The organism is Paenibacillus senegalensis JC66 (genome assembly GCF_000285515.1).
Classification (GTDB): Bacteria; Bacillota; Bacilli; order Paenibacillales; family NBRC-103111; genus Paenibacillus_L; species Paenibacillus_L senegalensis.
On sequence record NZ_HE610959.1, the window covers coordinates 10,183 to 67,853 of the forward strand.

50 protein-coding genes (1 of these 50 running past the window's edge) are annotated in these 57,671 nt (G+C 47.5%); 8 read left to right on the forward strand and 42 right to left on the reverse strand.

Features of this window, described 5'->3' with window-relative positions; translation table 11 throughout:
* Positions 1 to 609: 609 nt before the first annotated feature.
* From PSHG_RS12065 to PSHG_RS12125, 12 genes are all read right to left on the reverse strand, one after another.
* Complete coding sequence (locus PSHG_RS12065) at positions 610 to 1,326, reverse strand: DsbA family oxidoreductase (RefSeq protein WP_026021339.1); 717 nt, start codon at positions 1,324 to 1,326, stop codon at positions 610 to 612.
* Positions 1,327 to 1,785: 459 nt separating this feature from the next.
* A complete protein-coding gene (locus PSHG_RS12070) occupies positions 1,786 to 1,971 on the reverse strand; it encodes a hypothetical protein (RefSeq protein ID WP_010273086.1) in 186 nt (61 codons plus the stop codon).
* Positions 1,972 to 2,214: 243 nt separating this feature from the next.
* Positions 2,215 to 3,813, reverse strand: coding sequence for an extracellular solute-binding protein (locus PSHG_RS12075; RefSeq protein WP_010273088.1), 1,599 nt, complete (start codon positions 3,811 to 3,813; stop codon positions 2,215 to 2,217).
* Between the two features lie 704 nt (positions 3,814 to 4,517).
* Entirely contained in the window at positions 4,518 to 6,053 is a 1,536-nt protein-coding gene (locus PSHG_RS12080; protein WP_010273090.1) for a hypothetical protein, read from the reverse strand.
* 173 nt (positions 6,054 to 6,226) lie between these two features.
* Positions 6,227 to 8,494 carry an ATP-binding protein gene (locus PSHG_RS27440; RefSeq protein WP_010273092.1) on the reverse strand — a complete coding sequence of 756 codons (2,268 nt, stop codon included), beginning with the start codon at positions 8,492 to 8,494 and terminating at the stop codon, positions 6,227 to 6,229.
* A 126-nt stretch (positions 8,495 to 8,620) separates the two neighbouring features.
* Positions 8,621 to 9,394 (reverse strand): ABC transporter permease, encoded by a 774-nt coding sequence (locus PSHG_RS12090; RefSeq protein ID WP_010273094.1) that lies wholly within the window; start codon positions 9,392 to 9,394, stop codon positions 8,621 to 8,623.
* A complete protein-coding gene (locus PSHG_RS27445) occupies positions 9,391 to 10,329 on the reverse strand; it encodes an ATP-binding cassette domain-containing protein (protein ID WP_010273095.1) in 939 nt (312 codons plus the stop codon). The genes PSHG_RS12090 and PSHG_RS27445 overlap by 4 nt, the downstream gene beginning before the upstream one ends.
* A gap of 8 nt (positions 10,330 to 10,337) precedes the next feature.
* Positions 10,338 to 11,087, reverse strand: a complete 750-nt coding sequence (locus tag PSHG_RS12100; RefSeq protein ID WP_010273097.1) for a MerR family transcriptional regulator — start codon at positions 11,085 to 11,087, stop codon at positions 10,338 to 10,340.
* Between the two features lie 923 nt (positions 11,088 to 12,010).
* Complete coding sequence (locus tag PSHG_RS12110; RefSeq protein WP_010273098.1) at positions 12,011 to 12,775, reverse strand: SDR family NAD(P)-dependent oxidoreductase; 765 nt, start codon at positions 12,773 to 12,775, stop codon at positions 12,011 to 12,013.
* A gap of 189 nt (positions 12,776 to 12,964) precedes the next feature.
* The gene (locus PSHG_RS12115) at positions 12,965 to 14,692 is read right to left on the reverse strand and encodes an IlvD/Edd family dehydratase (protein WP_010273101.1); all 1,728 of its coding nucleotides are present in this window, start codon (positions 14,690 to 14,692) and stop codon (positions 12,965 to 12,967) included.
* A gap of 12 nt (positions 14,693 to 14,704) precedes the next feature.
* On the reverse strand, positions 14,705 to 15,544 hold the full coding sequence (locus PSHG_RS27450; RefSeq protein ID WP_010273103.1) for an amidohydrolase family protein: 840 nt from the start codon (positions 15,542 to 15,544) through the stop codon (positions 14,705 to 14,707).
* Positions 15,545 to 15,622: 78 nt separating this feature from the next.
* On the reverse strand, positions 15,623 to 16,948 hold the full coding sequence (locus PSHG_RS12125) for an aspartate aminotransferase family protein (RefSeq protein WP_010273106.1): 1,326 nt from the start codon (positions 16,946 to 16,948) through the stop codon (positions 15,623 to 15,625).
* Between the two features lie 468 nt (positions 16,949 to 17,416).
* Here PSHG_RS12125 and PSHG_RS12130 point away from each other — a divergent pair, with 468 nt between their 5' ends.
* On the forward strand, positions 17,417 to 18,214 hold the full coding sequence (locus tag PSHG_RS12130) for an IclR family transcriptional regulator (protein ID WP_026021341.1): 798 nt from the start codon (positions 17,417 to 17,419) through the stop codon (positions 18,212 to 18,214).
* 315 nt (positions 18,215 to 18,529) lie between these two features.
* Here PSHG_RS12130 and PSHG_RS12135 read toward each other — a convergent pair whose 3' ends face one another.
* Positions 18,530 to 18,991: a RidA family protein gene (locus tag PSHG_RS12135; protein ID WP_010273111.1), complete on the reverse strand. Its 462-nt coding sequence runs from the start codon at positions 18,989 to 18,991 to the stop codon at positions 18,530 to 18,532.
* A 394-nt stretch (positions 18,992 to 19,385) separates the two neighbouring features.
* On the opposite strand from PSHG_RS12135, the gene PSHG_RS12140 reads away from it, so the two are divergent.
* On the forward strand, positions 19,386 to 20,618 hold the full coding sequence (locus PSHG_RS12140; protein ID WP_010273114.1) for an aminopeptidase: 1,233 nt from the start codon (positions 19,386 to 19,388) through the stop codon (positions 20,616 to 20,618).
* Between the two features lie 124 nt (positions 20,619 to 20,742).
* Positions 20,743 to 21,672: an ArsR/SmtB family transcription factor gene (locus PSHG_RS12145; RefSeq protein WP_010273117.1), complete on the forward strand. Its 930-nt coding sequence runs from the start codon at positions 20,743 to 20,745 to the stop codon at positions 21,670 to 21,672.
* Between the two features lie 704 nt (positions 21,673 to 22,376).
* On the opposite strand, the gene PSHG_RS12160 is transcribed toward PSHG_RS12145, so the two are convergent.
* On the reverse strand, positions 22,377 to 23,006 hold the full coding sequence (locus tag PSHG_RS12160) for a histidine phosphatase family protein (protein ID WP_010273120.1): 630 nt from the start codon (positions 23,004 to 23,006) through the stop codon (positions 22,377 to 22,379).
* A 517-nt stretch (positions 23,007 to 23,523) separates the two neighbouring features.
* On the opposite strand from PSHG_RS12160, the gene PSHG_RS12165 reads away from it, so the two are divergent.
* On the forward strand, positions 23,524 to 24,198 hold the full coding sequence (locus PSHG_RS12165; protein WP_010273122.1) for an SOS response-associated peptidase: 675 nt from the start codon (positions 23,524 to 23,526) through the stop codon (positions 24,196 to 24,198).
* A 37-nt stretch (positions 24,199 to 24,235) separates the two neighbouring features.
* On the opposite strand, the gene PSHG_RS12170 is transcribed toward PSHG_RS12165, so the two are convergent.
* The 4 genes from PSHG_RS12170 to PSHG_RS12185 all read right to left on the reverse strand — a co-directional run bounded on the left by PSHG_RS12170 (position 24,236) and on the right by PSHG_RS12185 (position 29,486).
* On the reverse strand, positions 24,236 to 25,840 hold the full coding sequence (locus PSHG_RS12170; RefSeq protein WP_010273124.1) for an ATP-binding protein: 1,605 nt from the start codon (positions 25,838 to 25,840) through the stop codon (positions 24,236 to 24,238).
* Positions 25,841 to 26,067: 227 nt separating this feature from the next.
* Positions 26,068 to 27,843, reverse strand: coding sequence for an ABC transporter ATP-binding protein (locus PSHG_RS12175; RefSeq protein ID WP_010273125.1), 1,776 nt, complete (start codon positions 27,841 to 27,843; stop codon positions 26,068 to 26,070).
* Positions 27,844 to 28,099: 256 nt separating this feature from the next.
* Positions 28,100 to 28,915: an alpha/beta fold hydrolase gene (locus PSHG_RS27455; RefSeq protein WP_010273126.1), complete on the reverse strand. Its 816-nt coding sequence runs from the start codon at positions 28,913 to 28,915 to the stop codon at positions 28,100 to 28,102.
* Positions 28,916 to 29,180: 265 nt separating this feature from the next.
* A complete protein-coding gene (locus tag PSHG_RS12185; RefSeq protein WP_010273127.1) occupies positions 29,181 to 29,486 on the reverse strand; it encodes a DUF2277 domain-containing protein in 306 nt (101 codons plus the stop codon).
* 200 nt (positions 29,487 to 29,686) lie between these two features.
* Here PSHG_RS12185 and PSHG_RS12190 point away from each other — a divergent pair, with 200 nt between their 5' ends.
* On the forward strand, positions 29,687 to 30,913 hold the full coding sequence (locus PSHG_RS12190) for an MFS transporter (protein ID WP_210436471.1): 1,227 nt from the start codon (positions 29,687 to 29,689) through the stop codon (positions 30,911 to 30,913).
* An 80-nt stretch (positions 30,914 to 30,993) separates the two neighbouring features.
* Here the strand turns inward: PSHG_RS12190 and PSHG_RS12195 are convergent, their stop codons facing one another.
* The 15 genes from PSHG_RS12195 to PSHG_RS27480 all read right to left on the reverse strand — a co-directional run bounded on the left by PSHG_RS12195 (position 30,994) and on the right by PSHG_RS27480 (position 47,474).
* The gene (locus tag PSHG_RS12195; RefSeq protein WP_010273129.1) at positions 30,994 to 31,998 is read right to left on the reverse strand and encodes a hypothetical protein; all 1,005 of its coding nucleotides are present in this window, start codon (positions 31,996 to 31,998) and stop codon (positions 30,994 to 30,996) included.
* Complete coding sequence (locus PSHG_RS12200) at positions 31,985 to 32,344, reverse strand: PadR family transcriptional regulator (protein ID WP_010273130.1); 360 nt, start codon at positions 32,342 to 32,344, stop codon at positions 31,985 to 31,987. The genes PSHG_RS12195 and PSHG_RS12200 overlap by 14 nt, the downstream gene beginning before the upstream one ends.
* Positions 32,345 to 32,619: 275 nt before the next feature.
* On the reverse strand, positions 32,620 to 34,083 hold the full coding sequence (locus PSHG_RS12205; protein WP_010273136.1) for an aldehyde dehydrogenase family protein: 1,464 nt from the start codon (positions 34,081 to 34,083) through the stop codon (positions 32,620 to 32,622).
* A gap of 39 nt (positions 34,084 to 34,122) precedes the next feature.
* Positions 34,123 to 37,353, reverse strand: a complete 3,231-nt coding sequence (locus PSHG_RS12210) for a hypothetical protein (RefSeq protein WP_010273137.1) — start codon at positions 37,351 to 37,353, stop codon at positions 34,123 to 34,125.
* Positions 37,354 to 37,471: 118 nt separating this feature from the next.
* Positions 37,472 to 38,482 (reverse strand): Gfo/Idh/MocA family protein, encoded by a 1,011-nt coding sequence (locus tag PSHG_RS29355; protein WP_010273138.1) that lies wholly within the window; start codon positions 38,480 to 38,482, stop codon positions 37,472 to 37,474.
* 9 nt (positions 38,483 to 38,491) lie between these two features.
* Entirely contained in the window at positions 38,492 to 38,872 is a 381-nt protein-coding gene (locus PSHG_RS12220) for a RidA family protein (RefSeq protein ID WP_010273139.1), read from the reverse strand.
* Positions 38,862 to 39,815, reverse strand: coding sequence for a U32 family peptidase (locus tag PSHG_RS12225; RefSeq protein ID WP_010273142.1), 954 nt, complete (start codon positions 39,813 to 39,815; stop codon positions 38,862 to 38,864). The genes PSHG_RS12220 and PSHG_RS12225 overlap by 11 nt, the downstream gene beginning before the upstream one ends.
* A gap of 162 nt (positions 39,816 to 39,977) precedes the next feature.
* The gene (locus PSHG_RS27465) at positions 39,978 to 40,745 is read right to left on the reverse strand and encodes a creatininase family protein (protein ID WP_010273145.1); all 768 of its coding nucleotides are present in this window, start codon (positions 40,743 to 40,745) and stop codon (positions 39,978 to 39,980) included.
* The gene (locus tag PSHG_RS27470; protein ID WP_010273147.1) at positions 40,742 to 41,527 is read right to left on the reverse strand and encodes an amidohydrolase family protein; all 786 of its coding nucleotides are present in this window, start codon (positions 41,525 to 41,527) and stop codon (positions 40,742 to 40,744) included. Before PSHG_RS27470 ends, PSHG_RS27465 begins: the two co-directional genes overlap by 4 nt.
* Entirely contained in the window at positions 41,528 to 42,265 is a 738-nt protein-coding gene (locus tag PSHG_RS29360; protein ID WP_010273149.1) for an amidohydrolase family protein, read from the reverse strand.
* 77 nt (positions 42,266 to 42,342) lie between these two features.
* Positions 42,343 to 43,161 (reverse strand): carbohydrate ABC transporter permease, encoded by an 819-nt coding sequence (locus tag PSHG_RS12245; RefSeq protein ID WP_010273151.1) that lies wholly within the window; start codon positions 43,159 to 43,161, stop codon positions 42,343 to 42,345.
* 1 nt (position 43,162) lies between these two features.
* Complete coding sequence (locus PSHG_RS12250; protein WP_010273154.1) at positions 43,163 to 44,029, reverse strand: carbohydrate ABC transporter permease; 867 nt, start codon at positions 44,027 to 44,029, stop codon at positions 43,163 to 43,165.
* Positions 44,030 to 44,046: 17 nt separating this feature from the next.
* Entirely contained in the window at positions 44,047 to 45,372 is a 1,326-nt protein-coding gene (locus PSHG_RS12255) for an ABC transporter substrate-binding protein (RefSeq protein ID WP_010273155.1), read from the reverse strand.
* Between the two features lie 92 nt (positions 45,373 to 45,464).
* Entirely contained in the window at positions 45,465 to 46,568 is a 1,104-nt protein-coding gene (locus PSHG_RS12260) for a mandelate racemase/muconate lactonizing enzyme family protein (protein ID WP_010273157.1), read from the reverse strand.
* Positions 46,569 to 46,622: 54 nt separating this feature from the next.
* On the reverse strand, positions 46,623 to 47,474 hold the full coding sequence (locus tag PSHG_RS27480) for an amidohydrolase family protein (RefSeq protein WP_010273159.1): 852 nt from the start codon (positions 47,472 to 47,474) through the stop codon (positions 46,623 to 46,625).
* A 241-nt stretch (positions 47,475 to 47,715) separates the two neighbouring features.
* Here PSHG_RS27480 and PSHG_RS12270 point away from each other — a divergent pair, with 241 nt between their 5' ends.
* Together PSHG_RS12270 and PSHG_RS12275 are read left to right on the forward strand one after the other, a co-directional pair.
* Entirely contained in the window at positions 47,716 to 48,525 is an 810-nt protein-coding gene (locus tag PSHG_RS12270) for an IclR family transcriptional regulator (RefSeq protein WP_010273160.1), read from the forward strand.
* A 188-nt stretch (positions 48,526 to 48,713) separates the two neighbouring features.
* Entirely contained in the window at positions 48,714 to 49,226 is a 513-nt protein-coding gene (locus PSHG_RS12275; protein ID WP_010273161.1) for a hypothetical protein, read from the forward strand.
* 178 nt (positions 49,227 to 49,404) lie between these two features.
* On the opposite strand, the gene PSHG_RS12280 is transcribed toward PSHG_RS12275, so the two are convergent.
* The 3 genes from PSHG_RS12280 to PSHG_RS12290 are packed head-to-tail and all read right to left on the reverse strand — an operon-like array spanning position 49,405 to position 50,888.
* Complete coding sequence (locus tag PSHG_RS12280) at positions 49,405 to 49,677, reverse strand: barstar family protein (protein WP_010273162.1); 273 nt, start codon at positions 49,675 to 49,677, stop codon at positions 49,405 to 49,407.
* 51 nt (positions 49,678 to 49,728) lie between these two features.
* On the reverse strand, positions 49,729 to 50,178 hold the full coding sequence (locus PSHG_RS12285) for a ribonuclease domain-containing protein (protein WP_010273165.1): 450 nt from the start codon (positions 50,176 to 50,178) through the stop codon (positions 49,729 to 49,731).
* Between the two features lie 59 nt (positions 50,179 to 50,237).
* Positions 50,238 to 50,888 (reverse strand): GNAT family N-acetyltransferase, encoded by a 651-nt coding sequence (locus PSHG_RS12290; RefSeq protein ID WP_010273167.1) that lies wholly within the window; start codon positions 50,886 to 50,888, stop codon positions 50,238 to 50,240.
* 331 nt (positions 50,889 to 51,219) lie between these two features.
* On the opposite strand from PSHG_RS12290, the gene PSHG_RS12295 reads away from it, so the two are divergent.
* Complete coding sequence (locus PSHG_RS12295; RefSeq protein ID WP_010273168.1) at positions 51,220 to 52,311, forward strand: AbrB family transcriptional regulator; 1,092 nt, start codon at positions 51,220 to 51,222, stop codon at positions 52,309 to 52,311.
* A 147-nt stretch (positions 52,312 to 52,458) separates the two neighbouring features.
* Here the strand turns inward: PSHG_RS12295 and PSHG_RS12300 are convergent, their stop codons facing one another.
* The 6 genes from PSHG_RS12300 to PSHG_RS12325 all read right to left on the reverse strand — a co-directional run.
* Positions 52,459 to 53,205 (reverse strand): MerR family transcriptional regulator, encoded by a 747-nt coding sequence (locus tag PSHG_RS12300; RefSeq protein ID WP_010273169.1) that lies wholly within the window; start codon positions 53,203 to 53,205, stop codon positions 52,459 to 52,461.
* 105 nt (positions 53,206 to 53,310) lie between these two features.
* Positions 53,311 to 53,670 carry a hypothetical protein gene (locus PSHG_RS12305; RefSeq protein WP_010273170.1) on the reverse strand — a complete coding sequence of 120 codons (360 nt, stop codon included), beginning with the start codon at positions 53,668 to 53,670 and terminating at the stop codon, positions 53,311 to 53,313.
* 202 nt (positions 53,671 to 53,872) lie between these two features.
* Entirely contained in the window at positions 53,873 to 55,126 is a 1,254-nt protein-coding gene (locus PSHG_RS12310) for a Ger(x)C family spore germination protein (protein WP_010273174.1), read from the reverse strand.
* A gap of 24 nt (positions 55,127 to 55,150) precedes the next feature.
* On the reverse strand, positions 55,151 to 55,369 hold the full coding sequence (locus tag PSHG_RS12315) for a CLC_0170 family protein (protein ID WP_010273175.1): 219 nt from the start codon (positions 55,367 to 55,369) through the stop codon (positions 55,151 to 55,153).
* A gap of 99 nt (positions 55,370 to 55,468) precedes the next feature.
* A complete protein-coding gene (locus PSHG_RS12320) occupies positions 55,469 to 56,578 on the reverse strand; it encodes a GerAB/ArcD/ProY family transporter (protein WP_010273176.1) in 1,110 nt (369 codons plus the stop codon).
* A gap of 25 nt (positions 56,579 to 56,603) precedes the next feature.
* Positions 56,604 to 57,671: the 3' portion of a spore germination protein gene (locus PSHG_RS12325; protein ID WP_010273178.1), read on the reverse strand. 555 nt of this gene lie beyond the right edge of the window; the window shows 1,068 of its 1,623 coding nt (coding positions 556–1,623); its start codon lies off the right edge, out of view — the gene reads right to left on this strand; the stop codon is at positions 56,604 to 56,606.

Genomic DNA, 57,671 nt, shown 5'->3' on the forward strand with positions numbered 1-57,671 from the left:
CATGCCCATTTTTACGCACTATCCATGCCCATTTTTACGCACTATCCATGCCCATTTTTACGCACTATCCATGCCCATTTTTACGCACTATCCATGCCCATTTTCCGCCCATGCGCAGCTCCCAGCAAACGGTGTTTAGCCGCATGACGGGAGGGTCTATTCACCACATTAGCCTCCCTACTATATCTGTCCATGAAGGTAGTATAGCTCTAGTCCACAAATCTACTCCCAGCGGGCACTTACAGAATGTCAAGAAGTATGGGAAATACTAATCTCTAGTTGGGGTGCGGAGCATGGGAATCACTAGTCCCCGGGTCGAGTCCGGAGCATGGAATCACTAGTCCCCGGGTCGAGTCCGGAGCATGGAATCACTAGTCCCCGGGTCGAGTCCGGAGCATGGAATCACTAGTCCCCGGGTCGAGTCCGGAGCATGGGGTACCACCAATGTCTGACTAAGTGCGGAGCATGGGCTATCACTAATGCATGGGGAACCACTTCTGATATGCTTCAATAAAAAACGCCAAAGCTCGGTTATAAAACCATGCTTTGACGTTTTCGCAGCTTGCCGCTGTTGGAGACTAAACTAATTCGTTCGAAAATCCGACTTGCTTAGGATCGGCTAGGTCCACACGAACCATCCGCGCAGACATCACCTGGCTCGGACGAGAGCGATTCCAGCTTGGTTGCCGGATTCTCCTCTTCCCATACCTTTTTCAGAGCTTGCAGGAAAACCTCGCTTGGTTGTGCCCCTGAAACGGCATACTTCCTATTAATAACGTAAAATGGAACCCCGGTAGCCCCAAATCGGCTGGCCTCTCTTCCATCCTCGTGCACCTCTTGAATGAACTTATCGCTTTGCAGTAGGGCAGCCGCCTCTTGGCGATCAATCCCAACTTCTTCGGCCAGCGCCAGTAGGGTGTCTGTATCGCCGATATGCTTGGCATCAGTAAAATAAGCTTTATATAAAGCTTCCCACATATCGGGACCCTTGCCAAGTTGTTCCGCCAATTTAATCAGCCTGTGAGCATCTTCTGAATTAGCAGGGATGACTCCGCCAAAACGAAAGTCCAGCCCGACTTCTCGTGCCTGATTAGCCAGCTGTTGGTTCATCTGTTTGACTTCTTCACGGCTGCGTCCCATTTTTTTGGAAAGCATGTCGTACAAGTCATAATCAGGATTTTTAGCGGCATGGGGATCCAACTGGAAGCTTCGATACTGAACCTGCACCTCTCCTTGATGAGCAAACTGCTCTAGAGCAGCTTCAAAACGGCGTTTGCCAATATAACAAAATGGACAGCCAATATCCGACCAAATTTCGATTTGCATCATGCTCAATCTCCCTTCTACTTCTTACGTTGTAACCATTTTAGTTATATCTCAGCCAAAAGTCAACGCACACGCATTATTGCTGAAGGTCGAGTCGATTTGTACGATTCTTCATACAAAAAACGATTTTTTGATGCATTTTGAGCGAGTTTGTACGATTCTTCATACAAATTCCAGCTTTTCTCAAATCCCCGGCGTCATTTTGTGTGACGTTTCGTACAAATTGCCGTATTCCGCGTGCTTCCACGTTCATTTGTATGATTTTTCGTATAAATGTAATTGCGCAGCACTTTTCACCAGTGCATACCACTTTTTCACCGCTCACTAAAAAGTAGATTTTTGAAAAAATCTAAAAATGAGTGAGTAAATGCGAAGGTTCGTAGGAAGTTTGGACTAATTGCCCTAGCCCTTGAGTCTACTGAGAAGGGCAGCAGGGACAATCCAGCAGTGGCAGCTTCCCTACAAACAGCAGGTGGCAATCCAGCAGGCGGCTAGCTGCAGGCGGCAGACAGCATCGGCATGATAGGCATCCAGCAGGTGACAATGCAGCAGTGGCAGCTTTCTGCAGGCAGCAGGCGGCATCCTGCAATCGGCAAACGGCAGTAAGCTGACATCAAGGCTCTGCCGGGAGATGACATCCAGCATCCGCCATCCGCTTCGTTATTTTCCTTAAAAAGCCGATACGTAATAAAGTTGGACAGAAAACATCGCGTTTTCCGCCCAACTCAATACCAAGGATTTATATGTGTGCCCCTCGTTCATTAGGCATTAAGCAGAATACTAGCTGAGCTGCTGTTCATAAAAAGCGCTTTCAAGCTCTTTCAGCTCTTTCAGCTCTTTCGGCACTTTCAAGCTCCTGTAGGCTCCTTCAGGCTCTTTCGATCTCCTTTAAGGTCCGTCTACAAACTTCACTTCTATACCATGCGCGCTGCCGATTTGCTCCGCATAGGCTTCGAAAATTCCTTGGCCACCGTAGGTTGTCATTAACTCTTCCCGGTATTTAGGCCAGTTTGAAGCATCCGGCTCATCAAATAAAATTTGAGTAATCAATTCATTTTGCCGCGTTCTCATTCCACCCAAATCGGTCCCTGGAGGCGGGGCAACGTTAGTGCCTATATGTTCCTTCAGCTGGTAGCTTGTAATGGTATTAATGACTTCACGGTCGCGGTCGGTAAAACGCGGATCAATGACTTCAAGTCCCAGCTTATCTATCTCATTCGGCGGTGTGAAGAAAGAATACAGGGTTAGCCACTGGGTAATCTCGTTGTACTCATCTACATTAAGAGTGATCTGGTTGCCATCCCGGGTGTAATGTGTGCCTTCCTGCCCGTAATGCGTGAGCAGATAGCCTTCTTCACTTGCCAGCCAATCCAGAATTTCGACCGTTCTTTTAATATGATCCGGTCTTTGCTCTGCTACATTGATATGGAACAGAAACGGATTACCAGGCAGCTGAGTTAAAGCGATGCCTTTATCCGGATGCGGGTTGAACGGAACCCAATCAGCGTTCGGGTTTAATTGTTTGGTGCGGTTCAAGATACTGTTCGGATTCCCCTCCAGCATGAAATCCATGGATCCGCCTGCAATAATGCCCGCAACACCTTGGATCGCTTTGTTCCAGTGTTCTGTACCCGAGTTCAGGAACCATTCCGGCTCAACCAAGCCTTCGTCCATCATCATCTTGATTGAATCCAGCACCTGCACGAGGGCCAGATCCGTTTGTCCGTCACGGAATGTACCGTTTTCTTTGTCCAGAATAAAGGTGTAGACATCATTTTCAACAAATCCCGGGAAATCCCAAGAGAACGTTCTACCGCCACCTGCTGCCGTCATTCCATATGTTCTTTGTCTGCTGTTCGGGTCAGGATTACCTTGCGAGAAGGCTCTCATCACTTCCAGCATTTCATCATAGCTGGTAGGCACACTCAAGCCCAGATTATCCAGCCAGTCCTTACGGATATAATAAGACCGGTATACATTTCGTGCAAAAGGAATGGGTGCGCGCACGAATGAATTTTCTATCCCGTAACGCTCCAGCTCCTCTTCCGTAACCCAGTATTTGAAGTAGTTTGGCATAGTTTCAGGAGTGACAAATTCGGTCATATCTGCTAGCAGGCCGTCTAACGCATAGCCTTGTGACTGCACTCCGCCAGCGACAAACAAGTCAGGCGGGTCAGCAGACAATTGCATAGTCATCTTGGTATCAAACTCACTCGAATAAATTTCGGATGTCATATTAAGCGTGACATTGAATTTTTCTTCGATCGTCTGCTTGACAAAATCTTCGTTGGCTCCAGGAAAAATTGCGCTCGCATCAACATGAGGCGCCGCTACTCTCCAGGTGAGCGTGAGGTGCTCTTTTTCCTCTCCGCCGTTCCCCCCCTGTTCTTCCTGGCCGTTGGAAGGCGATGGCGAAGGACTGCTGTCTCCACCCGGAGCAGACGAGCAAGCGGTAATCGCTAAAGCAGATACCAAAGTAACCGGCAATAATTTTAGCCATGGTTTACGTTTCAGTAGGCTTTCCTCCTATTGTCCTCAATAATTTAACTGCCATGAACCCCTCTTATTGAACCGTAATGCAATGCTGCTCTATCCTTTTGAAGCTGCAGGCTGCAGCGTCTGAACTAAGACACCAAAAGATTGATCCCCTCCTTAGGCACTTTTTCGTTTGTTATTTCATATGCTGCCCTCACCCTACCAGCAGATAAGACGCAAACAGCAAAAAACGAAACCGCTTTCAAAACAACTAAATGTATTAATATCCCTCAACCTGTATTTATGCTGTTTGGTTATTATATTTATTAATGGATGAATAAGCAGTGCATAATTAACATTCTCCGTTAAAAATAAATACAAATTACATACAGGTTATATAGGAAAAATATCATACTTGTATGTAAGCGTCAACACTTTTATAAATCGTACGGGCACAATTATTAATTGGAATCAATATTTAACACTTAAAACGAGCGTTCGATAACCAAGAAATGGAATCACACGGTATAAGTGAATCTATATCGTGTACCCGTCCATCGGAAGGAAATCCGTTTGATGAAATGGATTTATTTCCCTAGTTGGGATGGCTCCCATAGAAAAAGGCTATTCCCGAAGCTTCGCCTGCTTTGCTCGGAAATAGCCTATCATGCCTTCTTAGATTAGAATCTGGCTGCCTGCAATCGAATGATCAGTGATCAATTTGGAGGGACTTTAATCAAATACTGGTGAAGAAAACGCAATTTGGCCATTAGCTGTTGAAACGGCTCCCTCCCAACCGACAATCTCAGTGCCGTTCCCATTCCTTGGTCATCATTGACCGCATTCAAGCGGAAGGAATCAAACCCGAAGCTTCCCCCCGAAACAAAATGCTCTTGATCCGGGGCTGATGCTACCAGCTCATTGATCCATTCCAGACACTCCGTTTCGGAAACTTTACCTTCCTTTAACCGGATATAAAATACTGAACCGGCCCATGGCTTTCCCATAATCTTAAATTGCGGCGATGGAGTTATCGCGCTGTAATAAGAGAGTATCAGTCCTTCTTCACAGAGATAATCAAGGAAAGAGCGAACCCAGTACGCATTTCGGTTCAGCCGGTCCAGTCGGAGGCTGTAATAATGCAAATCCGGTTCAGGCAGCTGACATATAGCCATTGGATCCGCACCCGCATCCAAAATAGCCAAATGTTCAATCCAACGCTCTCGCTCCTCCGGTCTTCCGATCCGTTGACCTGCGGCTGCAACATAACCGACATTAGACAGTTCCAGGCCATATTGCAAATATTTAATGCCGCTCTCCACAATAATTAGAACTACATGCTCCGGAAGCTTATCCAAATAGTTCTCAAACAAGGGATTCGTTATAGTGGTGAATGTTCGATCTACAATAACATATAAAGAATCATCTTGTTGGTGCCGATGCAATCCTCTCATAAGTCTTTCCAGATCAATAGGAAGGTGAACCGGCCAGCAAGCGCCAGGGTCAACCATTAAGCCTCCTATACGCTCGTTGGATTCTATCCTTCGGTAGATTTCATCGGGATGCATTTCTACTGGATTGCCAAGAAGCACCTTAGCCAGCTCTACCCCTTCCCCGTAAAATCCGGCTTGATAATATTGAGGAAGAGAGCCGGAAGAGGATTTAGAAACAGCCAAGGCTAACTCTAACGCCTTCATACCGGATGAAGCTGCGAAGCATAACACATTGTGCTGCGAACCAGGCGGAACGGGAAAAAACGCTTTTTGTACAGCTCTTTCATGCTGTTTTACCCGCTCGCTTCCATAGCTTCGCTGATAGGTGCCTTCCTCCAATTGACCATAACCGGATTCCGCGGCCTCACCCGACACCGAATCACCCAAAGAAATACAGGGTGAGGGCCAGTCGCTCGCTGCTAGCAGGGAGCCAATCTGTTTATAGCTTTTGCGAATTGCATATTTCAACTCTAGAAAGGCAACCAGATCACAGGTCTGTATATCCTTCTCGTACTTGCTCAAGGTCCGCTCAATCCGGCTCAGCTGCCTTTCATAGACCTCGCTCAATTCCTGCTCAAACCGGTCATCGGGATAAGCTTCACGAAACTGGTTAAGCCTGCCTTTTACACCGTTAAGCAAAAAACGGAGCTCGCGCAAATCAGCCAGACGATCCTCCATTTCCTGCTGATGCCATTCCTCTGGCTCAATGTTCATATGGTCGAGCCATCTGTGCCATCTAATTTGTATAGATTCAGCCATATAGAAACTCCTAGCAGAATTTTGTCTATTAGTTTGTTTCTATTAGTTTACCCTGACCTGCTTCGAGCTAAGCACAATTGCTGAATCTTTAATAGTAGCTGAGAGCAAAAGAAAATAGCACAGAAATCCGCTCGACCCTGCTTCCGAATTCTTACTCTCTCCGTACAAAAGAGTCAAGAAAGTGATGTCGATTCGTTGTGAATAGCAAATCTGCGCCGGATAACCTCCATTACCCTGCCGCTCGTAATTGGTTTACTTAAATAATCGTCCATGCCTGAGGCCAAATACTTTTCCCGGTCGCCCTTCAAAGCATTGGCAGTAACGGCTACGATAACAGGACACTCCTTCTCCCCAAGCGTCTCACGGAGAGTTACTGCCGCTTCAATCCCGTTCATCAGCGGCATATGCACATCCATAAAGATTAAGTCATATTTATTGTTCAACGCTTCCTTAACAACTTCAGCACCATTTTCAACTACGGCGGTATGATGCCCCATATTATCAAGCATTTTTCTCAGTACCATCTGGTTAATCGGATGATCTTCCGCAATCAATATTCTTAAGCGCCTATAATCATATTCTTCATGAGTTCCCGCAGCAGGCCCGGTAATCTTCGGCTCCGGAATCACTTCGTCCAGCAGAACGGTAAATTGAAAGGTGCTGCCAGGGGATGAATCCGGTACAAGCCAAATGTCCCCTCCCATTAGCTGCACCAATTTCTTGCTGATGGCTAGACCGAGCCCGGTCCCTTCGGTTTCGCGCTTCATGAAAGCATCCACCTGATAAAAGGGCTCGAATAACCGGTCGCGCTTGTCTTCCGGGATCCCAAGCCCGGTATCGCTTACCTCAACCAGCAGCTGTACCTTACCACAGCATTGAAGCTTCCGCTTGACGTGAACCGAGACGCTTCCATGCAGTGTGAATTTGATAGAATTCCCCACCAGGTTGAGGACTACCTGCTTAAGTCTTTTGGCGTCCCCTTTAACCTTTTCAGGCAGGGACTCATCTATTGTGAGATGGATCGGGAGCCCTTTCTCCAAAGCCGACGGTGTTAGCAGATCAATGACTTCGTGAAAGCATTCTTTCAGATCAAAGACCTCATGCACCAGCTCGGTTTTGCCTGAATCGATTTTAGAGAAATCGAGAATATCGTTGATAATAGCGAGCAGGGTATGTCCGCTTTTACGGATAATTTTCAGATACTCCAGCTGTTCTTCGTTAATACTGGTCGTTTCCAGCAATAAATCGGTCATCCCGATAATGCCATTCATCGGAGTGCGAATTTCATGACTCAGCATCGCTAAAAATTCAGATTTGGCCTGATTGGTCGCTTCTGCTGTTTGTTTGGCCTGCAGAAGCTCTTTTTGCTCTGTCATGTCTTTCGCAATAATATAAAAGCCCGTATTCTTAGAGCTGATCATAATCGGTGCAATCGTTATGAGGACATCCAGCACATGCCCATCTTTGTGAATCATTTGGTTAAGCTGCTTTTCAACCGAATCATCCTCCAAGGAACGGAACAGAATGTCCTTCATGTCGACATTTCTCACCAGCTTGCCAAAGGAATTCCCGATCAGTTCAGCGGCTTCATAGCCGGTTAAGCTCTTGGCCCGGTCATTGCAATTAATAACTCTGCCTTCCAAATCGAGTGAAAACACCGCATCATGATTGTATTTCTTTAATGAGGTGTAGCGTTCAATAGTTTCGTTCAGCTTAAGCTCTGTCCGTTTATGTTCAGAAATATCTTGTATCGTCCCCAGCAGCCCCAACCGCTCCTGTGTATCGGAATGATATATCCGTCCTTGAATTTGCCAATAATAAAGCACGCCTTCTTCATCCGCAATAGAAAATTCAAACGTGAAAGAATGCTGCTCATCTATAGCATTTAATTCTTGCAAAAACCGCTCGTGCTCCGCAGGCGGCACAAGCTTAAGCAGCTGCAAGGCGTCCTCATCTAGCTGTTGACTGGTAATTCTCGTATAAATACCTCTGGGAGGAACAGCAAAAGTCAAATTATTTTCCTGCTCCTTCCATTCCCAGAAGTTGACTAATGCCATGCCACTCTGATCGGCAAGCAAACTTCGCAGCTTGTCAGGCATCGAAGCCTGCCGGAACTGGATCAAATAACAGGGCTTCGGTTCCGCCAATCGGGTAACGGTCATCATCACCGGAACCGCCCCACCCGTTTGATTAAGCAGCTCACACTCCAGTATCCCCTTCTCGGGGATACGCTGAATGTCTTCCCATATATCAGAATTTGTCAGATACTCATTGAATTTCTGGATTTGATTGTTGTCCTCTCGAAGATCCAGCATCCTGACGAATGCGGGATTCTTATACAAGAAATTGCCTTCACAGTCAACAAGAGCTGCACCATATGCCAGATTGTGTACAATGGCCTGCAGCAAGGATGCTTCCTTGTCTCCAGATGCTTCTAACATGAGCAAGGCACCGCCTTTCCATGTAACATAACTTTTCTATATCTAGCAATTCTATTATAGCAAACTATGTTAGGGAAAGGCGTAATCCTTCAACATAATCTATCAAAATAACTCTTCATTTTTAGTTTACATCGACCGTTGATATTGCCGGAATGCTCTAGATACGAGCAGACACGCTGCCAAAAAGAGAACCAGCAGGAAGCAGCCATGCTGCAGCACGAGACCCCAGTCAGGCTGTGCAGCCAGCACCTCCCGCCCCGCTTCTACCGCCCAGTTAAGCGGATTAAACCGGGCGACGGCCTCCACCCAGCGCGGCACTAACTGCAGTGGCATGAACATTTCGGACAAGAACAATAACGGCATAGTGGCAAAGCTGACTGCTGCAGTTAAGCTCGATTCCTTACGAACGAACAGCCCGAGTGATATGGATAAGGCCGCCATCGCAAGTCCAAGCAGCACCGCAATCAGGATCAGTTGGACAATGCCTAACAGACCCCCGCTAAAGCTCGCACCCAGCAGAAAAGCGACACCGGCCATTAGCGCCGCCTGGAAAGTCAAGGTCAACGCATCCTGCAGTAAGGAACCAAGCAGCAAAGCCAGACGATTGATCGGCGAAATCAGCAAGCGGTCGAGCACCCCGTCTTTATAATCGCTCAGCACGCCCATGCCGGCATAGGCACCCGACATCATGGTACTCATCATGACAATACCAGGACCAAGATAATCCATGTAAGAGCTTGCTGTAAACCCCGGAATGCTTACCATGCTGGAAAACACCTGCCCGAATAAAATCATCCAAAAAATCGGCTGCACAATGGTCATCAGCACTATAAAAGGAGAACGGAGCAAGCCTCTCAAATAGCGCATAAACATCCATGCCGTATCCGTCAGCAGTTTCATGACTCCCCATCCTTCCGCAGCATTTTCCCAGTGTACAACAGATACACATCTCCAAGATCCGGTCTGGCTACAGCTATGGAATTTACTGTTACATGTTTTTCTTCCAATAATCTTATAATGTCCGGCAGCTTTTCAGCTCCCTTATCTGTTATTACATGCAGCGTGCTGTCGTCTTGATGGTTAAGCTGCTGAGTTGGATAAATGGGTTCGAGGATTTGCGCTGCTATTTGCGGTTCCCGGCATTGGATCGTTATCGTGTCTCCGCCCACCTTGCTTTTCATCTCTTCCGCTGTTCCCTCTGCAACGATTGTTCCCTCATTCATGAAAGCGATCCGGTCAGCTAGTTCGTCCGCTTCCTCCATATAGTGGGTAGTCAGCACAACAGTCATGCCATGCTCCCTCTGCAGTTGCTTGATTGTCTGCCATAAGTCCGCTCGCGATTCAGGATCAAGGCCTGTGGTAGGCTCATCAAGAAAAAGAAGCCGCGGGCGATGAATAATTCCCATAGCCAGATCCAGCTTCCTTCTCATTCCTCCTGAATAATGCTTGCTGAGCCGGTCGGCATCCTTCAGCAAATGAAAGCCAGTTAACAGCTCGTGGACCCGTTCTCTTAGCGCTTCCCCCCGCAGGCCGTATATTCTCCCCTGCAGCATCAGATTCTCTCTCCCTGTTCCCATCGGATCGACCCCTGAATTCTGAGCTACACAACCTATCATTTTTTTATTGATTTGGGGAGAACCAAAATAGTAAATCTCTCCAGCATCGGCTGACGCCAAGGTGGTAAGAATGCGAACCGTTGTCGTCTTCCCTGAGCCGTTCGGTCCTAACAAGGCATAAATTTTTCCTTCTTCTATGATTAGGGACAGGTCTTGAATCGCCGTAATGTTTTTCCCATAGGTTTTTTTAACCTTCACCATCTGAACAGCTGCATTCATGCTAAGATTCACCCTCCTTCTTTCCCGAGCCCAGTTCCCTTTGATTCCTTTATCTGGATCGCTTTTGTTATAAAATCAACAACGTCCTTAGTCATAGGGTAAAACATAACTCCATCACTTTCCTTCGTTATCGCGTTCCAGGCGTTTCCCAAAAATTCGTCATCATTTCCAAACATTTCATAAACCCCTTCCATCCATCGTTCTGCAAGGTGCTGTGCAATATCCGAATCGGGTGAGGCGTGGAGATTTTCTCGGATTTCATAAATAAGCGCTACCCAATGATCCATTTTATCTTGGTCCATATTGACGGATAGCATTTTTTTCTGCTGCTCCCGGCTCATGTAGCGATCCAACACTCTTACCGCTTCATTCTCACCCTGTTGAAACATTTGCATAACACCAAAGATCAGCTGCCAATTCACCTTCTTCTCAATCTGAATCGAATATAAGATTCCTTGTAACGAGCGTTGAAGATCTTCAAGCCTTTTCTTTTCTTCTTCTACCATTAACAGCTGTTCGGTAAACGCAGTTTCCCAGGACGGGGGAGCTTCCTGTAAAATGAGCTGAATCTTTTCCAAGGAAAATCCTAAAAATTTCAACGCCAAAATTTGTTCCAGACGCATGATTTCCTCATTGCCGTACAGACGATGGCCGCCTTCAGTGGCGCTTGCCGGTTTCAATAAATCAATCTCATCATAATAGTCAAGCGTTCTTACTGTAACTCCCGTTTTCTTGGAAAGCTGCCCGATCGTATACATCCCCGACCTCCTTCTAACAAATGGGTATGAACCCAGTATAAAACAGCACGTAACGTGGCGTTCAATCCCTTTTTTTGAAAAAAGCTCAAAACTCCTATTAGTGGTTTTAGCAGAATGCGATGGAACGCGTTGCGTAGGCGAAAGCGTGGAAGCCCAGGCGAGTGCAAGAGCGTGGAGGCGCACGGGCTAGAGCGCGAGCAATGAGTGCGAGAGAGGCGAGCGATGAAGCGCGTTGCCTGCGGGACACTTCCACTTGGAAGAGGAGTGCGAACCTGGTGGTGAACGATGCGACGGGCGTGAAGTGCGTTGAGTGGGGCGCGAGCAATGAGCGCATGCATGGAGCGAGCGATCGTTGGCGCAATCGTTGGCGCGATCGCGGTGCTTAGCGTGGACATTGCTGGACAGAGCGCCATATAAGCTCGGCCAGGATTTATGCAAAACGCTGCAGTATGTACCTTTAAGTGCAAGACCTTAAAATTATGAAGGAAAATTAAAAAGCAGCCCGCTATTTAGGGCTGGTGGTAGTATGTGCGGAATTGAACGCCAGATTTGAAACAAATTACAACGGGTTTTCGCATATTTCGCTTTCGAGATCTCTGTGGCGGTGTTTCTATACGGGTTTTCACATACATATCGACTCTGTCCACGCTGCGGCGGCGGGAATCTACAGCCCTCCTGTGAAATTGGATAGTAACTGCAGGGGCCAACCTGGGCTTTAAGCTTGAGAGCTCACGTAGAATCGCTGCCTTTAAAGGCTATTCAATACAGTAATGTTTTCGATCCCAATAGTGTATATCCTAAGCGGTAAAGCCTATAGAAGCATCTTGCATTCAAGGTCTGTTAGGTCTTCTGTTTCCTTGGCTCCCTAAACAACGACAAAGGAAGGCAATGGAGCCATTCTCACTAATATTAAATTTCACTTATTAAATTTCACTTGCATTAGCGAGATGACCGCCATCGACGGGCAAGATAGCTCCTGTAATGTAAGAGGCTTCCTCTGAGACCAGGAACAAGCAAGCATTCGCTACCTCTTCAACTCTTCCCATTCTTCCCATTGGCGTACGTGAGGTTAGCTGCAGTCCAGGCTCTTTGAGCTTTAATTCGCGATCCAATGGTGTTGCAATAAAACCGGGAGCGACCGCGTTAACGCGAATAGCATAAGGCGCCAGTTCACAGGCCATCGATTGGGTTAACAGCACAACTGCACCCTTTGAGCTGTTGTAATGTGCTAACATGGAGCTTCCTGCCAAACCGTTTTTTGAGGCCATCTGAACGAATGCTCCCGGCAGGCTCGCCTCTATCATTCGTTTGGAAATTGCCTGACTAATGATAAACATTGCATCTACATTGATCTGCTGTACTTTTCTCCAAGTTTCATAAGTAAGCCGGGTAAACGGTTCCCGGGTAGCTATACCAGCGTTATTAACAACGAAATCAAGCGGACCAAAACGTTCCCAAGCGTCCTCTGCTGCTGCCAGCGTTTGCTCAGTGTCCGCCAGATCACAGCCCAGCGCCAAGGTTTTGACACCGTACTCGCACTGCAAATGCTTTGCTGTCTGTTCCAGCGGTTCGATCAGAACGTCCAAGAGCACTAGATCTGCCCCCTCCCGGGCGAATCTCTCGGCAATTCCCGCCCCAATTCCCTGCGCGGCGCCAGTAATTAACCCCTTCTTCCCTTTTAGCCTCAAGCAAAATCCCTCCTAGCAGATCTGTCCATTGGAATATTCCGTATATTGAACTAACTATTATATTTATCAGCTCATCCTACAGCTTACTATCCAGCTTATCCTTCAGCTTCCTATTCAGCTTCTATTTCAAAAAAGCATTCATTACATGCAAATAATTACTTTTCTTCCGTCCAACATATGCCGATACATTTATTTGCTTTCTTCTTCACCGCGAAGCTCAGGCGGAAGCAAAAAATCAAAATCACAGCCTCTGTCCGCCTGCAGTACACGTTCTGTAAAAAGCAAGCCGTAACCGCGGTCATAATGCGGAGCAGGAGCCTGCCATTTTTGTTTTCGCTGTTGCAGCTCCGCATCGTCCACCAGCACATTCAATGTCCGGGAGGCGATGTCCAGCTCAATTAAATCCCCGTCGCGGACTAGAGCCAAAGGCCCGCCAATCGCGGCTTCGGGAGCGACATGGACGATCAGTGCGCCATAGGAGGTGCCGCTGATCCTAGCATCGGAGATTCTAACCATATCGCGTACTCCTTTTTTCAGCAGCTTCTGCGGAATAGGGATTTGTCCGATTTCGGGCATTGCCGGCGCTCCCTTGGGCCCTGCGTTCTGCAGGACAAGTACACTCGATTCATCCACATCTAGTTCAGGGTCATCAATTCGCTTCTGCAGATCCTCGGGCGAATGGAAAACTACCGCTTTACCCACATGCTTCTTCAAGTGGGAGGATACGGCCGTTTGTTTGATCAACGCTCCGGATGGGGCGAGGTTCCCGCGAAGCACTGCAATTCCGCCCTGTGCATCCAGCGGCTGGGATAACGGGAAAATAACCTCGCGGTTAAGCACCTGCACCTCACGGAGATTGTCAGCAACGCTCCGTCCGGTCACAGTCAGGCAGTCAGTGTGCAGGAGCGGCTCCAATTCCTTCATCAGGGCAGGCACCCCTCCCGCTTCGAAATACTCCTCCATTTGATATTGACCGGAAGGACGAAGATTTAACAGGAACGGAGTTTCCTTGGCCAGTTCATCAAAGCGCTCCAAAGGAAGGCGGATGCCCAGTCTTCCTGCGATAGCAATCAGATGAATAATCGCATTGGTTGAACCGCCGCTCGCCATCGTTACCCGGATCGCATTGTCCAGCGAACGCTCGTTCATCAGATCACGGGGACGGATATCCGCTTCGACAAGCTTCACAATCTGTTTGCCGGTGAGCTCCGCAAGGTGCTTTCGCCGGCTGTCCGGAGCCGGGATGGCTGCACAGCCGGGCAAAGCCATGCCTAATGCTTCGGCTATTGAAGCCATTGTGCTAGCTGTGCCCATCACCATGCAATGCCCGTCGCTGCGGCAGATAGCATTCTCCGCTGTAGCCAGCTCGGCATCGGTCAAATTGCCGGCCTTGTGCTCGAGCGTGAATTGATAACAGTCCGTACACGCTCCAAGATTAGCTCCGTTTAACCGGCCGTTCAGCATCGGGCCCCCGGTCAGTACGATTGCAGGTATATTAACGCTGGCCGCCGCCATAAGCTGAGCCGGAACGGTTTTATCGCATCCGCCTAGCAGAACAACACCATCCAAAGGATGGGCCTTCATCATTTCCTCCGTATCCATCGCCATCAGGTTTCGGAGCAGCATAGTAGTTGGCTTGACGTAGGGCTCGCCAATGGAGATCGTCGGAAACTCCATAGGTAAGCCTCCGGCCTGCCAAACACCGCGCTTCACATATTCAGCCAATTCTCTGAATTGGGAATGGCATTTGTTTAACTCACTGAAGGTGTTGCAGATGCCGATAACCGGTTTGCGCAAGTCTTCCTCTGTATAGCCCATCGACTTGGTGAATGAACGGTGGATGAATCCCCACAAGCCAGTGTCTTCAAAAAACGCTTCCCCTCTTCGCCTGTCCTTATCCAATGGATCCTTCGACATCGTCGCTTCCTCCTATTTCAGCTCCAGTAATTCTATCGTGTTTCTATGAATGATCGCTTCAATCACTTCTTCGGGCACACGGGGAAGAGAAGTCCCTTCTGTAAAGCGGTTTATATTCCGCATTGCCTCTATCATTTGATCAGGAGTGAAAAAAGGATAGTCTGACCCAAACAAAATTTTGTCCGTCACCCCATACTCCACTGCTGAAATCAAAGCGTTATAAAACTGCCAAGGCCTTGAAGCCAGTGCGGATACGTCCATGTACATTGAAGGATTTTTGCGTACAACCGAAATACATTCATCCACCCATGGATGCCCCATATGCGCTATAATCATTTTTAGCTTAGGGAATTCTCGGGCAATCGGATCCAATGCCGCTGGACGCGATGCATCCAGATAGCCTTCGGGCACAAACGAAGTGCCTTGGTGCCACATAATCGGCAGATTCAGTTCTTCGGCTTTGGCATAGAGTGAAAAATGCTGACGATCGTTCGGGTAAAAGTTTTGATAGATCGGTCCCAGCTTAAGACCGCATAGCTGGTACTCCTTAATTGCTTCTTCCAGCAATAAAGGTGCGTTTTCCCGATTCGGGTCTACGCTGGCGAAGCCAAAAAACTTGCCCTGAAAACGCGATACATATTCGGCAACATACTCATTAGGCACGTTCAATCCTGTCGCGGGGGCATCGAATGCAAGCACGACCGCACCATCCAATGACTCGAAAGCTTCCCTATGCATCTCCGGCGTAGCCAGCAATTCCTTATCGCTTCCCCAAGCCTTTTTAGCTGCTGCAAGTGTAGCCCCGCCGAACTGACCAGGTCCAAATAAGTGGGTGTGACAATCAAACAGCACGCTATCCCCTTCTTCCCTAATTAGTTCAAATTAATCTTCTCTTTCATTTCCATTAGTTCAATTTATCTTCTCTTTCATTTAGTTCAGTTTGCCTTCCTCTTTCAGTTCTTTAAGAACTATCTCGGATTGCTCCAGCGTGAATTCAATATCTTCATCCGTATGGCTGTAGCTGATATGATTGCGTTTTAAATTCATTGGCATTTTAAAAATTCCACGATCGAGAAGCTTGCGCCGGTAAGCAATATAGACGTCGGCATTGTTGTCCATCAAATCCGTATAATGTAATGGCTCTTTGTCCAAAAAATAAGTCGTCCAGACCGAACCGAATCCAGCTACAAATGCCTGAATCCCCAGACGCTGATGAATCTCCCGCAAGCCATCGCGCATCTTTTCTCCCAGCCGGAAAATGTGATCATGTACGGGCTCCTGCTCCATTAACTCCAGAGTGGCTATAGAAGCAGCTGTGCCGACAGCATGGCCGTTGTAGGTTCCCGCAAACCACACATCTCCACCCGGCTTGGTATTAAACCGGTCCATGTATTGGCTTTTACCGGCTATTGCGGCAATGGGAAAGCCGTTGGCCATCGCTTTACCCATCGTGGTCAAATCCGGTGTGACGCCGCATACTGCCTGAAAACCGCCAATATGATGACGGAAGCCCGTAATGACTTCGTCAAAAATTAACAGGGCGCCGTGCTGGTCACACAAGTCGCGCAAGCCTTGCAAGAAACCGTCCTGAGGCATGACACAGCCAATATTGTGCGGAATCGGCTCGACAATCAATGCAGCAATTTCTCCTTGATTGGTCTTGAAAGTATTGGCCACATCTTCCAGATCATTGAAAGTACAAATTAACGTATGGTCAATCGCTTCATCCATCATTCCGGCGGATCCCGGATCTCGTTTGCCAATCATGTCAGGCGTACTCAGCATGTTACGGGCCACATAATCATGCCATCCATGATAGCAGCCTTGAAATTTGATCAATTTCTTGCGGCCGGTTACTGCTCTGGACAAGCGAATAGCATGATATGTCGCTTCTGAACCGGAATTACAAAACAATACGGATTCAGACGATGGCACATGCTTGCAAATTTTTTCTGCCAATTCGATCTCCAAATCAGCTGTACCAACCCCATATAAATCGGTGCGATCAAGCGCTTCCTTGACTTTATTGGTTACATAGGGGTGTTTGTGGCCAAGTACGAAGGGCCCGAAGGCAGCCTGAAAATCCAAGTAACGGTTTCCATCCGCATCGTAAATATAGGCTCCTTCCGCTCCGGAAAAGATCAGATGCGGCTCTACATTACGAATGGAAGTGTGAACGCCCCCCGGCGTAAACTGATTCGCTTTTTGGTATAACTCTTTTGATTTTTCCATTCTTTTTGTCGAAGCAGTATTCATGCAGCTCCACTCCCTGTTTTTTAATTTAATTGAGATTTTGGCATAATTCAATTTAAACAGTAGATATTCAGTATGTTGAACTTAATTCATAATGTTGTCTTGGGCTATTATAAATCAATCTACAAATCCTAGTCAATATAAAACTGGAATGTCCGGATTTCATTTGACAATAGCTGCTGTCATGCCTATAGTAGACATATATAAATGAGCAGGTTTTGTCGGGCAGTATACATTTTCCGTCCGATTTTCCAGCTGGGAGAGACATCTTCAGCATTGTCTTCCGTACAGTTTGGATTCAAACTAATTAATGGATCGATTTTTTATATGAATTCCGGAACTAAGTTCTATATTTTGAATCCCATCAGTATGATTGACATCACAACTACTTGTTATGGTTCTGTAACCTGCAACTACTACCAGCACACATTTGATATTTTCAACAATTTAAATAAATTAGGAGGATCTCATTTGGCAAAGGGTACTAAAGAATATTCCGTTCCAGCTCTTGATAAAGCCATCATGATACTGAATGCTTTATCCGAAAACGAACTGTCTGCGGCAGATCTGCATACTAGCCTGAAGCTCCCCAAAACGACCACCTTTGTAATCTTGAATACGCTGGAGCAGCATGCGATTATTTATAAAAATCCCGACGGTACCTATAGGCTCGGCCCTGGTGTCCTGCATTGGGCCACCCGGTTTTTAGGTTCTATCGATCTTGTTCAATTCGCCAGACCTCATCTTTCTGCTCTGGTTCAAGACACACCTTATACCGGCCATCTGGCAGTATTGGTCGACAACAAGGCTGTTTATTGCGATAAGGTTGAAGGAAACGGATTTGTACGTTTTGCTACTAGTGTAGGGCAAGGCCAACCCCTGCATCAGTCTGCGGTTGGCAAAGCTTTGCTGGCAGATCATCAGCCTAAACAATTGGAGCTTCTAATTCCGGAAATCAATCCGATTGATGACGATAAAGCAGCCCGGACTATGGAAAAGTGGATGGATGATATTCAGTTTGTAAGAGATCACGGATTCTCTATTGAGGATGAAGAATTTGAGGAAGGGGTTCGCTGCATTGGGGCCCCGATACGCAACCACCAGGGGTTTATTGTAGCAGCAATCAGTATTACCTCTTTGAGTCGAGATTTACCCGCTGTCAAGTTTATGAGTGTTGGCAGTCAAGTCAAGGCCGCAGCCTTGGCCATTTCCCAAGCTATCGGCTACCTGCCAACTGCAGCCGAGAAACCTAATAAAGTAACATCATAGCTCCCTGCCTTGCCTTGTGCATGCAACAGCATTTACAAGTAAAGAAGTCCCTGATTGGCTGTTTTTCTAAATAAAAATAACCCATGCAGGTATCGCTTATGCAAATGGTTTTGTTATAACATCCATTTGGCACGAAACCAGCATGGGTTTTATAGTTCCAGGCGGGCATTTTGCATAATTCGGTTTTCATTAACAGGCGAAATCTGGACATAGACGTACAAACCTGATATATCTTTCACTTGTCTTATTAAAAGATTTACTTAGATCTGCTTGTGCAAGATGCTGAGGTATCGAGCTCCATTTCTACAATCTTGGTCAAGCTTTCAATTCCACTACCATCTCAATTTCTACTGAAACACCACCAGGTAATGCAGCTACACCAACAGCGGCCCGCGCGTGCTTCAGCTCAGGACCGAAGATACGGTTAAGCAGATCGGATGCCGCATTAATTACATAAGGCTGCTCTGTAAAAGATGGGTCGGATGCAACATATCCGTTAAGCTTCACTATCCGATGGACCCGATCGAGATCGCCGATCAAATTCTTCAACGCAGCAAGCAGGTTCAAGGTGCACACTTCGGCTGCTTTGCGGGCATCCTCTACACTAATGGTAGATCCGACGATACCTTTGTATTGCGCTGTTCCGTCAACTGTAGGAGTTTGCCCGGAAAGAAACACCAGCCGGTCAGTTACTACGCCTGCAGCGAAGGGATATTCTTTTGCCGGGAGAACTGGAAGTTCAATTTGTAGTTCGGCCAGCTTTTCGGTAAGTTTCATAAATCTTATCCTCCTAGCCATTAATTTATTTCTTCTCTATTGTGGGGAACAACGCTAAGCTTGTCAATGCTAGGTATGACCGAACTTTCCAAGATCCCTGGATAAGTTTAGCAGTTTGAAGCCCTCGATGGCAGTGCCGTCGTATTTTACTCGAGTCTAAACGCGTGATTCAAGCTGCAAAATAGGTTACACTAGGAAATAGGCTGCGCTAGCAAATAAGCTGCACTGGAACAGCGGTGAAGAGGCATTTAAACAAGAACACTTCTTTCTGAAGATACGCAGCGTAGTGTTCGCTTTTATCCGCGGATTTTCACTCCTGAGAAATAGCTTCTTCAACTGAATGACTAGCAGCGAGTTAGTATATCCACCAATTCAAGGAAAAGGAGATTGTACAATGAATTCTTTGGATAAGAAATTAGAGCAGTATGCGGAGCTCATCGTCAAGGTGGGCGTAAATGTGCAAAAGGATCAACAGGTATACGTAACGGCTTCTGTTGAAATGGCTCCGTTGGCCAGACTCGTCGCCAGCAAAGCATACGATGCCGGTGCCGGCAATGTGCATGTTGACTGGACCGATGAAGGACTTTCCAGGCTGAAATATGAAAAGGCTGCCGACTCGTATTTTCAACACTATCCGGTGTGGGAAGCCGATAAACGCAACTACTTTATTGATGAAGAAGCAGCTTTTATCGCTATCATCTCTCCGAATCCGGACCTGCTTAAAGGCATCGACCCTGAACGCATCAGCAATTTTCAGAAAGCTTCCGGTCAGGCTTTGGATAAGTACCGGCGCGCAATCCAGTCTGATAAGGTCAGCTGGACAGTAGTCGCCGCAGCTACCGAAGCCTGGGCCGCCAAGGTATTCCCTGATCAAGATGAAGCGCAAGCAGTGTCGATGCTATGGGACGCGATATTCGAATCGGTACGCCTGAACACTGCTGACCCGGTTCGTGCCTGGGAAGAGCATAACGAAACTTTACATAAGAAGGTCGATACCTTAAACAGCAAGCATTTTCATAAATTGCATTACACTGCGCCAGGAACTGATTTGACCATCGAGCTGCCTGCCAAACATATTTGGGTAGGGGCAAGCAGCACAAATGAGCGGGGAACATCCTTCATGGCTAATATGCCAACTGAAGAAGTATTCACAGCCCCGCTTCGCGAAGGGGTTAACGGCTATGTGTCGAGCACAAAGCCTTTAAGCTATGGAGGCAATATTATCGATCAGTTTACTTTAACCTTCGAGAATGGACGTATTATTAAGGTGGAGGCCAAAGAGGGCGAGGATATGCTGAAGCGCCTTGTCGAGACCGATGAAGGCTCGCATTATTTAGGTGAAGTCGCTCTTGTTCCGCATGAATCCCCCATCTCCCAATCCAATATTTTATTTTATAATACGCTGTTTGACGAGAACGCCTCTAACCATCTGGCAATTGGCAGCGGTTATGCCTTTAATATCGAAGGCGGCAAATCGATGACGCCGGAGGAGCTTGCAAGTCATGGCGTGAACTCCAGCATTACCCATGTCGACTTTATGATCGGCTCGGCTGAGATGAATATTGATGGCATCCACGAAGACGGATCTTCAGAGCCTATCTTTCGCAATGGGAATTGGGCGATTTAACCTCTTTTCTTTATTAAGTTTGAAAAAAACAGCGCCTGGGAAGCATTGTGCTCTTAGGCGCTGTCTTGATTAGTCAAGTCTGCAAAGCAAATAGGCAGCTTGATCCGGGAGGTATCCTGCATTGATGAGTGAATTTGGAAAGAATTTGTTAACTATTCCTTCGTCCCGCATTATTGAGGTGGCAAAAGCGTTATCCGGAGACGTTCGATTGCGCATCTTAGAAGCGCTAGGCGATCAATCCATGAGCATTGGTCAGCTCGCCGAAACACTTGGTGTCGCACAGCCGACAATATCGATCAATGTTCAAATTCTGGAACAAGCCGGCCTCCTCTCCTCCTCTCTCAATGCGAACCGGGAAAAAATTTGTTCCGTCACAGGGCGAAACCTGCTTCTCGAGCTGCCGTCACGTCTTGGAGAAGGTCTGCAGCAGATTGAGTCGCTGCATATGCCAATTGGTCTCTATTCCCACTGCTCAGTACAGCCAACTTGCGGCATGGCCGACCGGGAAGGGCGCATCATTGGCTCCCCCGACGATCCCCGCGCCTTTTACCTATCTGAGAGGACAGAGGCTGCGATTCTCTGGTTTTCAGGGGCCGGTTACCTGGAATACCTGTTTTCGAATCCTCTCCCTCCCGGTGTAGAACTGGAAGAATTGAGGGTTACTGCAGAGCTATGCTCAGAAGCGCCAGGCTTTAATCAGCAGTGGCCTTCCGACATCAGCTTGTTTATTAATGACAAGCCGGTAGGCACATGGACGAGCCCTGCTGACTTTGGGGACCGCAAAGGAAGGCTGACCACGAGCCGCTGGTCCGGATCCGAATACGGTCAACTGACCGAGTGGGTTGTCACCCGTCACGGCAGCCGCGTTAACGGTTCGCCCGCAGATGCTACAGCCATTCCTGACCTGGAGCTGGCATATCACCGCCCTATCCGGATTCGCTTGGAAGTGTGCCGGGATTCTCGTAATCAACGGGGACTTAATCTGTTCGGAGCCGGATTTGGCGATTACCCTCAGGATCTTGTGCTGTCCTTCGTTAAACGAAATCCCGGGTGAATCTAGTTTCATTCAAGGTTTGGAAGTCAGACTGCTGCATCGCAGCCAGCCACATGGCCGGAATGTGTTCTTGCAAATCTATTGCGGATAGCCGTAAAGCATGAAAGTTAGCACAGGAACCAGCATGAAAAACAGTGCGGGAAACGGCATGAAATCAGCACCGGGAACCTGCATGAAATCAGCACCGGGAACCTGCATGAAATCGGTGCGGAGATTTGTACGAAACGTCATACAAAATGACGCTGGGAGCATGGGAAATATGGAATTTTGTATGAAGAATCGTACAAACTCACCAAAAATGCACGGAAAATGCCTTTAGTTGTATGAAGAATCGTACAAATGGACTCGTGGCAATCGTGGCAATCGTGGCTGACCTCGTGGATGGACTCGTGGCAATCGCGGCTGGCCTCGTCGAAGACCTTGCGTGACCGCTTTTTCTCCATACTTCTAGAGGAAGTCCCCTTCGCAAGGTCTAAAGCTTGATTTCGTCCGCTATATCTCTTGCCAAATCAAGAAATCAATCTTTTACAGCGGCCGGAGGCCCCCTCTATCCCGCAATGGTCACCTCACTCTCTATCAAAAATCCCGGACCAAAGCCGTCACCAGATTTTTGCTATACAACAAAAAACGGGGCGTCCAGCCGTCAGTTTTCACCGACTGTCTGGACAGCTCCCGCACTGTGCTCAACGTGAAGTTTCCCATGATTAGCGAGAAGACTTCCGGTCAAGAGAGTAATGAGCGATATCCCCAAGAAGCTCAATATGCACCTTGTCATCTTCCCACACAACTTTACTCAGTGAAGCCGGTTGAAGTACGGGAGGATTCCACAGCTCGTCCAGCGGCCGGTTTAAGAAGCTGTTCATGATCATCTTAAGCGTGATGGAGTGAGTGACAATTAGAATATGATCCCCCTTATGTTGGCGGAGCAGACTCTCAGCTGCAGGGATCACTCTCTCCTTCAGCTCATCAAACGTTTCTCCGCCGTGAACAGCCTTGAATAAATGCGGCTGAGACCAAAAGCATTGGAAGGCTGCCTCCTTATGAAGCTCTTCATGTCTTCTTCCTTCCCAGGAGCCCATATGAATCTCCCTTAGCTCTTCACATAGCTTAATCGGTACCGGATGATTCCCGCGAATGACTTCCGCCGTATGTTCTGCTCTTCGGCTGGGGCTGGAATATATTGCGTTAAGCGGAACGTCTTTCATAACCCTCTGCAAGCATGCGGCCTGATAACGACCGTGAGCCGTAAGCGGAGAATCTTGATGGCCCTGAAGCTTGCCCTCCACATTCCACTCGGTTTCGCCATGACGAACAAAGTAGCCTACCGTTTTCATAACATCCGCCAAGCCTCCCTTTGTCTAAAAAATCAGTAGTTTAATAAGGGCTCAATCTAAAAATCAGTGCTTGACTTCCAACAGAGATGCTGCTGCGTGGAATGAGGGGACTTCCGATCGCTGTTAGCATATGCTCCCGAAGTACGCTTTCTCCCAGAAAGCGTTGACCCCCAGATGTTCTTGATGATAACCGCTTCAACGGTTGAAATCCGGGGACGAAGGCGGGCGCTTCGCTTCTCCTGTCTCCCTCTTCCCCTCTACTTCTGCACAGTTATGATGGGCAAGCACTTATTCCTGTTATGAGCCTCCTGTTACGAGCCTTAATAAGGACTATTATATGATTGATTTCTTGGTGTCGGATTTCCTAACAATAAACGATTCGGATCACCTAATAATAAACGATTCGGAAATCCCAATAATAAATGAGAAGGAGAAAGATGCTATCCGCTCAGAAACTAGGCAGCCCAACTTATCGTTTGCTACAATAAAGCAAGAGAACTCACGAGGAGTGAAGAGAATGTGCGGCCGATATTCCTTGACGGTAACCCTGGAGCAGTTGTTATCCAGATTTGAATTGGGAAATGTCCATTTTCGCCTGGAAGCTGGATACAATATTGCTCCTGGCCAGCTTATCCCGGCGATCATTGAAGACAATGAAGGCAACCGGAGAATCGGCAGGCTGCTGTGGGGATTTATCCCTTCATGGACCAAAGTGCCAAATCCAAAGCCTGTTATTAACGCCCGCGCCGAAACGATCGCCGAAAAACCTAGCTTTCGCGAATCGTTCAGACGCAAGCGTTGTCTGATCCCGGCTGACAGTTTCTATGAGTGGAAGGCCGCGGATCACGGTAAACAGCCGATGCGCATAATGAAAACGAACGGCGAGCTGTTTGCCTTTGCCGGAATATATGACACCTGGGTTACACCTGAGGGTGAACGCCAATCCAGCTGCGCTATTGTTACAACTGCGGCGAGTAGCTGGATGGACCCTATCCATCACCGGATGCCTGTCATTTTGCCCGGTCCATCGAGTGAAGCCAAATGGCTGGACCGCTCCACACCTATCGGACATTGGCAAGATATGGCCAGTATGCTGGCGGAGGACAAATGGAAGGCCTACCCGGTATCCAAATCAATCGGAAATGTTAAAAACAACTCCCCTTCTTGTATAGAGCCTATCACACAGGAGTAGCATGCATTCGTCCATACCGCTTCATGCTATTTCATTACTATATCGACTCACTGACCGGCAATTCCATCACTTTCTCGCTGAGCGGCAAGAGGATGGTGAATGTAGTTCCTTGCCCCGCTTGGCTGGATACCTGAAGCTTTCCTCTGTGATCCTCTACAATCTTTTGGCAGATGGACAAGCCTAGTCCGGTCCCTTCTGCTTTAGTTGTATAGAACGGATCGAATATTTTGGGAAGCTCCTCGGGAGGTATCCCTTTACCTGTATCGCTGACCATAATTACCGCCATCCGGCTGGAATGCTCCCATTCGAGCGTAATGTTGACTACTCCGGATTGCTGCATAGCCTGAAATGCATTCCTGATCAGATTCAATAAGAGCTGAATGATCTTATCCGGATCCATAAAGACCACAATCTGCTGATCATCCATCGTCAGCAGCAGCTGGTGGCCTTCAGAAGCTGCCTCAGACTCACACAGCGAATAGACGCGCTGCAGACATTCGTTCAGAATCGCAAGCCTCATGCTGTTCTCATGGGGCTTGGAAAACTGCAGGAACTCAGCGGTGAGATCCCCCACCCTCGTTATTTCTCCCATGATCACATCATACCAAGGCTGAATATTATATCCCTGGCTTTTGGAAAGCTGCACGAAGCCTTTGATGGCAGTAAGCGGGTTGCGGATTTCATGTGCCATACCGGCTGCAAGCTGCCCAACCATCTTCATTTTCTCGCTGCGCAGCATTTCCTCTTGACTCTCCAGCCAAGAATCGCGTCTCATCTGAAAAATTCTGTCCTCGGCAGTCGAGATGACAGCCTGAAAGGTATCCGCCTCTTTTGGGTATTGAGTGATGCTATAAGTAATCTGTACGCCCAAATCACTGAAGGATAAAGTCTGGTTATCGACTTGTACGGCAACAGGCAGAAGCACTGCAAACCGGTCACCTGCATACCTGGATGCGCCAAACATCCGGTCCTTGAACACTTTTTGTATCGTTTCTGCAAAACGAATCAGAATTTCATTCGCCGATTGAGTATCCTTAGCGTTCAAAGATTTGAAATTGTTAATATCAATTAATACAAGCTGGAACGGCCGTTTTCTCTCAACCAACCGCCGTACTGCAGAGAGATACCCATCATAATTAAGCAGTCCTGTCAAATGGTCATGATTAGCCAAATATGTATTGCGCTGGGTCAGCTTATGCTTCTCTGACTGCAATTGGTTTACAAAATAAAAAACCAGCACAAGCACAACCCCGGCTATCATATCATAGCCCGTAACCAAAATATGATAGGGGTTAAGGGGTACGTAGAAGAACCGGATGAGAGTATACTGCAGCAAGATAAGCATGCTGATGGCAAATGATTTGTACAGCTTATCTTCTTTAAAAATCATATTAATAATGACTATATAGTAGAGCAGCAAGCACCAGTTCAATTCGCTGATAAAATGAAACGCTCCCAAAATAGGCAGCTGAATCGGCTTAAGCCAGCAGAACTTTCTGTCATAAAGGTGACAAACAAGAAATAAAGCAGCCAGCAAACACAGCAGCAGAACTTGGGGCTCTTTGCCCAAATAAATCGAGCATCCGATTACATAAACTGAAATTAATGCGACCAACCGAGTCTTAATAACCTGAAAGTGCAATCGGATCACTCCCGATTCCTCTGGTTTGTATTCTGCTAGTGCGATGACAGCTCCTGCTTATCAAGAATAATGATGTGAATAATGATGTGTATTATCCATATATTAACTCAGTTTCCACATGTTTAAGACCAGTTTCATCCATATGTTACACTATCTTCTGATTTCTGAAAAGAACAAAAGTTCCATGTTTTCGGCTCGACAGCAAAATCGGTGCTTGCTATCATTCCTTAGAGGAAGTTGTCTTCTGAATCCTTCTCCTGAGTCAGCTGCTGGATATTAAACAATTGGGCATATTCCCCATTATTCTGCATCAGTTCGGCATGAGTTCCTTTTTCCGATATTTGGCCATTCTTCACTAGTACAATTTGATCTGCATGTGTAATGGTAGATAAACGATGAGCAACTATGAGTGTGGTTCTGTCCTCGGCCAGCTTGTCCAGAGACTGCTGAATCAATGCTTCCGAATGCAGATCCAAGGCTGAAGTCGCTTCATCCAGAATTAAAATTCTCGGGTTCTTGAGGAACACTCTGGCAATCGCTATTCTCTGTTTCTGTCCCCCGGAAAGCTTAACCCCTCTTTCTCCTATTTCCGTATCGTAGCCATTGGGCAAATCCATGATAAAGTCATGAGCATTTGCCTGCTTCGCAGCCTGGACCACTTCATCCGGATCAGCCCCGGTTCTTCCCAGCAAAATATTGTCCCGGATCGTACCGCTGAACAAAATATTATCCTGCAGCACCATGCCAATCTGGCTTCGCAAGCTTTCCATTGTCATATCGCGAATATCGATTCCATCGATCAGCAACTGACCTGAACGAATATCGTAAAAACGGGGCAGCAGGGAAACAAGGGAAGACTTCCCCCCTCCGCTTGGCCCGACAAGCGCAATCGTTTGTCCGGGTTCAATTGTTAGATGAATGTTTCGGAGAACCATCGGGTCTGCTTCATTATAGGCAAACGAAACATTGCGGTATTCGATATGACCCCGAAATGTTCGCGCGATTCGCGCATCCGGACGATTCACGATGTCATAAGATTCATTCATAAATTCCACCACCCGCTCTACCGATGCATGGGCTTGGGTCAGCACGGTAGAGGAATTGACAATCCGTCCGAGCGGGGAGTATAGACGCTCAAGATACGCAAAGAATGCGACGAGCGAGCCTACAGATAAATTGCCTTGAATCGCCTGGTAGCCTCCATAACCAATGACAAGCAGCGGAGCAATGTCCGTTAGCGTATTGATAACCGCAAAGGTAAGGGCATTCCAACGCGTCAAATCCATGGATTTTTCTAGAAAAACCCCGTTCTTGGAAGCGAATCTCCCCTGTTCATACTTCTCTAGAGTAAAGCTGCGAATGACTGGAATGCCCTGGAGGCGCTCGTGAAGATAAGCTTGAACCTCTGCCAGGGCTTGAGAGCGATCCTTCGTCAGCTGCTTCAATCGCTTGTACAAAATTTTTACACTTAGTCCGTATAAAGGAAATACAGCTACAGCAATTAGAGCCAGCATAGGATCGAGGAAGAACATAATCCCAATAGCAATGGTCAAAGTGACCAGATCAAGCCAAATATTCATTAGGCCGACCTCAACAATGTTTTTGGTTTGCTCGACATCATTAATAAAGCGGGAAATGACCTCCCCGATTTTGCGATTCTGGTAAAAACGCAGAGACAGCTTCTGAATATGGTCATACAGCTTGTGCCTGATGTCGTATTGGATTTTGGCAGTAGTCATTTGTGCAAAATATTGGCGGAAATATTCTATCGGCGGACGTACCACAACGAACAATATCCCCGCTAACCCCAAAACGCCGAATAATCTCGCTATTTTATCGGAGACCGGCATTTCTGGATTCGTCAGCAGCATATCAACCACATACTTCATAATTAGCGGCAGCGTTAACGGTATGCCAAATTTGACTATCCCAATCAGCACCGTGATCAAAATGTACGCCTTATAAGGGCGGATGAATTGAAAATATTGCTTTAAAGCCTGCATAGCTGTCCCCTCCAAGCGTACAATTAACCTAGATGTTTGCGCTGAGCAATCTTTATTATAATGCAAAGGGGCTATTTCATAAAACGGATTGTAAAAAGCGAAGCTTCCAACGAATACGTGGGCAGCTTCGCTTTTTCACGTTTTTTCATTTTTAGTCCCCTTCAGCTTCAATGTTCAATAGACTATAGGCTGTTCAACGTGCAATATCCGTTTTTCAGTTATTTCAACATCATATCCTTTATCAGCCGGTAATATCCTAGCCTTTGGCGTGTCCCCATCGGAAATTGCGAATCGATTGATTGTTTGGATTAGGATAGGAGAGCCTAATCGGATGCGAGGCAATAAAATCGAGAATCGTATCATTGACCAGCACTGGATTTTCTCTCAGCATATGCGGCCGATGGCTGCAGCCGGGCACAATCAGCGCCTCAGATCCGCGTACCAAAGTGCATAATCGCTTCAGCTTCTCCTCTCCGACAAACGGATCATGCTCGCCGGAAATAAAAAGAGCCGGGCAGCTTATGCCGCTGAGCTGATCTTCGGTCAACTGAGGATACATCCGTTCATTTTTCGCATTCTGCCGCATAAATTCAAAGCAATTGCCTTGATGGGCTTCGTGATGCCTCTCCGTCATTTGCTGGATAAGCTCCCTTGCGCCCAATTCGAATAGCCATTCACCTTCTGCTGGCTCCTTGACCGGATCACTGAAGCCGCTCGTGCCAATCGTGGTTAAGCTGGCCACCTTAATAGGAAAATCGACAGCCAAATACAAGCCGACATGCGCACCTAAACCGTAGCCGATAAAATGAGCTTGGGACAAACGAAACTGCTCCATAAAAGCACTAATGTCTTCAGCCAGCTGCGGGGTATTCCATTCCAAGCTGGTGCAGCGGGTTCTTCCATGTCCCCGCAGATCTGGGAAATAACAAGTATACCTCGTCTGAAAGTCAAGAATCTGACTGGCAAAAGTTAGTATTCCCCGGGAGTAATTCCCATGCAAAAAAATAATCGGCTCTCCATTTCCCAACTGTTCATAATACATCTGCAAATCATTCACCAGGATATTCGGCAAGTTCAATCCCTCCCAGGTTTTATGAATCCGTTCTCATGATGTATTGAACTCAATCAGGCATTCAGGTGGCTACACGTTTATTTTACCTGCTTGTGCATTGCTTAGGCCGGCTTGCTGTGCACCTCTTCCCTCCTGTTTACCGCGCCTTCTAAAGAAGCATTAACTATAGTTGATTAATTCGCCAAATAAGCTGGAAAACCTGCCGGAACAAGACAAATAGGAATTAGGTTGCATCTTTCCCTACCCTATTCCGTTGCAACGGTTACTATACCAACGTCCGGTTTTCTGGGATAGGCACTTCGCGAGGGCCAAATCTTTTCTCATTTCTTATACGGGCCCGTTCCTTCTCAACCTCACGGTTTTTCGGCTCCGCATGAGTAACTAATTCCTTGAGCAAAGTACCGGCTGCTGCCGCAACCTCCTCCACTGCCTTATGAAATACTTCTTCATTTGCTTTCGAAGGTGCGGTAAATCCTGAGATTTTGCGAACAAACTGAAGCGCTGCCGCTTGAATCTCCTCCTCGCTGGCAGGCGGTTCAAAATTAAAAAGCGGTTTAATATTTCGGCACATGAATCTCACCCTTTCCGGAAATGGCTTAACTGTTTTTACTCCTGTTGTTGTCAGTCTATCATAACCTGTATGAAGATTCTAACATGAGAATTATGCAAAGCGCTCATATACGATGAGACAGCTTTCTGGTAAGATGGTTGAATAAGTTGGCTTACAGCTGAGCCTGTATGAAGAAGAAGGTGCTTACAATAGGAAGTTCAGTGAAGGCAGGGCCCCACCGCAATATCATCATTATCGCCCTAGTCACAGCATGTGCTTTGCTGGGAGATTCCATGCTTTATATTGCTCTCCCCATCTATTGGCGGGAGGCGGGCTTGGACGGAATCTGGCAGGTTGGAATCTTACTGGCTATTAATCGTTTTGTGCGCTTACCCCTTAATCCTTTGGTCGGGTGGCTGTATAATAAAATCCCGCTTAAGACTGGTTTATTGTTCGCGATCATCCTCAGTGTCATTACGACTACCGGCTACGGCTGGGCGAGCAGCTTTGCGGCATGGCTAGTGCTCCGTTGTTTATGGGGGCTGGCATGGTCTTTTTTAAGGATAGGAGGGCTGTCTGCAGTAGTCGTGTACGGAGACCGGAAAAAACGCGGTGAAGAAATGGGCGTATACAACGGATTATATCGATTAGGCAGCCTGGTCGGAATGCTTGTCGGCGGCGGGTTAACACCCGTTTTCGGACTCTCCTGGGTAAGCTTTGCCTTCGGGCTGCTGTCATCTGCCGGCGCTATTCTACTGGCTGCATTCTTCAAACGGAAAGAGCCGGCCCGCCCGCCCAAGGCTGAACGCAAGAAAGGATTCCCTGGATTGGATCTGTTAAGAAGTCATGCCCAGGTGATGACCAGCGGATTTTTCATCACGTTCTTAATTCAAGGTGTATTCACCGCAACCTTATCTTCTATTATTGTTTACCATTACGGAGAATCGGTTCAGCTATGGGGTGTTGTCATCACGGCCGCTGCTTTATCCGGAGGGCTGCAGGGATTGCGCTGGATGTGGGAGCCTTTTTTAGCCAAACAAATTGGCTTGTGGTCCGATGGGCCGAAGGGCAGGCTTCCGCTGTACATCGGCTCCTTAATCATTGGCGCCGTCAGCTTTTTGCTCCTGCCCTTCCCGTTTCCGCCATACGTTTGGATTGTTATAAGTTTAATCGCTCTTTTGGCTTCTACGGCTTTAACGACTTTACTGGACGCTATTGCAGCGGACCGTGCACGCAATGAGGAAACGGTCAAATTTTTCACCTATTATACCGTTGTCCAAGATTTAGGTGCCGCCTGCGGGCCATTGGCCGGATTTTTCCTGCTCACCTATACTTTCGGTTATGAACTGTTATTTAGTGGTTGTGCAGCCATTCTCTTACTGCTCACTCTAACTTGGCTTAGCACTTATCGAAAGCGTCCATCAGCAGGTAAAAGCACCAGCCTGTAGAGAAAACTTCTACGGACTGGTGCTTTTGTGTGCCTATCCATACAACGGCGCATGTACACGCAGGTACTGTTTTACTTAGCTTAGCGGGCTTTATACCATCTTATCGCTTCCGTCACGATATCTATGATGAGAAAGATAAAAATGATAATAATGAAATACCTGGTCCACTGATTCCAGAGCTGTTCAACAGCAGCAAAACCGCCGGAGCCGGGTGCCACTAATCCGGAAGCCGCGAGCTGCTCCATAAACAACGGATTCCAAATAGACCCGTCTATAAAAACGATCGCCAGGACGCCAGCGCTCAGCGAACGCAAGATGATATTCCAGATTAGTAATTTTCCTGTCCGTTTGCGCGCAAACAGCTTTAAGCCTTCATTTAGCAGCCCAAACACAGCTGCAAGTGCAATGAGCGGCAGGTACCGGTTAAAAACACCCGCGTCCAAAAACGGGATGATATTTCGCACACCGTCTCTAAATGTATAAACTCCCACCAACTCTACTGAGTAAAAGCATACTACAAGCAGCAGCGCAATGAACACCATTCCTGCTATCGGCTCACTTAGCTTGATATGCTTGGTCGCATCCGGAATATCCGGCAAGTCCCGCGGGTGCCACTCCTGGCTTTTGTCCTCAATCTCGTCATCTGCGGGACGATAGTAATCAATCAGAGCAAATACCAGTGTCACCCAGCCCAAAGCCTGGACATTAACCGTAATTAGAGAAACAATCCATTTTACAAAATGATCCAGGATGGAGAAAGGCTCCACAATAGTCTCTACTGCGAAAATAACGGACAAACCAATGGAAACAGAAGCAAGAACCACCTTCGCCGTCGACCAGTAAGAATCAAACATGAGGGGACTGATCAAATATCTTTTCTTGCCCTTATAACGGTCAGCCATTTCATTAGGCGGGCCGAGCTCCAACAGGACATCATCAACATCCTCCGGACCAGGTGGTTCACTCCCGCATCGTTCATCAAGCATATCTTCAATAAGGCCTCTTAGCTCTTTACGAATGTCTTCCCTCTGCTTCTGGGGCAGACGTATAGTTACTGCATAAATGTACTTGTCAATCGCTTCCATCCTTATGACCCCCATCCTTTAACAAGTGTTCCATACTAGCTACAAGCTTCTTCCACTCCGCGCATAATCCACTGTAGACCTCTCGTCCGAAAGGGCTGAGCATGTAATATTTGCGGGGGCGTGCATCATTAGTATCCCAGCTGCTTTCTAGCAATTGCTGTTTCTCCAAGCGGCGCAAAAGCGGGTATAGAGTTCCCGGTTCAATTAAGATCCCCTTCTGCTCCAACTCAGCTACTAAAGAATATCCATATTGCGGCTCGCCCAATTGGCTGAGTACGCTGATGACAATGGTGCCCCTTCTTAATTCACTCAGTAATCCTAGGATGGTTTCATTTACATCAGGCATGGAGCTGACCCCTCCTTTCGCTAATGTGGATTTGATTAATATCCATTCAGCATTATTGTTGAATTTATTATAGTGTATGTCACACACTATTGTAAAGTGATTAATATGAATAATTTTAAATTATTTATCGTTCCTTGGTTGCTCATTCACAGCAAACCCGCCCGATAAAGCAGCCAGATTAGGCTGCTTACCGGGCGGGTTTGTAGTTACCTTGCATTCTGGAAAGGCATTTTCGCATTATTCGATTTCCGCTACGTTCCATAGCGGAATCCACTTTATCCGCAAATTGTGACGGTTTTGCTTGTGGTATAAAATTCGATAGCCGCGGTTCCCTGCTCTTTGGAATACGAACTCGAAGCTTTCATACCGCCAAAAGGAGCCTGCAGCTCAACACCTGCGCTTTCTCCATTAATTCGGATCATTCCGGCCTCCATGTCCTGTATAAACTGCATGGCCTCCTGAATATCCTCTGTAAATATTGAAGCACTGAGCCCGAATCGGACATCATTGGCTAATTGAAGTGCTTCTTCCAGCGAATCCACGACCATCAGGGCCAATACAGGGCCAAATATTTCCTCCTGTGCTAATGTCATCTCGGTTGTGACATTTGCAAATACGGTAGGCTCAATAAAAAAGCCTTGTTCATAGTCAGCTCCCTCCGGCCGCTTGCCGCCGCACAGCAATTCGGCTCCCTCCGACAGGCCTTGGCGGATATAGCTCATCACTTTATCCCATTGCGACTGGCTTACGAGAGGCCCCATCCAGGCAGCCTCATTTAATCCGTCACCTACTGTAATTTGCTTTACTTCCTCAAGGAGCTTCTCCTTGAAATCGTCATATACGCTTCTAAAAACGATGGCTCTGCTGGTTGCCGTACACTTTTGCCCCGCTGACTTCATTGCGCCCGAGATCGTCATCCTTACAGATTTGTCCAGGTCCGCTTTATCGGTAACAATTACCGGATTCTTGCCTCCCATTTCGAGCTGGACCTTTTTTCCCGTCCGTGCCGCTTCAATCGCAATCTGCCTGCCTGCGGCATTGGAACCCGTGAACGAAACCGCCTGGACCCGCGGATGCGAAACCATAGCCTCCCCTGTCTTTTTACCGCCATGCACCAGGTTGACGACCCCTGGAGGAAAGCCAGCTTCCGCAAGGAGCCCGGTCAGCTTCACCGCCGTAATGCTCGCTTCAGGTGAAGGCTTCCAAATCACTGTATTCCCGTATACGAGAGCTGGCGCCAATTTCCACAACGGGATAGCCACAGGGAAATTCCATGGTGTTATTAAAGCCGCAACGCCCATTGGCACCCTTGTGGTAAACAGAAGATGGTCGCGGTTTGCCGAAGGAATGACATCCCCCGTCTTTCTCATCCCCTCGCCAGCATAATAACGAAGGATGTCTGCGCCTCTGGCTACTTCCTGTGTCATTTCCATAAGTGTCTTGCCCATCTCTCTAGTGGCAAGTCTGGCCAGCTCACGCTTATGCTTCTCCACTAAATCTGCTGCCCTGTACAACAAGTTTCCGCGTTCTGCCCCCGCCAGCCTGCGCCACGCATTCAGTGCTAGATTCGCAGCGGTTACCGCAAGCTCCACATCCTCCGCGGTTGAATCCGGAACTTCACCTATCCGCTCTGACTGATTGGCAGGGTTCGTCCTTTGAATCCATGCCTGCCCGACAGAGGGGGCCCACTCCCCATTAATAAAATTGCGATACCTTTCCCACGAAATTGATGATGCCATTCTCTCCCACCTGCTTTCTATTCCTTCAGCATGCTGCTCTTACTCAACATTCACCCGCAGCTGGATGGTTCCGCTCAAGCCGCTCAAATCAATAGTCTCATCCTCGGAATCAAATGAAGTAAATGGCGCTCCATTAAGCTGCACACTGCTTATCCGCAGACCGCCAGGCACCCGTACTCTAAGCTTCAGCTCTTCAATCGGATCTCGGTCAGGCACTTCCAGCTCCACCATCACGTGTCCGGTATTAATATGCGAGCTTACGCTGTAGGAAACGGGGCCGAATAAGGTTGGAGCATTAGAGACCGAGTACTGTTTGCCATCCTCGAGCCAGTGTCTCGGTGTGGCGTAACCCAAATACAGCTGTTTGGGTACGCCGTTCCCGTCTTTTCCTTCCCGGACCATCATCAGTCTTAATGTTTTTAGAAACAGACTGTTATTGGCGTTATTCGGCGAACGATACATGGAACGATAATATTCATCGGGATAAACACCATAAGTATCGCCCTCGCCTGATATAAAGGTATTTCGGGTCATACCGTGCGCTAATTTTCCATAAAGGGAAAGCACCATGCGATCGGCTTCATCCAGATCAGACAGCAATTGCACATACGACAATGCATAGACATTGTCAGCACCCGGTGTTTTATATCCAGGGAGCCCGCCCGAGCGATAAGAGCCTACAGGCACGCCATAATAGTTAAAGCGAAGCAGCCCTAACAAAATAGAACCGTAATTGTGCATATAAGTAAGCAGCTGCTGTTTTTCCTGGGGTGTAAACACGTCTGTTACAAATCCGTAGGGAGCTACCAGATTCCAGTAGCTTCCTATGCCCGTAGCGGTAACCGGATCATATACCGGTTCATTGCTCAGCAGCATCGTCTGTACGAAAAGCGCATCCCCGCTTAATTCCGTCTTGGACTGATTGATGGCACTTCTTAAAGCTGCTTTCAAGGATTCTGCGGCAGGCCCATAAGCGGCACTGAGATCGGTTTTGCCCAGTTCTCCCCATATTCGTGCCAAATCTCTCATTCCTTCCCAGGCTACAGCCTGATGATGCAGGCCATACACATGTCCGGATATATCCCCTGAGTAGCGCTGCGGCTCAAGCAAGCCGTTGGGGTCCGTTTCCATCTGAGACTTCAAATCCGCAGCATATCCTGCATACCGGTTTTCATGAGCCAGCAAAATAGACGGGTCTTTAGTCAGCATATAGTAATGGGCAGCGTGAGTCATTTTTTCACCCCACTCCCAATTCTCATACAGGTGCGGCCCGGGTCCTTTTGACTTAGGCAGCAAATTCAGCAGTGCCGCCTTGTAAATATCCGTATAGCCGAATAGCCCCATCGTGGTCGCCGAATCGCTGCTTTCCGGTTGATAAAAGGTTTCATACCCGTTCCCTACACTATAGCGCCACGTTAGTATCTGATTTTGGATAAGCAGGTTTTTCATCGCGTTCATCACTCTCGGTTCGGGTACGGAGAACGATGTCCCGTTGTCCAGCTTCCCGTCCCAATATACCTTTAAAGCATCGCGTGCCGCCTGATGCCCAACCTCATCCACCTGCCGGGAAAGAGAAGGCGATGGTTTATTGAAACGGATCATGTATACAGAATGGTCGAGGCCGTCTGATAAGTCGAGCTCGAAAGAAAGCTCGGAGGAGGAGGGATCAAAGCTCCCGCCGCTGCTGAACATCATATACACATTAGAATTCGCAACCAAACGATTGCCATCAACCGATAATCCGCTATCATTCAAGCGTGCTTTTATGGTTGCGGAGGAAGTCTCTGCTCCGTTACGATTGGCTGTAATTTTAATCATGCTGACTAAAGAAGTCGTTTCGGGTATTTTCACTGCAAACATTTCCTGATTGTAGCGAACACCTTGACGATCAATATACTCCGTCTGCAGAGCTGGCAAATACCCCTGCCACAGCTCCGGCTCGCCAAGTCTTGCGATCACTTCTCCCATTCGTTCCGTTCCTTCAGCGCCAACGAAAAATAAGGTATTACGACCAGGTCTTGCTGTGACCGAATCGGAAAAAATTTGACTGCCATCTGCAACGGTCAATTCGTATGGCACTCCGCCGCCGCTCGTCTCAGCCAAGCCGAAAGGCAAGTAATATACGCCTGATACCGTTGAATCCGTTCCCATCATCATTAACGGAACGAGGAAATCCTTGACGTTATCATAGGTCGGGCCTTCGGGAAGAGCAAGCACCTGCTCGCCCCAAAAGTCGGTCTTTGAAGCTAATGCCTGATTAACATTGTGGATATATTCGGCCGTTGGCTCCAGCTTGGGGTCTAATTCCGGATCCGGGCCGGTTGCTGGCTCGAACACCAATTCGAAAGCCATATCAAACTGGCTGGCACCGCGCTCAAAGAAGCCTTGAATTTCTGGAGTAGGATTAGTCTGCGCGACAGCACCGGTCGTTGTCCCGGGAGCCCCGGAGCTCACCTTCAAATAATAAGTTGAATCCGGCGCAACTCTTACCGGCGTAGTAAAGTAAGCGGTTCTCTTGCCTGTCGGACCAGCAGGAATTGAAGCCGAACCGAGAACGGTACCATTCATGGAACCAGAACGAACTTCTACGAGCAAGGCGTCATCATTTGCTGTAGTCAGCCAGATAGAGGCTTCCCGAATACTGCGATCCAAAGTAGTAAACGAAGTTCCCGCATAAAAAGAGGAATGGACATGATTATAAGCCCTGCCTGTGCTTGGATAAGTCAGTCTCTGGACCAACGGAGTAAACAGCAATTCCATGGACATGTCCAGTTGACTTAAGGCATGGCCTCTGCCCCCGTTGTAATACCCTTGCACCTCAGGGTCCTGAACTTGTTGATCCACTCTTCCCCTGGTACTCTCAGGGCTGGAAATTTTTAAATAATAGGTTTCGTCCGGGTTGACACGGATAGGTGTTTCCAAAGAGCCGGTAACTTTGCCAGTTTGCCCTTCAGCCAGCAGCACAGAACCGATTGTTGGTCCGGTTATGGAATCGGATTTGATTTCCGCCAGAATAGGGGCATCTGCAGCTTCCGTTAACCAGACGGAAATTTCGGTAATCCCTGAAGAAAGTGCAACAAAGGACTGGCCGCCATAATATTGCCCATAAATCGCATTATAGTAGCTTCCTATACCGGGACGCGAATACAAGATGGGTTCCTCCTCCTGGTTTGAATCGGCATGTGCAGGCGTGAATCCTTGCGGAGTCATCAAAGTAAGCAACAGACAAATGCTCAAAAGCAAAGCAAGCGCTTTGGGCTTTCTTGACATGGATATCCCTCCTTATAAATGGGGGTAAATCAACAACTTTTATCCGTTAAGCATAATTCCTGTTGTCGCAATTTCCTGCTGCCTTAGTCAGGATGTTCTTGATGGCGGTAAGCTCAGCTCATTCATGATCATTACTTTTGCGCAGAGATTGATCTATTTGTTTGGTTAAGTATAGGCTGTTCCATCCCTCCTTTACACCGGGTATACAGGGCTTGCCAGCGGAGATCGAAGCTAGAAAGCTCTCTAATTGGCTGCGAAAACAAACCGCTGCCATTTCCTCTTCCAGCTCCACTGTTTCTTTATGCGACTCGCTGACCAGCTGCACTGCTCCATTGAAGCGATCAAACGAGGCATAGCCTTTAGGTCCAACAACTTCAAATTCACCCAATGGCAATTTGGGGAAGAACCAGCCAATTTCGATTTTAGCCATATCTCCATTGGCAAAACGGATGATCGATACATCATAATTGCTGCTCGGAAATTCATCCCGCGTTCTTAAACCAAAAGAGTCCACCCGGGTAACTGTCGATTGGGTTAAAAAATAAAGGAAATCGGCTACATGAGCTCCATCATGCAAAGAAGGCGATCCGTGGGCCATCGTCTGAAAAATTCTCTTGTAATGCTCTGGATCACGGACCGGATTCCACGGTTCTTCGAATATGCCCAGGCGGTAGAGCAAGGGAGAGCCTAATCTTCCGTCCTCGATCCAGCTTCGAAGCTTTTCCATTAAAGGGCCATGCCGATACGTCAAGCCAATTTGCAGCTGCTTGCCGGTTATCTTCTGGGTTTCTATGACTTCTTCCGCCGTTTCCAGATCAGTAGCCATCGGTTTTTCACAGAGAACATGCTTTCCCGCCTGAAGAGCTTCTTGGGTAATGATTGGAGTAACCCAAGGCGGAGTTGCGATAATGACAGCCTCGACAGTCGGATCGCTCAGGATTTCATGGAAATCCGTCGTCATCCTCACACCTCCGTATTGAGCTTCCAAGCTTCTGAGCCGTTCTGAATCCGCATCACACAAGGCCGCCAAAACCGCATTCGGATGATTAACAATTGTAGGAATATGGCGGGTTACGGCTATATCGCCGCAGCCAATAACCGCTAACCGAATCGTCTTCCCGTTTTCCATTTTCCCCTCCTACCCTTCTGCTGCAGCGATACATTGAATTTCAATTTTCATACCGTTAAGCTGACAACCTACCACTGTCCGCGCTGGATAGGGCTCACTGAAGTATTGGCCGTAGATGCTATTGACCGTCTCCCAATCGCCAATATCGCTCAAATAAACTGTTGAGCTCACCACTTGGTTCATGGAAAATCCGTTATCCTCCAACAGACTCCTAATATTGAGCAAGGTTTGATGGGTTTGGCTGCTTATATCCTCGCCAACCAGCTGCTGATTCGCATCAAAAGGCCCCTGTCCTGAGAGGAATAACAGCTTTCCCTGCTGAATCATGGACGAATAGCAACCAAATGCCGGAGGGATGGCAGGAGAGCCGAGCGCTTGTTTACTCATCATCAGATACTCCCCCTTTGGGAATCCCTGCTCCAGGAGCCGGTGACGATGACATAAGCAAATGTGGAGAGTAACGTTGAATCATATCCAGACCAAGTTTAGCTCTACGTACCTTTTCCCGGGTTAGGCGGACAACCGTCTCCTCCAAATGCGTGCCGGCAGGATATACATTAGGTGCATTGCGCAACCCAAATTTAATATACACAGGCGCAGCAACCCGGATAATTTCACATAGCTCGTAGTAACGAACAAAACCTCCGAAATCGTCCGGTGATTCAATATACAGATCCAGAGGAATATCCACTGCCTGCCTTAACGCCGCTAAACGGGCCAGTGTCATGTCGGAAGGAAGATTGTACGTATCGGCGCCCAAATCCTGCATAATCCGCACGGATACCGGGTTACATGCTCCCATGGATACCGATACTTTAACCACCAGATCGCTTGGCAGTTCCCCTGCCTTCTTCATTTCATTAATTGTCCAGAGAACGCCTTCATCAGCTACCAGAACACCGCGGATTCCCAATTGGCAAGCGCGTTTAACTTCTTCTACCGAATAGAGAAGCTGATCCATCCCCGCCGCTCTCAATCCAATGCTTTTTCCTCCTGCTGTAAACGATTGGGCCTGGATATCAAATGGCGCCCGCGGCCCCAGAAACAGGCTGACTTCAATCCCGTTTTGCCGGCCGATAGAGGCCATCTCCATAATCTCGGCATCCGTCAGTAACATAATTCCACTGCCTTGGGATACCCGGTGAACGGTGATCTGGCGGCGTTCCATTTCCTCCACAACCGTCTGCAAAGCTTGCGGGCTTTCTACTGACGGGATTTCCACCCGGTAGTGGGCTCCATCGGAAAATCGTTTTGGGGAATCCGGTAATTGATGCAGATCCCCCTCCGGAAAACCTCGTCTGCCCAGAAAAGATTTGGTTAAGCTCATACTCATCCTCGCTCCACTCCCTTGAGCCATTTTGTACAATTCGATTTCCTCTGCAAGCGGCAACTTTTTGTTTAAACTAATCACTAGCGAATAAAGAAGCCCGCGTTAAAGATTCTTCTGTTGATAAACGCCCCGCTGGGATTTATGCAAAATGAAATGCTGGCTTTTCTACTTCCGCTTCAAGCTTATCAGTCGATCCGCAAAATCCAGCAAATTCTCCACAATCATTCGGTACCACTGCTCCCCTTTTTCTTTTGCAGCCAAGGAAGGCCGGCCATTTACCCCGGAAGAACTAATTTCACAAAAATTATAGACTGCGGAAAATGACTCTCCTTGAAGCATATCTAATGACGAATGCAGACTATTAGGAGAAAAGCCGTCATCACGAATTAAATTCTTCCTTACACCATCCCCGTTCAAATACAGATATAAGGATGTCTCCAGCTCGCAAGCATGCCCCATTCCTCCCGGGCCGGACTCGCGAAGAGAAGCAATGGATTCCCTCGCAAGGCTCCAATATTCGCTTGCAGTCACTACCACTTCCGGAAATGCAAGTTTTAAATCCTGGAGCACAACAGCAAGGGGCGTTCGGTTGCCTCCATGTCCGTTTAGCAGCCAAATTTTGCTTGCTCCCATCCCAATATAAGACTCGCAAACCGCTTTCACCATTTCCACATAAGGTCTTAATGAAATAGATAGCGTGGCCCCAAAAGATAAATGATGCGGCGAATGGCCTAACCAGATTGTGGGAGTAAGCACAATATGTTCTCTTCGCTGCCGTTCAACGGCCTGCGCCAATTCTCCGATGATCCGTGTATCCACATCCGTCGGCAGATGAGGCCCGTGCTGCTCCGTAGCCCCCAATGGAATAACGACGACCGCGTCTTGCCAATCGTGCTCATTAAGTTCAGTCCAGGTCATCTCATGAATAATCATGATGGTCCCTTTCCTTTAGCAGAATGAAAAGCAGGATGAAACCGGGTAATCAGCTTTAAGGCATTATGATACAAAATATCTTCCTTTACCCTATCGGAGACCGTGAGCATTTCCACCTGACGAATCCGATCTCTAGTATCTCTGGCAGTGGCCAAAGGATAGTCGGAGCCCCAGATGGTTCTCTCCCCGCCCAATGTTTGGGCGATCTCCAGCATACCGCTATATGGACAGGAACAGAGACAAAGCCAAATATTATCGTATTTACGAGCAGCCAACAGAGATTCCCTCCAAAGATCATTCAGCCCGCTGTGCCCCATGACAACAGTCAGATCAGGATTGGCTCTGGCGACTTCCGCAATTTGGAACGGCTCTGTATACGGAGGAGTTCCGTCATGAAAGAAAAACAACGTTTTACGAAGATTAGCTTCTTCCGCAAGAGATTGAAAGTAATCTTCCAAAGGACTGAACGCTTGCAGCCAAGGATGGAACTTCATCCCTATCATCCCTGCGCTCTGCAGGCAGCGGTCCATCTCCTCAACCGCTTCTTTCGGCCGGCGGGGATGAACGGTTCCCATTCCGACAAACCTCTGGGGATAGGTTTGCACCAACTCCATAATGCGGTTGTTATCTTCCTTGTAGTCAAAGACAAGTCCGTCCAGAGGGAGCAGCAGCTGGCTGACAATTGAATTAGCCTCCATTTCTGAAATTACCTTATCCGCGTCATACTGCTTCTTAACGAACACTTCCCCGAGCGTATAGTGGGTGTGGAAGTCGATAATCATTTATCCAGCTCCTCTCTCCAGCAGCCTTAAAATATTTCCTGATGCGATCGCTTCCCGCTCCTCTTCCGAGATATCCAGGTCTTTCAGCTTAGCCACCTCATTCTCTAACGACAGATAAGGAGTGTCAGAAGAAAACACTACCCGTTCACAGCCGACAAGATGAATGATTTGCTCTATTGATGACACCATGCTGTAAGCTGTATCGATATAAATGTTGGGAGAGTCGGTTATTGAGGGCACCGCGTCAATCCAGAAATCGGTCGAACCGAAATGTCCTTGAATAAAGAGCGCCTCCGGGAATAATCCGGCCACGTACTTTAATTGCAGAGGCATCGCAGCAACAGGAGTTCCTGTAGGTATATAAACAGGCATTTGCAAGCGCACGGCTTCCTCCAGCACGGGTATCACAATAGGATCGCTGATTTGGAAGCCCTGATATACCGGGTGAAGCTTTAAACCCGATGCCCCTAAGGCCCGGGCGCGCCTCAATTCTTCAAGCGCTTTGGTCCCGTACCAGGGATTAACCGTGCAGAAAGCAAGAAACCTTTCTGGATACCGCTTGACCAGCTCCAATACGTGTCGATTGCCATCTTCGTTATAAACCGCAATCGCCTGATCCCACGGAACAAGGACTGCCTGATCCACACCCGAAGCATCCATCCTTTCCAATAATAGCCCGGCGTCCAAACCGTTCATTAATCCGGAACCTACATGGCAATGTGCATCAATAATTTTCATTTTGTTTCCCCCTGAGCAGAAATAGGTAGATTCAAGCATCGTTCAAGGCGGTAACATAAGTTTCCCCGCAGACGATTTCAGCCTTTCACGGAACCGAATGTCATTCCTTCAATAAAGTATCTCTGGGAGAATAGGAATACGATAAAGATAGGAAGAATGGACATCATGCTGCCGGCTGTCAGCATCCCCCAATCGATTTGATACTGTCCCATGAGGGAAGATAATCCAACGGGAAGCACTCGTTTGCTGTCACTAATGGTATTGACCAACGGCCACAAAAAATCATTCCACCGCGTTACGTAAATGAGAATCCCCAGCATGACTAAGCCTGGCTTGCAAAGCGGTAAAATAATTTTCGCAAAGATGCCGAAAGTCCCCAAACCATCCATACGCGCCGCTTCCTCCAGCTCGTACGGAATATTCATAATGAACTGCCGCAGCATAAACACGCCTATCGGGCCGGCAATGGTAGGAAGCATAATCCCTGCGAGAGTGTCCATCAATCCCAGCTTTTGCGAGATCAAGAACAATGGCATAACCGTAACCGCTACAGGAATCATCATCGTACTTAGCAAAATCATGAACAGGACATCGCTGCCGGGAAATGCTCTTCTTGCAAACAGATAAGCGGATAAAGCATCAAGCGGAAGTATAATGAGAGCAGCTGCAAAGGAGGTGATAAATGAATTTAGAATCCACTTCAAGAAAGAAGTGCCTTCCAACAATTGAATATAGTTGGCGAGCGACCAATCCTTGAAAAAAATAAACACTTCCGCAGAAAACAAGCTTGTAGTCGTCTTCATGGATGTATTCAATACGAATAGGTAAGGCAGGACTACCAGAACGGACAGAATAAAAGTGAGGGTAATCCAGCTGTATCTGACGGTTCGGTCCATTCTAGCCCGCCTCCTTATGGCGCAGCAATCTAAGTTGCACGAGGGTAACCAGCATAATAATCATCATCAGAATGAACGACATCGTAGCGCCAAGGCCAATGTTATTCATGACAAAAGCATTGCGGTAAATGTAAAATGCCATTGTATAAGTACTGGTACCGGGGCCGCCGTTGGTAAGTACGTAAACAATATCAAAAATTTGCAGCGCCCAGATTGTGCAGATCACAATACCAAAGGTTAGGGCGTGGCGGATAAGCGGCAGGATCATCATGTAGAACATTTTGAAATGGCTGACGCCATCCAGGCTCGCGGCCTCCATAATTTCCTTGGGTACTTCCTGCATCGCTGCCAGATAGGTTAGCGAATAAAAACCGATGCCGCGATAAACCTCGATAACCGCAATGATGATCAAGGCAGTGAATCCGTTAGCCAGCCAGGTCTGGTTGGACAGACCCAGCAAGCTAAAGAAATTGTTGATGATTCCCTTATCGTGATTTAACAGGTAGCCCCATACAATACTGGTGACAATGATCGAGCTGAGCAAAGGAAAGAAAACAAACGCTTTCATGATGCTTTTCAATCTCGAGCTCTTTACCGCATAGATCCCATAAGCGACGAACAACGCTGAAATAGTCGATAACGGAACAACCATCAGTGTAAGCAGCAAAGTATTGTTCAAACTTCGCCAAAATAACGAGTCGCGCATCGCATCTTTAAAATTTTGCAGACCGACAAATTGAAACGAGGTGAGAAACGTCCCTTGATGAAAAATAAAATAGATTGCCGCGACGAACGGCAGCGCCATAAAGATGGCAAAGCAAAGCATTTTGGGAGCTAACAGCAGATAGGCTTCCAAATGTTTTTTCAAGTTGTTCACCTATTTCTTCATTGGTTTGCCTGGATTTGACGGTTTATGCTTTCTTCTGCCGCATCCAGCGCTGCTTGAGGGTCTTTGCCTGTCATGACTTCCTGCATGGCCGGCCCCAGAACATCCCATAGCGAAAAAGGTAACGGAATATTCGGACCGAGGTAATCGAATTGGGTGAATACCCGGGTTTCCGGCATATCCGGATATAAATCCTCACTATCCTTTAAGGTGCTGGCAAAGCCGACAGCTTGTAAAAACTCGCGGGAATTTTCCAATTCAGACAAGTAAGAGATGAACTTCATCGCTTCTTCCGGATGCTTTGCCGTCTCCGGAACAAACAGCATACCTACGGCGCCATTGGTCAAACGGCTGCCGCCAGGGCCCTCCGGCCAAAAATCAGAGCCAAGCGGAAAATCGGGGTAATCGTTATATTTACGCTGTACCGTATCGGTGCCGCCAATCACCATCGCAATTTTCCCTTCAAAAAAAGCATCAAAAATTTCATAATCTTTATAAATCCCTATTGGCGGCGCCGCTTTGTGTTTATGAATCAAATCAGCAAAGAAGGTTATACCCGTTAGTCCTTCCGGGGTATTGAAAGCTGCTTTACTCAAATCATCCGTGACCAGATCTGCTCCCGCTTGCCAAAAAGGACCGTAAGTCAAGTTAAATGAGAACATTCCTCTTTCATTTCCGGGTATCCCCATTCCCCATTGAGTAGTAGTTCCATTCTCCACAATGGTCAGCTTCTGTGCGGCTTCCACCCACTCATCCCAAGTTTGCGGTGCTCGATCATATCCCGCTTCCTGGAGCAATTGCTCATTATACAGCAGCTGCCATCCGGAAATAGCGACCCAGGGAACGCCATATTGCCTGCCCTTATATTGTCCCTGTAAAACGGTTTCTTCCGTTAATAGCGGTTCCAGCTGCTGCCAGTGAGAGGCAAAACGGTCTGAATTCAAATCCGCCAGGTGGCCCCCATCTGCAAATTGCGGAAACCAGCCCGAAGGCAAGTAAAATACATCAGGCGCTTGGCCTCCGACAAATGCAGCCGTAAGATTTTGGGTCAAGGATTCCCAGGGAGGAATCGTAAAGTTAATTTTGATACCGGGATTTTCCGCTTCGAACCTGTCAATAATTGGCTGTATGAATTGACTGTCATCCGCCGTTTGAGGCGGATTCCAAAACTGTAGGGTGACCTGTTCGGAAGCAGCAGGGGAATTACCGGAAGCTCCCGATGTATCGGCGGAGTCAGCGTCAGCTGGCGGATTGGAACTGCAGGCAGCCAGACTTGCACTTACTATGGCAATACCCGTCCATGATAAAAGCGTTTTCAATTTCATGATTTTAAATAGTCCTCCCTTTCTAATGTCCTTGCTTTCTTCATCTCTACATCTTGGACTTCAATAAACATGAAACATGCCCCATCCTTAAGCTAAATTCGCAAGCGATCAAGCTGCTCTTCATCCAAGCTTAACCCGAGTCCCGGACGTTCCGGAACAAACAGCTGTCCGTCTCTGATCGTTAGATCTTCAGTTACCAGATCTGATTGATAGCCGGTAAACCCTCTAATATCGGAAGCAAAGCTTGACAGGTTGGGCATAGCGATAGCCAGATGAGCAGAAGCCACCGCACCAATGCGTCCTTCCGGCATTGAACCAATCGTGCAAGGGACGTTATACAGGGCAGCCAGTTCAAACAGGCTCCTCGACGCTGCCAGGCCGCCTGCCTCACTGACATAAACATGCAGCAGGTCCGCCGCTCCTTTATCCAGAGCTATCTTCGCCTGCTTAATCTCCCACGCTCCTTCATCAAGCAAAATCAATGCATCGGTATGCTCCCTAAGCCAAACGGTATCCTCAATATATTCCGCTGGAAGAGGCTGCTCAATAATCTCTACTCCCCACTTGACCATCTCGTCAATTAACCGTTTGGCTTGTTTGCGATTACTCCAGGCCATATTGGCGTCTACTCTGAGACGAATGTGATCCGGAATCGCTCGCCTGATGCTGCTTACCGTGCACAAATCTTGACGATCATCCAGGCCTACTTTAATCTTGAGCTCCTTGTAGCCTTCCTCCACTTTACGTTCGGCTGTCTTCACCATGTTCTCTATTGAATCGATAGGCACTCCTCCAGTCAAGGGGATTGAATGGCGGACCTTTCCGCCTAACAGCTGGTAAACCGGTATATTCAAATGCTTGCCCAGCAGATCGAAGAGTGCCATTTCAACTCCTGCTTTGGCCAATAGATGCCTCTGGGAAAATGAGCACATGGAATCCATTTTGCGGCAAATGGCATTGATATTAGTCAAATGCTCGCCTACTACCAAGGAAGTCCAATGGTTGCGCACCTCTTGGCATAAGCTATGTACTCCGCCAAACCAAGCTAAAGCGATTTCGCCTATTCCGTATAAACCGGATTCTGCTGTTACTTTCACCAGTCCATGATTGGAGCAAGAATAAGTGCCGAGACTGTCAGATACCGGTTCTTGAAAAGGCAGTCGTACAGCTATCACTTCCAGGGAAATGATTCTCAAATCCATCTCCTTCTTTCTATGAGAATGAAGCTCGCTCTCTTCAGGCGGGCTTATTCAATTTAACCCAAGCAGTTCCACCGTGTTCCGAGCAAGCATGCGCTCTATCACGTCCTCCCGGATTCGCGGCAGCCGGGTACCTTCAACCATCTCATTAAGACCATATAGGGAACGAAGTGTTTCGTCTGGAGTACTGAACGGGAAATCGCTTCCAAAAAGAAGTTTGTCCTCAATGCCATACTCGATAGCCAAAATAATAGCGTTATACATCTGCCAGGGCCTTGAGCCTAATGCTGAAATATCTGTATACATGTTCGGATGTTTTCTGACTACACTTATCGTCTCCTCGACCCACGGATGTCCGAGATGTGCAATGATCATTTTCAGATTGGGAAAGGCCCGGGCTATCGGATCCAAGGCGGCCGGACGTGATTTCTCAAGCGGTCCCTCGGAGACAAACGAGGTCCCCTGGTGCCACATCACTGGCAAGCGGAGCTCTTCTGCCTTGGCGTACAAAGGGAAACATATATTGTCCAAGGGATGAAAATCTTGATAAATAGGCGCCAGTTTAAGCCCTTTTAAATTTAGCTCTTTAATAGCCTGCTCCAGCAGGCGGGAGGCTTTCGGCCTTTTAGGATCCACACTGGCAAAGCCAAACAAGCGGGATGGACTACTGGCAACATAGCCCGCCACATATTCGTTCGGTACTACAAAACCTGTTGCGGGAGCATCAACAGCAAGCACTATAGCACCGGAACAAGATGCTACCGCTGCTTTATGCTCATCTATGGTGCAAGCAAAATGAAAATCCGCCCCCCAGGCTCTTTGTGCTGCTGCGAGAAAAGGCCCGGACAAATGACTCATTTCAGCAATATGGGTGTGACAATCGAAAACAGCTTGCTTACTCATGTAAACAACCTCCCTTCCTTTTACAATCCACAATGGAATTCTATTCCTTATGTTCTACATACAGAATAATAGTTCTTTATATTGATTGTCAATTTATTTTTTGCGTAATATCCGTCTTTTTTATTGCTTAATATTTAAAAATTGAGTATGATTTTTTTAGGTAACAGCTTATGTTAACTTACTCTGTTCAATATACTGAATAGAAAGTTAAGACAGATTTCATTAAAGCAGGAGGAACTTCATGGATAAATCTACTAAGGGAACAATAAAATATAACGTTCCCGCCCTAGAGAAAGCGATATCAATTCTTGAATTGCTGACAGATAAGAAAACCGGCTTAGCCATCTCCGATATTTGTCAGGCTTTAAGCCTTCCTAAAACTACAGTTTTTACTATTCTAAACACACTGGAAGCGCACAATCTAGTTCAAAAATTGCCTTCAGGCGCTTTCAAACTTGGACTGGGCCTATTCAGACTCGGAATGAACGCTTACCATCTTGTCGACTTCAAAGAAATTTGTGTTCCGTATATGGAACATCTGCGTGAGACAACCTCATTTTCCACCCATTTGGGTCTTTATTCTCAAGGCGAAATGATAATTGTAGATAAATTGGAAGGACCGGGCATGATCCGGTTTAACACCTATATTGGTGAAAGAAAACAATTGAACACCTCCGCGGTAGGAAAGGCTATTTGCGCTTATCTGGACGAAGAGGAACTGGCTCTTGTAATCGATAAGGGCTTGAAATGTTTGACCCCGAATTCCATTTGCACAGAGCAAAGCTTCCGCGATCATTTAAAGCTGGTAAGGAAGTTCGGTTATGCGGTGGATGATGAAGAAGGAGAAATTGGTATCCGTTGTGTAGCCACTCCTATTTTTAACCATGAAGGAAAAGTGCACGGCGGGATCAGTGTGTCTACGATTAAAAACAACCTGTCCACACAGAAGATTCCAGAAATCGGACAACTGCTTATGGAGGCCTGTGCAGGAATTTCTAGTCAATTGGGCTATATCGGACCTTATCCGGTACAACCTATTGCCGCCAAATAAAGACCGGTATAGATGCCCTCTTATGAAGGCTTGTGAAGCTTTCAAATAGTGCATCAAGATAGTGCTTTAAGATAGTGCTTCAAGAACGAAAGATACGTGGGAAGGCGTGCTTGACTTCTAGTTGTTACGGTTTATGTTATAGCTTGCATCTAAGTATAATGGGCACAATTTGTGAGGAGAAAAAAATAATGAAGAAGATCTTTTTATCCATTAGCGTATGCTCAATAGCCCTCGGGCTGTTTTTGTATTTTTATACCTTTCCCGTGCCCATCCAGCAAGTGCATCGGGCAGTGCAGTTTAACTATGGAGATCCTCAATCCGTCGAACATACCCGTGTGTATATAGATGGAGTTCTTGAACGGCCTATCGGCAGAGACCATTATTTCAAGGGCTCTATGATTTGGGAACACCTCGATCGAACGAAAACTTACGAAACTCAAATTTGGATCAGAAGGAACGAAATGGCTGTTATATCTTACTTCGGGATGAATCAGGACGGAACGCCTTCTGTTTTTTTCTTAGGGCGGGCTCAAGTAGAAGGCGAATTTGCCCAAATTTTCGTAGAACTGGCTCCGGAGGAAGAAGTGAATACCCGGCAGACTGAGCGTTCCTTTCTAGCAGCTCCAGCCGGAAGCTACGAGGAAGGAATGAATATGATTCAGGATGATTATGAAGTCCATTACAGTTCATTGAAAGAATAAAGCCCGCATTGGCGGGGCGTTAAGAATGTAGCGTCAAACAAACGGCGCCGCTTGCACCAAGCCACTAGCCCTCACCATGACAAAAGCACCGGCATGCTCATTAGTCTCCGGTGCTTTTTATAGGTTCAGCTGCCTTTTAAATAGGTTCAGCTTCCTTATTCCATACTGTTAGATGCTCCTAATTAACTACAAAATGGAACCCTTCCAGTTCCTCTTCGGCCTCCCTGAACAGTTGAGCAACCTTGCTGGCATATTCGCCTAATCTCTCCGCGCTAATCGAATAATGTTCCCAATAAATCGTCAGCGGGAGGCCTGCGCTCCCAGTCAAACCATCCCATAAAGCATCGAGATTTCGGCCATAATGATCGGGCAAGCCCAACTGCTCCTTCAGCTGCGAGTGAAGCTGTTCTCGGGATGTTATCGCACGCCCGTTTATACGTATTTCGTTCATTTTCCTCCTCCATCTTCGCTGGCACTCGCGTTTGTCAGGCACGATTCCAGCTTACTCGAGACGTTCAAATGTGTCATAATGATCGACTGTTTTATAGATCAGACCGTCATTCGAAAAGACAATCCGCTCCGGGCCGCGATGCCCTGATTCGTAATTAACGTCCGCTTCATACCAGATCCTTCCCGGCTCATCGGGCAGTCGGCCCTCCCGGTTGTAAAAGCGGTCACCGCCAATGCTGTACCCGGGAGCTACTTCGTGCAAATTTCCCTTCTCCGGTATCCATCCCTTCTCCCTGGCTTCCTCTTTGGTCAAATAATGATCAGGCAAGCTGCCATGCTTCTTAATATAGGCAGCGAGCTTTGCAAACTCATCCGTCTGCTGCTCATACGATCCTGTAGAAGAAGGAGTCGCTGCTGGCTGTTCAGCAGCCGGCAAGCATCCTGTAAACAGAAGTATAAAGCTAAGCAGTCCTATTATCCACTTGCTAACCTTCAAAACCATTATGCTCCCTTCCGCATCCTGAAAGCTTGATCCCTTACGCGGTATTCAGCTTATCCTAATTATTTCGTTCCGGGGTTTACATTTCCGCTATGCGAGTGTCCTTCCTGAAAAAACATGCTCTGCATACGCGGCTCGTCCTTCCTGCGGGCTTGGTTCGGCCGGTGCGGATTATGTTCGAACCACTCGTCAGCCAGCATGCCGTATACCGCATGATCGATAAATTGTTCGTTAATCCACTCTGCCTGTCTTATCGTACCCTCCCATTGAAATCCGAGTCTCTGGGCTACAGATCGGCTTTTTTCGTTATGAACTCCTGCCCGGATTTCCATCCTGTTCAAACCAAGCTCTCCAAATACAAAATCCAGCAGAGCCTGACAAGAGCGCGTAACCAGCCCCAGACCTTGATACTGTTCCCCAATCCAGTAGCCAATTGAGGACTTGCGGTTTTTCCAGTCAATGTTGTGCAGACCTATACATCCGGCCAGCTTTCCCTTGTAGAAAATACCGGACTGAAACCCTAAATTGCCGGCAAATTGCCGCCCGCTTGTCTCAATAAACAAGCGCGTGGCCTCTTCATTATGATTTTTCACCCATGGAAGCCATTGACTCAAATAATCCCGGTTTTGATTCGTCAGCTTGAACAATTCTTCCTTATGTCCAGGCTGCAGCAAAACTAACTTAAGCTCAGGGTTCAGCGGATGACAGTACAAGACCTCACCTTCCTTTTTCCTGCTTCCTTACCCTGTTAACCATTCTGCCCGAACCCGGCTTAATCCTGCTAACACAAAAAAACCTTCGGCCTTTACACAGCTTAATTCTTATACCGGCACGCAAATCTCGTACTAAATAAGCTTAAAGCGAGCGGTATTTGACTGGATTCAGACTGGATTCAGACTGGATTCAGACTGGATTTTGGCCGGTTAAACCCTACTTCTCTAAAATTATGATAGAATAGTTCAGTCGACCGTAAGCAGGAAGAGCGGTCTATTCCCGGTTGATGGGAGCATAAGTCTACCGAATTTGCGAGGGAGCTTAAGGATCATGAGAATTCATCTAGAGTCATTAACCGTAGCCGTTCTCTTCGGTTTTCTGTTCACATGGCTGCGGGTGCCGATTCCTTGGATGCTCGGCCCAATTGCCGGATTAGTTATCTGGAGTACTTTAATCAAAAAGCCGGTGGCGGCTTCAAGATCGATGCGGAATAGCGGACTGATCGTTTTGGGATATTTGATAGGAAGCTCCTTCACCATTGAAGCGGGCAGGGAAATCATTCGCCAGCTGCCCTGGATGACACTTTCCACCGTATTAATGGTGCTCATCAGCCTGTTTATGGGATGGGTCTTGGCCCGTTGGATGAAAATCAGTCTGTCTACGGCAATCATCGGAACCATACCCGGCGGCCTCTCACAAGTAGCAGTGCTTGCCGAAGAGGTTAAGGACGCCGATCCCGGAACGGTCATTGTCATGCAGACGATCCGTGTGCTGACCGTCATTTTTCTCGTTCCCTTCTTGGCATTTCATACATTCTCTAATGGACAAGTAAGCACCGCCGGGATTCTGGAGGACACCGCAGAGAGCGCCCCGATAGGTCAGATCACTTTGATCGTTGCCGCCGTTCTGATCAGTCCCTGGTTGGCAGGTAAGCTGCGGGTGCCCACTCCCTATTTTCTTGGGCCCGTGCTCGCTGCTATAGGGTTTGTGTTTCTCGATTGGCATCCCCCTCATCTGCCTGAGCTATGGATTAACTTGGCGCAGATCGCAGTAGGCGCCCATTTGGGAACTTCTATTCAATTGAACCATTTGAGCAATTGGAGAAGTCTGGTCCCCCGTTCCTTAGCAAACAGCCTGCTGACTGTAGCGGTTTCTCTCTTAATTAGCGCAATCCTTGTTTATTCCCAGCCAATCAGTTACTTAACCGCTTTTTTAAGTACAGCTCCCGGGGGCATGGCGGAGATGAGCGTAACCGCAGCGATGACCGGCGGGGATATCGCTGTCGTTTCCGCCTATCAGCTTTTTCGAATATTGTTTATTCTTGTTCTGGTTCCCCCTATAGTCAAATGGCTGCTTAACCGCCGAGCAAAGAAAGAGGGACTGTCCAGTAGTCCCCCAAATAAAAAGTTGGACATTTCATAATGAGCTTTTTAGTCCGCACCCTTTAAAAAATCAACGAGGCTGTTCCCAAAAATGGACTTTCTGGACAGCCTCGTTTCATTTAAAACCTTTACTTGGAAGAGGATTTATTAGACAGCCCCTCGATGATATCTAGGCTTCGTTGAACCCCTACGACTGGTTTTGCTCCGCGTAAACGGACATTGCCTCACTCATAAAACGGGCCAAGCCTTCCCCGAATTGATCAATAGTGTTCGTAAACCGTTCGTCATCCACATACATCTGGCCAAGACCTTTGAAAGCTTCAAGAGTATAGCTCCCCATCCGGTTCAACAGTTGATACCATTCCGCGATGGCCTCCTGCGCTTCCTTATCATACGGCTTTAGATGTCTCAGCCCGGCTAATTTTCTATAAACTTCGTTCATTTCATCGCTTAACCTTTGTCTTTCGTCCTTGCTCATCGCAGCAATCTGTTTATTAGATTGGTCGACGGCTTCGTCTCCCCAACGCTTTCTTGCTTCTTGCTCATAAGGATTGTTGGAAAAATCAAAGCCTGCGAATTTTTCTTTATTTGTCATTGCGATCTCTCCTTTAGCATGCTGTATGCTTTTATCAATTGTACGGAGCATCTGGTCGATCCGCTTTCGTTTACTGAGCAGCATAGACCGGTGCAGCTGCAGCGCCTCAAGCCTCTCAAAGTACGGATTACTCATAATTTCTTTAATCCGCTTCAAAGGAAATTCCAGTTCCCGAAAAAACAAAATTTGCTGCAGCTGCTCCAAATGCTCGTCGGAATAGAGGCGATAGCCGGATTCACTTTCTTTATCCGGGGTAAGCAAGCCAATTTCATCATAATGATGCAGTGTGCGCACACTGATCCCCACCAGCTCGGCAACTTCCTTGACTTTCATGGCCATAGTCACTCTTTCCTCCTTCCGCTTACTACTATAAAGGATCACGCAGCGTGAGAGTCAACTGTAAATTTAGCTCTGAAACCTAAAAAGCCGGATCAAGCATAAAGCTTAATCCGGTGAAGGCCCCAAAGGAATCCGGTACTGCGAATATTCCTCAACTATGTGTTCCCCTTGTGCATACACCCAGCGAAACCTTAACCGGTTACCGCTGTATCCTGTACGGCTGCGGATGTCAGGCAGCACAATCTGCTCCATATTCTCGAGAAGAGTTTGCTGCAGGTGGCGGATTCTCGCCTCGTTGGCATCTCTGCGCTCCTCCGCCATTTGTTCCGATGAGGAAGTCTGCATATAATAAGCCTTGCCGATCTGGGCATCATCCCAATGCTCAGGCAAAGGGATATCTGAACCCCTGAAAATTTCACGTACGGTGTTCAACCAATCTTTATACAGATCCATCTCAATCTCCATACTCAATGATTTACATGCCTCCTGCTGCTTGAATAATTATATATCGGCCCGGTTCATCCGCCGCCAATGCTTCCATCATTGTACCTTAAAGCAGCCTAGGAGTGAACCCGCAGCTTAAGGTTATACCACCGCTAAAGCAGCTATTAATGCCGCCGGCTTTCCCCGGGTTAATGGCGTATTGGAGACCGGTATCCGGCCGCTGCTATCTGGCCTTCATGCCAATCCGGCGGATTTCGGCATCCACCTTCACCTCGATGTCCACCTTGCTGTACATCTCCTGCCATTTTTCCGCCGTTCCAATATTCCGGTCCCAATAGCCAGGCTCTTTCGCACGCAAGTATTCTCCAAAGCCGAAAATGTCCGATTTATGTTTTTGGGTTTGTTTGATTAAATCTTCCTGTAATTTTGTTGACGACTCTATAAATTCCTTTTGTAATTTTTCCAATATTTTTGAATTATCTATTACAAGTCCATAGCCTATTCGTTCCTCTACATTGAGCTCCATAAATACTTGCACCGTAAAACGGGGAAGGCCATTCTTTAAATCTACATTGAAGCTGGACTTTCGGGAGGTGGTATAGAGGGTCACCGAATTTTGTTTATTGTCATCCAAACTGACCATAGCCCTGTAGCCTCCCGGATTGTTTCCTTTGGTTGCCATGAAAGCTGCGATCTCCAACGGCTTGGTGGCCCCTACCATCTTATCGTCCCGGAAGTAGGCAATGCCTATAATTTCTGCATTTCCCGCTTCTTTAAGCTCCACATAGGGCAGATAACCCTCCTGACCTTTGGAGGATGACCGCTCCCAAAACATCCCTATATAGTCTTCCGGGAATTTGCCCATCCTAACAGCTTCGTCCAAGGTTCCGATTAAATAAAGCGTTGGCAGCCGATCCAGTCTCGGACTGGCCATCATAAAATTTTTCGCGTTCCCTTTAGCAACCAAAAGCCATGCCATTCTCCGCACCTCTGAATTTCGCCGCAAATAATCGTTCAAATTCCAGATTCCCCTGCGGGCAATCTCCTCGGAAATCACAATGACTCTAAGGTGACCAAGGAAGATTCTGCCGGATATTTGCTGCTGCAGATTCATTAAAGCATCGTTGAGTGTATGACCTACGACTTCTAGAACCCATGTAGATTGTTGTTCTGAAGCACCAGAACCGCCGCCGCCCCCTTCACCCGCAGCATCTCCCGGACCAAGCGGAATTTTCCCGGGGATGGCAATTTGCGCGGTTATTCTCAGCATATTTTTATTGGGAGCCGGGAATTTGCCGAACAGATGGGCTGCTTCCGACTCCTCTTTTTCCGCTTCATCTGAAACAGTGTCTATAGATATGCCCAGTATGACAGCTCTTTCCTCAAGCTCCTGCCGATCCCAACAGCTTGTCAGCAGTGGACAAACCACTGCAAGAACCAGCAAGCTGAGTATCATTTTTTTATAGGATAATTTCATTGGCGCACCCTCCTTAGCGGCACTTCATCTCGACCCTAACCATTCGGTCATTTGGTTCAAAATCAAGAGAATAAGACCTACTGCCAAATTAATCCACCCAAGGATGATGGAAACTTTCCACTCCTTATTCTGTCCAGTCCTGCGATAGGTTCGAACATCGAGGAAGAAAATAACCGCTGCGGTAACCAGCCATAGCGAAATTGCATAGCCGATATATCCTGTTGAATTACTATCAGTAAACATAAGTTTGTTGCTCCTTCACCTGGAAGTAATTATTCATTGATCGATTACCAGCTCGGGGGGGTTAACAGACCCGGGAGTACGGAAAACGCTTGCCTAAAGCTAATGGTAGGGATCGACCGTCCCGCCCTTTTTCTTTCTCAATATTGCAATTAGCAGCAATATCCCGGGGTAGCCAATCGTTAAAACCAGACCAATTTTCCCGAAGATGGTGATCGTCGAGTACATCGAAATTATGCTTTTAGGCTGCATCGCTAGTATAAAAATGACAGGTAAAAAGAAAATCGAGAACATTTTATGATCCTTAAGCTTCAGCATGGCCGTTAAGGAATAAATGGTCATAAAATAACTAGTCAAAAGAGTTGTAAATACAGCCGTAACCCATACCGCCAAAAAAGCCGCATCTATACGTTCCAGAATATTAGCCGGCAGTGATGTCGCCTTCGCGAGTTCGAGAAAAGGCCACAGCAGCTTCAAAATCTCTTCCGAGCCAAAACGGCTGACAGCCGCAATCACTATCATCACGTAGAGCCCGCCAGCGATAAGGAGTCCCCACAGACTGGAATGGATCGCCTTTTGCGGATTTTTCATATAAGGGATGATGATTGACATTACAAAGGCAGGTTGAAACAAAGCCGCTATAACGAGAGTTCCCTGGAGCAGATTGGTAGGTGCGTTTCCATAAATTGGCTGTAAATAAATCGTTTCTGCAGTTTTTAGAGACAGAGCAACAATAATCAGCGCGGGAACAAGCAGTAAGGGGAAATAAAAGAAGTGGATATAGGCAAACGTAGTAATATTGTTCCTTGACGAGATAGCAGCCAGTACAAGCATAACGATAACCGTTACCTCAACAGGAGTGTTCTTCAAAACCGATGTTACTACCACTTCACCGAACTCTCGCGCCGTTAATGATGTCAACATGGCAAAAAAGAAGAAAATCGCCAAATTCCCCAGCAAAGCGAGCCATTTGCCGATAATCACTTCACTGTAGAGAATAATCGATTGATCGGGAAATCGCATTCCCAGCATGGCGATCAGGGAAAGTCCAAATGTGGCCAGCAAAGAGCCGAGCAAGGTAACAAGCGGAGCTCCTGAGTTAGCTGCTTGAACCGCAAATAAAGGCAGAGCCAAAACCCCGACACCGATAATTGAACTGACAATTACCGTTATCGCTTGCATCATCGTAATTTCTCTTGGCGGTTGACTCATACACCCGTATTCCTCCTGGACTCTGTTATTTCTTTTGCGAAACCGGAACATCTTCCTTCGTTTGCGTGGATAGCCCCGTTTGATTGGGTCCGGCACGAATTTTATCCTCCGGCATTAGAAAGGCGGGCCGTTCGAACATCCAGCCTAAAGGGCCGCGGATCAGCAAATCTTTCATTCCCTGCAGATTGCCGGGAACTAAAGGGCTTAAGTAAGGAACCCCGAACGATTTCAAAGAAAGCAGGTGGTTGGTAATAAAGATTATCCCGATCATGACTCCATACAACCCGAAGATTCCGGCTAAAATAATGAGCGGGAATCGCAGCAGCCTGAGGCCTAATGCAGCATTATAGGCAGGCGTGGCAAAGGACCCGATAGTCGTTAAGGCGATCACCACTATCGTGATCGGACTGGCAAACCCGGCAGCAACCGCAGCTTGTCCGATAACGAGAACACCGACGATGGAGAGCGCTCCCCCTACCTGTTGCGGCAATCGAATGGTAGCCTCTCGCAGCACCTCCATGGAAATTTCTATAACAAGAACCTCGACTATAGCAGGAAAAGGGACGCCCGCACGGCCGCCGGCCACGGCAGCGGCGAATTCAGTTGGAATCAACTCCGGATTAAAGGAAATGATGGATACATAAAGGGACGGAAAGATAAGCGAGAAAATGAGGGCGATCAACCGGGCTAGCCTGATGGCGCTCATGAGGACGAAGCGTTCCGTATAGTCCTCAACGGTTTGGTAAAATTGGCTGAATACTGTCGGCACCACCAGGGCAAGAGGCGATCCGTCCACAAAGATGGCCACCCTCCCTTCAAGCAGATTGGCAGCTACTTTATCCGGACGTTCCGTATATTGAATTTGCGGAAAAGGAGATAGATGGTTGTCTTCGATGAATTGCTCTAAATAACCGGAATCGAGCACTGCATCAATGTTGATTTTGGACAGCCGGGTTTTCACTTCATTAATCAACTCCGGCTTTGTGAGGCCATCCATATAGCAGATCGCTACTTTAGATCTCGTTGTATGTCCGATTTCCATCGTATGGACCTTTAATTTCGGGGACTGAATCCGGTAGCGCAGCAGGGACAG

Excerpts from the sequence above, each read along its gene's own strand:
- PSHG_RS12065 (WP_026021339.1), bottom strand. The coding sequence starts at position 1,326 with ATGCAAATCGAAATTTGGTCGGATATTGGCTGTCCATTTTGTTATATT.
- PSHG_RS12070 (WP_010273086.1), bottom strand. The coding sequence starts at position 1,971 with ATGCTGGATGTCATCTCCCGGCAGAGCCTTGATGTCAGCTTACTGCCG.
- PSHG_RS12080 (WP_010273090.1), bottom strand. The coding sequence starts at position 6,053 with ATGGCTGAATCTATACAAATTAGATGGCACAGATGGCTCGACCATATG.
- PSHG_RS27440 (WP_010273092.1), bottom strand. The coding sequence starts at position 8,494 with ATGTTAGAAGCATCTGGAGACAAGGAAGCATCCTTGCTGCAGGCCATT.
- PSHG_RS12090 (WP_010273094.1), bottom strand. The coding sequence starts at position 9,394 with ATGAAACTGCTGACGGATACGGCATGGATGTTTATGCGCTATTTGAGA.
- PSHG_RS27445 (WP_010273095.1), bottom strand. The coding sequence starts at position 10,329 with ATGAATGCAGCTGTTCAGATGGTGAAGGTTAAAAAAACCTATGGGAAA.
- PSHG_RS12100 (WP_010273097.1), bottom strand. The coding sequence starts at position 11,087 with ATGTATACGATCGGGCAGCTTTCCAAGAAAACGGGAGTTACAGTAAGA.
- PSHG_RS12115 (WP_010273101.1), bottom strand. The coding sequence starts at position 14,692 with ATGTCGAAGGATCCATTGGATAAGGACAGGCGAAGAGGGGAAGCGTTT.
- PSHG_RS12125 (WP_010273106.1), bottom strand. The coding sequence starts at position 16,948 with ATGAATACTGCTTCGACAAAAAGAATGGAAAAATCAAAAGAGTTATAC.
- PSHG_RS12135 (WP_010273111.1), bottom strand. The coding sequence starts at position 18,991 with ATGAAACTTACCGAAAAGCTGGCCGAACTACAAATTGAACTTCCAGTT.
- PSHG_RS12140 (WP_010273114.1), top strand. The coding sequence starts at position 19,386 with ATGAATTCTTTGGATAAGAAATTAGAGCAGTATGCGGAGCTCATCGTC.
- PSHG_RS12145 (WP_010273117.1), top strand. The coding sequence starts at position 20,743 with ATGAGTGAATTTGGAAAGAATTTGTTAACTATTCCTTCGTCCCGCATT.
- PSHG_RS12160 (WP_010273120.1), bottom strand. The coding sequence starts at position 23,006 with ATGAAAACGGTAGGCTACTTTGTTCGTCATGGCGAAACCGAGTGGAAT.
- PSHG_RS12165 (WP_010273122.1), top strand. The coding sequence starts at position 23,524 with ATGTGCGGCCGATATTCCTTGACGGTAACCCTGGAGCAGTTGTTATCC.
- PSHG_RS12175 (WP_010273125.1), bottom strand. The coding sequence starts at position 27,843 with ATGCAGGCTTTAAAGCAATATTTTCAATTCATCCGCCCTTATAAGGCG.
- PSHG_RS12185 (WP_010273127.1), bottom strand. The coding sequence starts at position 29,486 with ATGTGCCGAAATATTAAACCGCTTTTTAATTTTGAACCGCCTGCCAGC.
- PSHG_RS12195 (WP_010273129.1), bottom strand. The coding sequence starts at position 31,998 with ATGGAAGCGATTGACAAGTACATTTATGCAGTAACTATACGTCTGCCC.
- PSHG_RS12200 (WP_010273130.1), bottom strand. The coding sequence starts at position 32,344 with ATGCCTGATGTAAATGAAACCATCCTAGGATTACTGAGTGAATTAAGA.
- PSHG_RS12205 (WP_010273136.1), bottom strand. The coding sequence starts at position 34,083 with ATGGCATCATCAATTTCGTGGGAAAGGTATCGCAATTTTATTAATGGG.
- PSHG_RS12210 (WP_010273137.1), bottom strand. The coding sequence starts at position 37,353 with ATGTCAAGAAAGCCCAAAGCGCTTGCTTTGCTTTTGAGCATTTGTCTG.
- PSHG_RS29355 (WP_010273138.1), bottom strand. The coding sequence starts at position 38,482 with ATGGAAAACGGGAAGACGATTCGGTTAGCGGTTATTGGCTGCGGCGAT.
- PSHG_RS12220 (WP_010273139.1), bottom strand. The coding sequence starts at position 38,872 with ATGATGAGTAAACAAGCGCTCGGCTCTCCTGCCATCCCTCCGGCATTT.
- PSHG_RS12225 (WP_010273142.1), bottom strand. The coding sequence starts at position 39,815 with ATGAGTATGAGCTTAACCAAATCTTTTCTGGGCAGACGAGGTTTTCCG.
- PSHG_RS27465 (WP_010273145.1), bottom strand. The coding sequence starts at position 40,745 with ATGATTATTCATGAGATGACCTGGACTGAACTTAATGAGCACGATTGG.
- PSHG_RS27470 (WP_010273147.1), bottom strand. The coding sequence starts at position 41,527 with ATGATTATCGACTTCCACACCCACTATACGCTCGGGGAAGTGTTCGTT.
- PSHG_RS29360 (WP_010273149.1), bottom strand. The coding sequence starts at position 42,265 with ATGAAAATTATTGATGCACATTGCCATGTAGGTTCCGGATTAATGAAC.
- PSHG_RS12245 (WP_010273151.1), bottom strand. The coding sequence starts at position 43,161 with ATGGACCGAACCGTCAGATACAGCTGGATTACCCTCACTTTTATTCTG.
- PSHG_RS12255 (WP_010273155.1), bottom strand. The coding sequence starts at position 45,372 with ATGAAATTGAAAACGCTTTTATCATGGACGGGTATTGCCATAGTAAGT.
- PSHG_RS27480 (WP_010273159.1), bottom strand. The coding sequence starts at position 47,474 with ATGAGTAAGCAAGCTGTTTTCGATTGTCACACCCATATTGCTGAAATG.
- PSHG_RS12270 (WP_010273160.1), top strand. The coding sequence starts at position 47,716 with ATGGATAAATCTACTAAGGGAACAATAAAATATAACGTTCCCGCCCTA.
- PSHG_RS12275 (WP_010273161.1), top strand. The coding sequence starts at position 48,714 with ATGAAGAAGATCTTTTTATCCATTAGCGTATGCTCAATAGCCCTCGGG.
- PSHG_RS12280 (WP_010273162.1), bottom strand. The coding sequence starts at position 49,677 with ATGAACGAAATACGTATAAACGGGCGTGCGATAACATCCCGAGAACAG.
- PSHG_RS12285 (WP_010273165.1), bottom strand. The coding sequence starts at position 50,178 with ATGGTTTTGAAGGTTAGCAAGTGGATAATAGGACTGCTTAGCTTTATA.
- PSHG_RS12295 (WP_010273168.1), top strand. The coding sequence starts at position 51,220 with ATGAGAATTCATCTAGAGTCATTAACCGTAGCCGTTCTCTTCGGTTTT.
- PSHG_RS12300 (WP_010273169.1), bottom strand. The coding sequence starts at position 53,205 with ATGGCCATGAAAGTCAAGGAAGTTGCCGAGCTGGTGGGGATCAGTGTG.
- PSHG_RS12305 (WP_010273170.1), bottom strand. The coding sequence starts at position 53,670 with ATGGAGATTGAGATGGATCTGTATAAAGATTGGTTGAACACCGTACGT.
- PSHG_RS12310 (WP_010273174.1), bottom strand. The coding sequence starts at position 55,126 with ATGAAATTATCCTATAAAAAAATGATACTCAGCTTGCTGGTTCTTGCA.
- PSHG_RS12315 (WP_010273175.1), bottom strand. The coding sequence starts at position 55,369 with ATGTTTACTGATAGTAATTCAACAGGATATATCGGCTATGCAATTTCG.
- PSHG_RS12320 (WP_010273176.1), bottom strand. The coding sequence starts at position 56,578 with ATGAGTCAACCGCCAAGAGAAATTACGATGATGCAAGCGATAACGGTA.